We start from the raw sequence: 56,229 nt of genomic DNA, 5'->3' as shown, positions 1-56,229 counted from the left end.
GCAGGAACCGGTGGGGGCGGGGGACATCGTCCACCTGCGGCCCGCGTGACGGCGCGGGACATCGTCCGCCTGCGGCCCGCGTGACGGCGGGCGCGGCGGCCGGGCGACGGCCCGGACCGTCTGCGTCCGGCCGGCAGGCGGATCACCCGCGGGTGCGGTGGACGCGAATGTCCAGGGGCGCGGGAAACCGCGCGATCAGCCACGATGGACGGGCGGCCGGCAACGGTGCCACGCCGTCCCCGGCCGGACGCCGGGGCTCCGGGACCGAGAGGTCCCCGGGGACCGCCCGCCGCAGCTCCGGGCACCGTTCCACCCCCCGAACGACAGGCGTACGGCCGGCCGAACCCGACGGAGTGAGCTGGCGCACACCTGCCGTAGAGTTGAGCGCGGTCGATACCTGACCGCGGCAGATCGGAAGGGCAGCAGGCGTGACCGTCGACGACACGGGCTCCGGCGCGGGCGGGGACGGCCGGTTGGACCCCCACGCCCCCGACACCGGCGAGGACCCGCTGGCCCTGCGGCTCGAACAGCTCATCCTGGGCGCCGAGCGCCGCTACACCCCGTTCCAGGCCGCGCGCAGCGCCGGCGTCTCCATGGAACTGGCCTCGCGTTTCTGGCGGGCCATGGGCTTCGCGGACATAGGCCAGGCCAAGGCCCTCACCGAGGCCGACGTCCTCGCCCTGCGCCGCCTCGCCGGCCTGGTGGAGGCGGGCCTGCTGAGCGAGGCCATGGCGGTGCAGGTGGCCCGGTCCACCGGACAGACCACCGCCCGGTTGGCCGAGTGGCAGATCGACTCCTTCCTGGAGGGCCTGACCGAGCCCCCCGAGCCGGGCATGACGCGCACCGAGGTGACGTACCCGATCGTCGAGCTGCTCCTGCCCGAACTGGAGGAGTTCCTGGTCTACGTCTGGCGCCGCCAGCTCGCCGCCTCGGCCGGCCGCGTCGTGCAGACCGCCGACGACGAGGAGATGGTCGACCGCCGGCTCGCCGTCGCCTTCGCCGACCTCGTGGGATTCACCCGGCTCACCCGCCGGATGGAGGAGGAGGAGCTGGGCGAGCTGGTCGAGGCCTTCGAGACCACCGCCGCGGACCTCGTGGCGGCGCGCGGCGGCCGGCTCATCAAGACCCTCGGCGACGAGGTGCTCTACGCGGCGGACGACGCGGGCACGGCCGCCGACATCGCGCTGCGGCTGGTGGAGACGCTGTCCAACGACGAGACGATGCCGGAACTCCGGGTGGGCATGGCGTTCGGCACGGTGACCACCCGGATGGGTGACGTGTTCGGTACGACGGTGAACCTGGCGTCCCGGCTGACCTCGATAGCCCCGCGCGACGCCGTCCTCGTCGACAGCGCCTTCGCCGAGGAGCTGATCCGCACCGGTGAGGCGCCCGCCTCGGAGGCGGAGGCGGCCGAGGCCGCGGCCGCCGCGGAGAAGGAGGGCGAGGACCCGCCGGTGTACCGCTTCGCGCTCCAGCCGATGTGGCAGCGCCCGGTCCGCGGACTCGGCGTGGTCGAACCGTGGCTGCTCACGCGCCGCGACGACACCCCTTGACCACGACCCGCCCGAGCCCCCCACCCCGCTAGCCGCTCGTGTCCAGGCACAGGCGGATCACCGGCAGGCAGATCTCGCCCGGACCGCGCCTCGGCGGGCGGTGGCGAGGCGGCGGCGGACCAGGCGCGGGTGACGCCGGGGCGGATGCCGTCGGCGAGGGGCGCGGGGTACCGCTGTGCGGGCCGGGGACGGCGGTCGGGCCGCCGGTGGGGGCTCTGGTCGGTCCGCCGTTCGGTCCGCTGCTCGGTCCGCTGCTCGGTCCGCTGCTCGGTCCGCTGCTCGGGACAGCGGTCGGCACGGCGGTGCCGCCGCCGGCCGGTGCGGTGGCTTCGCCCGGCTCGGCGGGAACCGCCGAGCCGGATCCGCCGGCCGCCGGCGTTCCACCGGGACCGCTGCCGCCCATGACGGCGACCGCCGAGGGCAGCGCGGCAGGGGCGGCGGCGCTGCCCTCGGCGGCGCCGGCTGCGGTCGTCGCCGAGCGGTCCGTGACCCCGCCGCCCGGGCCCGGCCGGGACTCCGCCTCCGCCGTCCCCGGGGCCCCGACCCCCGCGTCCGGGGCGACCCGCACCAGGCTGAGCACCCCCGCGGCCAGCGCCAGCCCGCCCACGGCGAGCAGCACCCCGCGGGGCCGCGGCCTGCGGTGCCGCCCGCGCCGTGCTCCCGGCGGCTTCCCCGGCGTACGTTCCCGCTCCAGCGTGGGCCGTGCAGGTATCGGTGTCATGGGTCCCCTGTCCCCTCCCCGCCGCGCGCCCGGGGGCGCGCCATGGCGGAGCGCACGCTATGCGCTCCCGTGGGCGATACGGACCGGGACAGCCGGGATGTCACTCGAACGGGCGTAGCCCCCTGGGCTTCACGGGAGGGGACGGGGCTGCGATGATCGAGCGGACGGTCAGTTAACCCGCGTTAACCGGAGGGGTGTCATGAGCGAGGAGCGGTTCGGGGAGTTCGTGCTGGTGCGGCGGCACGGGCACGTCGCGGAGCTGGTGCTGGACCGGCCCAAGGCGATGAACGCCGTCTCGACGGAGATGGCCCGCTCCCTCGCGGGCGCGTGCACCGCGCTCGCGGCCGACCGGGACGCGCGGGTGGTCGTCCTGACCTCGTCGCACGAACGGGCGTTCTGCGTCGGCGCGGACCTGAAGGAGCGGAACTCCTTCACCGACGCGGATCTCGTCCGGCAGCGGCCGGTGGCGCGGGCGGCGTACACCGGGGTGCTGGAGCTGCCGATGCCGACGGTCGCCGCCGTGCACGGCTTCGCGCTGGGCGGCGGATTCGAGCTGGCACTGTCCTGCGACCTGATCGTGGCCGACCGTACGGCCGTGGTGGGGCTGCCGGAGGTGTCCGTGGGCGTGATCCCGGGCGGCGGCGGTACGCAGCTGCTGCCGCGGCGGGTCGGGGCGGCGCGCGCCGCCGAGCTGATCTTCTCCGCGCGCCGGGTGGAGGCGGCCGAGGCGGCGGGGCTGGGCCTGGTGGACCGGCTGGTCGACGAGGGCCGCGACCGCGAGGAGGCGCTGGCCCTGGGGGAGCGGATCGCCGGGAACTCGCCGGTGGGCCTGCGCGCGGCGAAGCGGGCCCTGCGGCTGGGACACGGGCTGGACCTGCGGGCCGGCCTCGAGGTCGAGGACGCGGCCTGGCGCTCGGTGGCGTTCTCGGCCGACCGAGCGGAAGGAGTATCAGCCTTCAACGAGAAGCGCACCCCCCAGTGGCCGGGCGAGTAGTCCCGCCGAACGAACCCCACCCCGCACAAGCAAAGCGCCCCGAAAGGGGCGCGGGGAACGGCGCGCCCAGCCACGACCGGCCCGCACCCGACAACGCTCCCACTCCCCACGGCCCCCTCCCACCCCGCGCACGCGCAGCGCTCGGAAAGGGGCGCGGGGAACGGCGCGCTCAGCCACAGTCGACCCGCACCCGACACCGGCCCCCGGCCCACCTCACGACGCCCCCCGCGGCAGCGCGAATCACCCGATTCATCCCTAACCTGGATGGATGGGTGAGGACAAGCGGCTCGTCGCCGTCGTGGCGCTGGCGCAGGGCATGGCGGCGGCGCACACCCCGCGGGACTGCTGGCAGGCCGCAGCCGTCGGCGCTTGCCGCGCGCTCGACGGCAGCTTCGCCGCGCTGTCGGTGTGGGAGCGGGGCCTGGGCCGCCTGCGGGTCCTGGTGAACGTGGGGGACCGCGCCCCCGACGAGGAGCAGTTCCCGGAGTCCGAGGCCTACCCGGTGCACCAGTTCCCGGAGATCACCGAGTTCCTGCACGAGCGCTGGGCGGGCGGGGGCGGACCCAACGCGTGGGTGGAGACTGCCGAGGGGGCCGCCGCCGGCACCCCCGGCTACCTGCACCAGCGGGTCGCCGCCCTGCGCCGCCGCGGCCGCGGCTGCTGTGTCGTCGCCCCCGTCGTCCTGCACGGCAGGGCGTGGGGCGAGCTGTATGTGGCCCGCGCGATCGGGGAGCCGCTGTTCGGCCGGCCGGACGCCGACTTCGCCACCGTGCTGGCCGCGGTGGTCGCCGCCGGGATCGCGCAGACCGAGCGGCTGGAGGAGGCCCGCCGGCTGGCGTTCACCGACGCGCTGACCGGTCTGGCCAACCGCCGTGCCGTGGACGTACGCCTGGAGGAGGCCGTCGAGCGGCACCGCACGGAGGGGGTGGCGGTCAGTCTCGTCGTGTGCGACCTCAACGGGCTCAAGCGGGTCAACGACACCCTCGGTCACGCCGTCGGCGACCGCCTCCTCGAACGGTTCGGCTCGGTGCTGTCGCTGTGCGGGGCGATGGTGCCCGGCGCGCTGGCGGCCCGGCTGGGCGGGGACGAGTTCTGTCTGCTGACGGTCGGGCCGTCGGCCGACGACGTCGCGAAGGCCGCGCACGAACTGTGCCGGAGGGCCGCCGAGTTGGAGCTGGGGGAGGGGGTGGCGTGCGGGGTGGCCTCGACCGAGGACCCGATCGGGGAGGTGCGGGACGCCCGCCGGCTGTTCCGGCTCGCCGACGCCGCGCAGTACCGGGCCAAGGCCCTGCGTGCGAACCGGCCGGTGGTGGCGGGCCGGGAGGGGCCGGACGATCCGGTCGTACGGTTGGCGGACGAGCCGCCGCCCGCGCGTGGCGAGCGGCGCCGGTTCCGCGGGCGCCGGCCGTGAGGCGAAGCCCACACGTCACGGTAAGGGTCACACCGGCACTCCACTAGTGACATCGTCACATTCAATGCGTACGCTCCTGAATATGGATATGCACACTGTGGTGGTGGGGACGTCCGGTGTCACGGCGTCCGACGTTCTCGCCGTGGCGCGCGGCGGTGCCCGCATCGAACTGTCGGCACAGGCGGTGGCGGCCCTGGCGGCGGCCCGCGAGATCGTGGACGCGCTGGCGGCCAAGCCGGAGCCGGTCTACGGCGTCTCCACCGGCTTCGGCGCGCTGGCGACCCGGCACATCAGCCCGGAACTGCGTGCCCAGCTACAGCGCAACATCGTCCGCTCGCACGCCGCCGGCATGGGCCCGCGGGTGGAGCGCGAGGTCGTACGGGCCCTGATGTTCCTGCGGCTGAAGACCGTCTGCTCCGGGCACACCGGCGTCCGGCCCGAGGTCGCGCAGACCATGGCCGACGTGCTGAACGCCGGGATCACCCCGGTCGTGCACGAGTACGGCTCCCTCGGCTGCTCCGGCGACCTCGCCCCGCTCTCCCACTGCGCCCTCACCCTGATGGGAGAGGGCGACGCGGAGGGCCCCGACGGCACGGTCCGCCCCGCGGGCGAGCTGCTCGCCGAGCACGGCATCCGGCCCGTCGAGCTGCGCGAGAAGGAGGGCCTGGCCCTCCTCAACGGCACCGACGGCATGCTCGGCATGCTGATCATGGCCCTCGCCGACCTCGACACCCTCTACAAGTCCGCCGACATCACCGCCGCCCTCAGCCTGGAGGCGCTGCTCGGCACGGACAAGGTGCTCGCGCCCGAGCTGCACGCCATCCGGCCGCACCCGGGCCAGGGCGACAGCGCCGCCAACATGCTGGCCGTGCTGGCGGGTTCGCAGCTCACCGGGCACCACCAGGACGACGCGCCGCGCGTCCAGGACGCCTACTCGGTGCGCTGCGCCCCGCAGGTCGCCGGCGCGGGACGCGACACGATCGCGCACGCCCGCCTGGTCGCCGAGCGGGAACTCGCCTCGGCCGTCGACAACCCCGTGGTGCTGCCCGACGGCCGCGTGGAGTCCAACGGCAACTTCCACGGCGCCCCCGTGGCCTACGTCCTGGACTTCCTCGCCGTCGCCGCCGCCGACCTGGGCTCCATCGCCGAGCGCCGCACCGACCGGCTGCTGGACAAGAACCGCAGCCACGGCCTGCCGCCGTTCCTCGCCGACGACGCGGGCGTCGACTCCGGCCTGATGATCGCCCAGTACACGCAGGCCGCACTGGTCAGCGAGATGAAGCGGCTCGCCGTACCGGCGTCCGCGGACTCCATCCCGTCCTCCGCCATGCAGGAGGACCACGTGTCGATGGGCTGGTCGGCCGCGCGCAAGCTGCGCACCGCCGTGGACAACCTCACCCGGATCATCGCCGTCGAGCTGTACGCGGCCACCCGGGCCGTCGAGCTGCGCGCGGGCCTGACCCCGGCGCCCGCCTCGCAAGCGGTCATCGAGGCCGTACGGGCCGCCGGTGTGCAGGGACCCGGTCCGGACCGGTTCCTGGCGCCCGATCTGGCCGCCGCCGACGCCTTCGTGCGCAGCGGTGACCTCGTGACGGCCGCGGAGAAGGTCACCGGCCCGCTCCGGTGAACGCGAAGGGCCCCGGCCGTGGCCGGGGCCCCCTCGCGGCACCTCCCGCGCGCCGGACGAGGCGTCACCTCAGCTTGGCCGCCTGGGCCTTCACAGCCGGGGCGGACACCGTGTAGGGCTTCTCGCCCAGCATCGCGCCGATGTCGATCGTCAGGTCGGCGGCGCTCAGCGCCTTCGCGGTGCGTCCTTGCCCTTGCCGTCCCCTGAGTCATTCGGCTCCTCGCCACAGCCCGTGACGTGGGCGAGCCACAGCACGCTCATCGCCGCGGTGGCGCCCAGCCGCACGCCCGGTGATCTCTTCATGTGCGACCTATGTGCGGGCTGTCGAAGAGGCGTCAAGGGCGATCAGAACCCCAGGCGTTCCCGGCGCACCGAGTACACGACGAAACCGGCGCCCACGGAGAGGAAGAGACTCCCGCCGACGACGTACGGGGTCGTGTCGGGGCCTCCCGTGTCGGCCAGTTCGGTGCCGGCCTCCGCCGCCCGCGCGGTGACCTCCGTGCCGGTGGTGCCGGTGGCCGCCGCGGTCACCGCTCTCGCCTGCGTGGCCCGTGCCGGCGCGGAGGTGTCCGCCGCCTTGCCCTCCGGGGCGGTCTGCGAGGCGTTCGCGGACGGGACGAACCACAGGGCGCACAGCAGGGTGCCCGCGGCGGTGGCGGTCAGCAGCGGACGGCGAACGGATGACACGGAATATCGATCCCCTTGTGACGCTGGCGAATTGGCCGTGTGGGGCGATGTTAGTGAAAGGCGCGGGTCACAGGAAAGTCACGGCAGGTTTCGGCCGTACGCTCACGTCATGAGCACTGAAGAGACATCACGTTTTGTACGGCTTCGAGTGGAGTTGGTCCTGGAGGTGCAGGATGAGGACGAGGTGACCAAGGCCGCCCTGCGCCGCCTCGCCGCGGATCCCGAGCTGCCGGAGTCGGAGCGGGCCCAGGCCGAGAGCGCTGTGACCGAAGACACCGCGGAGGCCCTGGCGTATCTCGTGGACCCGTTCGACCTGGTCAGCGAGGTGCCCGGGGTGGAGCTCCAGCAGGCGTCGTGGTCCAGCGAGCGGGTCGACTACGACCCCGACTCGCCCGAGTGGGACCTGGACGGGGATGATGGGGCCGACGACGAGGAAGAGGGCGGCATCGGCTGAGCGTCCCGGGGCACTCATGACCCCGGACGGCAACCGCCGTCCGGGGTTTCGTCGTCCCAGGGGACGCACGGACCGAATCCCGCAGCATCCGCGGACACTTCCGCGGACGTGGTGTGCCCCACAGATCCACCTGATGTGGAACGGGACTGAGCGGCCGTAGCGTTGAAGGTTCTTACGGGGACACCCGGGGTTTTTTCGCGACTCGGCAACGATGGAGAAGCTTGTGATGACGGACAGTAAGCGGCGCAGGAGCCTGATGGCCGCGTCCGCTCTGCTCGGTGGTGTGCTGGTGCTCACGGGGTGTTCGGGCGGCGACGACAAGGCCTCCGGCAGCGGCAGCGGCGACTCCTCGCAGGCCCAGGCCGACGCGGCGGCGGCGAAGAAGTCCTCGGAGGCGCAGATCACCATCACGCCGAAGGACGGCTCCAACAACGCCTCGATCAACAACTCCGCGGCCGTCAGGGTGACCAAGGGCACGCTCACCGCCGTCACGATGACCACGCAGGACGGCAAGACCGTCGCCGGTCAGCTCTCCGCCGACCGGAAGAGCTGGAAGCCGGGCGTCCAGCTGGAGCGCTCGACCACCTACCGGCTCGCCGCGGAGGCCAAGGACTCCGAGGGCCGCATAGCCCACGAGAACGCCTCCTTCACCACCGTCTCCCCGGCCAACAGCTTCATCGGCTCCTTCACCCCGGACAACGGCTCCACGGTCGGTGTCGGCATGCCCGTGTCGATCAACTTCGACAAGGCGATCACCAACAAGGCGGCCGTGCAGAAGGGCGTCACGGTCAGCTCCAGCAGCGGCCAGGAGGTCGTCTGCCACTGGTTCAACGCCAACCGCATGGACTGCCGCCCCGAGGAGTACTGGAAGGGCGGCTCCACCGTCACCCTGAAGCTGGCGCTCGACGGCGTCCAGGGCGCGGACGGCGTCTACGGCGTCCAGCAGAAGACGGTCACCTTCCACATCGGCCGCAACCAGGTCACGTACGTGGACGCGAAGACCAAGCAGATGAAGATCACGCAGGACGGAAAGGTCGTCAAGACCATACCGATCTCCGCCGGTTCGCCCGACAACAAGACGTACGAGGGCCAGATGGTGATCTCCGAGAAGTTCAAGGAGACCCGGATGAACGGCGCGACGGTCGGCTTCACCGACGACGACGGCAAGGGCGAGTACGACATCAAGGACGTGCCGCACGCCATGCGCCTGACCACCTCCGGCACCTTCGTGCACGGCAACTACTGGGGCGCGCCCTCGGTGTTCGGCAACCTGAACACCAGCCACGGCTGCGTCGGCCTCCAGGACAAGAAGGGCGCCGGCGACCCGAGCACGCCGGCCGCGTGGTTCTTCAACCACTCGCTGATCGGTGACGTCGTGGTCGTCCAGAACACCGGCGACAAGACGGTCGCCCCGGACAACGGCCTCAACGGCTGGAACATGGACTGGTCGCAGTGGAAGGCCGGTTCGGCCGCCTGACGCCCCGCCCACAGCTCTCCCGGTGCCGCCCCCAGGGGCGGCACCGGTGTTTCACGGGCCGGGCCGCGGCTTCTCATGCTCCCCCGCCGCATAACACCCTTTGTGCGAAAGGGACTTCGCGGTTGTGTAACGGTGTCCCGGCCACCGGGTAACAGTTTCCCCCGGGCGCTTCGCCGCCCCCCTCCTCTCCCTTGAGCCGTCTGATCACCCCCCGGCATACTTCGGGACCCGGGGGGCTGACGTGCAGACGTACGAGGCTTCCCCCGGCCGGGCGAACGGGGAATTCACCCGGTACACCATCTCCAGGGGGAGATCTTGCGCAGACAAGTGAAAAGAGCGGCTGCGGCCACCGTGGCAACGGCCGCAGCAGTCGCCCTCGCAGCGGGTATGACCAGCCCGGCGTCGGCGAAGCCCACCGGGGCCCAGGCGACCGGCACCGCCGCCCCGACGTCCAGCGCCAGGCACCACGTCACCCTCATCACCGGTGACCGCGTCGCTCTCGACGCCAAGGGCCGCGTCGTCGGCCTGGAGCGGGCCGAGGGACGCGAGCACATACCCTTCCAGGTCCGCCGGACCGCCGGACACACACTGGTCGTCCCCGCCGACGCGGCCCGGCTGGTCGCCTCCGGCACGCTGGACCAACGCCTGTTCGACATCACCGAGCTGAACAAGGCCGCCACCCGCAAGGCCCAGAAGAACGGCCTGAAGGTCATCGTCGGCTACCGCGGCACCGCCGCCGGCGCCAAGGCCGGCGTCCGCGACGCGGGCACCCTGCGCCACAGCCTGAAGGCGCTCAACGCGGACGCCGTGCAGACCCCGGTCAAGGACACCACCGACCTGTGGCACGCGGTCACCGACGGCAGCCGGTCCGCCTCCGGCATCGCGCACGTCTGGCTCGACGGCGTCCGCAGAGCCAGCCTCGACAAGTCCGTGCCGCAGATCGGCGCCCCCACCGCCTGGAAGGCCGGCTACACCGGCAAGGGCGTCAAGGTCGCCGTCCTGGACACCGGTGTGGACGCCACCCACCCCGACCTGAAGAACCAGGTGATCGAGGCCCGGAACTTCACCGCCGCCACCGACGCCACCGACCACTTCGGGCACGGCACGCACGTCGCGTCCATCGTCGCGGGCACCGGCGCCAAGTCGGGCGGCAAGTACAAGGGCGTCGCCCCCGACGCCAAGATCCTGAGCGGCAAGGTGCTGGACGACACCGGCTCCGGTGACGACTCCGGCATCCTCGCCGGCATGGAGTGGGCGGTCTCCCAGGGCGCCTCCGTCATCAACCTGAGTCTCGGCGGCTACGACACCCCCGAGATCGACCCCCTCGAGGCCGAGGTCAACAAGCTCTCCGCCGAGAAGGGCGTCCTGTTCGCGATCGCCGCGGGCAACGACGGGCCCCAGTCGATCGGTTCGCCGGGCAGCGCGGACGCCGCGCTCACCGTCGGCGCCGTCGACAAGAAGGACAAGCTCGCCGACTTCTCCTCCACCGGCCCGCGCATCGGCGACGGCGCCATCAAGCCGGACGTCACCGCGCCCGGCGTGGACATCACCGCCGCCGCGGCCAAGGGCAGCGTCATCGACCAGGAGGTCGGCGAGAAGCCCGAGGGCTACCTGACCATCTCCGGCACCTCGATGGCCACCCCGCACGTCGCGGGCGCCGCGGCCATCCTGAAGCAGGAACACCCCGACTGGGGCTACGCCGAACTGAAGGGCGCCCTGACCGGCTCCGCCAAGGACGGCAAGTACACCCCGTTCCAGCAGGGCACGGGGCGCATCCAGGTCGACAAGGCCATCAAGCAGTCGATCGTCGCCGAGCCCGTGTCGGTGACGTTCGGCGTGCAGCAATGGCCGCACACCGACGACAAACCGGCGACCAAGGCGCTGACCTACCGCAACCTCGGCGCCAAGGACGTCACCCTCACCCTGACCAGCAGCGCCACCGGCCCCAAGGGCGCGGCGGCCCCGTCGGGCTTCTTCAAGCTCGCCGCGACGAAGATCACCGTCCCGGCGCACGGCAAGGCCTCGGTCGGCCTCACCGTCGACACCAGGCTGGGCGGCACCGTCGACGGCGCCTACTCCGCGTACGTGACGGCGACGGGCGACGGCCAGACGGTCCGCACGGCGGCGGCGGTGCAGCGGGAGGTGGAGTCGTACGACGTCACCCTGAAGGTCATCGGCCGCGACGGCAAGCCGGCCCCGTACTACGGTGCCGACCTCAACGGCGTCGCCGGTCTCGCCAACGGCACCTCGCTGAGCCCGTACGACAAGTCCGGCACGGTGAAGGTGCGCGCGCCCAAGGGCACGTACATCCTCAACACGTCGGTCTACGGCGACCCGCAGGACGCCTCCAAGGGCATCGACTGGATCGCGCAGCCCAAGCTGACCGTCGGCAAGAAGCAGACGATCATGATCGACGCCCGCAAGGCCAGGCCGGTGGACATCACCGTCCCCGCCAGGGGCCTGAAGTCCGAATTCGCCTCGCCGGAGTTCGACGTCACGATCGGTGACGGCCAGTACGGCTACGGCTGGTTCCTGGACACGTACAAGAACTTCCGCACCGCCCACCTCGGCCCGCAGCTGCCCGCCGGCTCGCTCTACCAGCAGTGGGACGGCCACTGGACCAAGGGCGCCCACGAGCAGTACGACGTCACCTCCGGCGGCCCGGTCAAGCAGCTCGCCACCGGCTACACCAAGCACTACAAGGCGGGCGACCTCGCCACGGTGAAGGCCCGTCTGGGCGCGCCGGCCAAGGGCAAGACCGGATCCATCGACGCGGTGGGCTGGCTGCCCGGCAGCACCGGCGCCTCCTCGGTCAGCATTCCGCAGCCCCTGCCCGGCACCCGCACCCTGCACCTGTCCGCCAAGGGCGGCGTCACGTGGGGGCTGGAGTTCGAGCAGGACGGCGGGAAGGACCAGGACGGGTTCCCGGTCACCGACACCGGCTACCAGCTGGGCCAGTTCGCCTTCGAGGCCGGCCGGACGTACACCAAGACGGTCAACACCGCGGTGTTCGGCCCGCACCTCGGCAAGGACTCCGGCCTCTTCCGCGACGGCAACGAGATCGCCGGTTCGCTGTCACTGGTCGCCGACTCCGGCAGGCACAACGGGTACTCGGCCTTCACCTCGGTGAACACCACCCTGTACCGCAACGGCACCAAGGTCGGGTCCAACGACGACCCGCTGTTCGGTGAGAAGACCTTCAAGGTCCCGGCCGGTGACGCGGCCTACCGGCTGACCACCTCGGTCAAGCGCTCCCCGAAGGTGTCGGAGGCCTCGACGCGGATCGACGCGGCCTGGACCTTCCGCTCCAGGAAGCCGTCCGACGGCTTCACCCAGCTGCCCGCCTCCGCCCTGCACTTCGGGGCCACGACCGGCCCGGACAGCCGGGTCACGGCCGGCAAGAAGGTCACCTTCCCGGTCACCGTGGAGGGCTCGGCCGCCGGCGGCAACCTGAAGTCCCTCGCCGTCTACGTCTCCTACGACGGCAAGAACTTCAAGAGGACCGACGTCCGGAGCGGCAGGATCACGGTCCGGAACCCGGCACGGAACAAGGCCGTCTCGTTCCGCGCCAGGATCACCGACAAGAAGGGCAACACGTCGGAGATCACGATCTACAACGCGTACTACGGCAAGTGAACCCTCACTAGCCGGACGACCCGATGACGAACGGCCCGCGGGAAGCCGACGCCTCCCGCGGGCCGTCCGCCGTCCGGCGCCGCACTACACCGACGGCACCGCGAGGGTCGCGTCCGTGCCCCAGCTGGACAGCAGGCGCAGGGAGTCGGCGGAGGGGGAGGCCGGTTCGGCGTGGTAGGTGATCAGGGACTGGTCCGAGCCGTCCGTCAGCCGGAAACTCTCGAAGTTCAGCGCCAGCGCTCCCACCAGGGGATGGTGCAGGTGCTTGACGCCGTGGCTCTTCTCCTTGACGTCGTGCGTGGCCCACAGCCGGCGGAACTCCTCACTCTTGACGGACAGCTCCCCCACCAGCGCCGACAGCCGCGGATCGTCCGGATAGCAGCCCGCGTCCATGCGCAGGGCACAGACGATGTCGATCGCCTTCTGCTCCCAGTCGACGAACAGGTCCCGGTATTCGGGGCACAGGAACACCAGCCGGGCCCAGTTGCGTTCGCCCGGCGGCAGCTGAGCCCAGTCACCGAAGAGCGCCGCCGCCATCCGGTTCCAGGCGAGGATCTCCGCGCGCCGGCCCACGACGTACGCCGGTACACCGTTCATCGTGTCCAGCAGCTGCCGCAGCGCCGGCCGCACCTGCTGCTGCCGTGCCGCCGGCTTCTTCTTGTGCGCCTTCGGCTTGGCCAGATGGGTCAGATGCGCCTGCTCCGCGTCCGTCAGCCGCAGGGCGCGGGCGATCGAGCCCAGCACCTCCGCCGAGACGTTCTTCCCGTTGCCCTGTTCGAGCCGGGTGTAGTACGCCACCGACACCCCGGCCAGCTGCGCCAGCTCCTCGCGGCGCAGCCCGGGCACCCGGCGGTGCCGTCCGAAGTCGGGCAGGCCCACGTCCTCCGGCTTCAGCCGGGCGCGCCGACTGCGCAGGAACTCGCTCAGCTCCGCCCGCCGGTCCAGCGTCCGGCCGGTGCCGGCTGCCGCGTCCGGCTGTTCGTCCCTGCTGTCCATGCGCCCAGTATTCCTGGTCGTACGCACAGGAGCCTGTCCCCACCGGTGGTAGGCACGGCAGTCGTACGCAAAGGCGTGGTCTGGGTGATCGGCCGCCCGCGGGGCAGGCTGGACACCGTGCCCGGCCACAAGGCGGCCGGGCAGGCGAGACAGCTAGGAGACCCCCGGCATGACCACTGTTGCCGCGTACGCCGCGCCCGCCGCGAAGGCCCCGCTGGAGCGGACGACCATCGAGCGCCGCGCGGTCGGCGAGTACGACGTCCTGATCGACATCAAGTTCGCCGGCATCTGCCACTCCGACATCCACCAGGTCCGCGAGGGCTGGGGCGAGGCGATCTTCCCCATGGTCCCCGGTCACGAGATCGCGGGCGTCGTCGCCGAGGTCGGCTCCGGCGTGACCAGGTTCCGGGCCGGCGACCGGGTGGGCGTCGGCTGCATGGTCGACTCCTGCCGCGAGTGCGAGAACTGCCTCAAGGGCCTGGAGCAGTACTGCCTCAAGGGCATGGTCGGCACCTACAACGCCGTCGGCAAGGACGGCGAGCCCACCTACGGCGGCTACTCCGAGAAGATCGTCGTCGACGAGAACTACGTCGTCCGCATCCCCGACGGCCTGTCCCTGGGCGTGGCCGCGCCGCTGCTGTGCGCGGGCATCACCACCTACTCCCCGCTGCGCCACTGGAACGCGGGTCCCGGCAAGAAGGTCGCGGTCGTCGGCCTCGGCGGCCTCGGCCACATGGCCGTCAAGATCGCGCACGCCATGGGCGCCGAGGTCACGGTCCTCTCCCAGTCGCTGCGCAAGAAGGACGACGGGCTCAAGCTCGGTGCCGACCACTACCACGCCACCAGTGACCCGAAGACCTTCGAGGAGCTGGCCGGCAGCCTGGACCTGATCGTCTCGACGGTGTCGGCCCCGATGGACTTCGGCGCGCTCCTGTCGCTGCTGAAGGTGGACGGCGCCCTGGTGAACGTCGGCGCGCCCGAGGAGCCGGTCGCCCTCAACCTGTTCTCGGTGATCGGCGGCCGCAAGACCCTGGCGGGCTCCATGATCGGCGGCATCCAGGAGACCCAGGAGATGCTGGACTTCTGCGCCGAGCACGGCATCGGCGCCGAGATAGAGCTGATCAGCGCCGCCGAGGTCAACGAGGCGTACGAGCGGGTGCTGGCCAGCGACGTCCGCTACCGCTTCGTCATCGACACGGCGACCATCTGACCGGCGGCCGGCCGGCCGGTGCGGAGGGGGCCGGCGGGAACGCGTCAGCGCGACGAACCCGCCCGGCCCCGCCCCTGTCCGTGCCACCCGGAAGTTTCCCCGGCGCCGTACGCCCGTGCGGCCACGCCGCCGTCCTCGACGGGTCGCACGACATGCGCGGGGCCGGCCTCCGTCATCCGGGCCCAGGTGTCCCAGGTGTATCGATCACGAGCGTTGTCAACGCCGGCCATGCTTGATCACGGCGCAGACCTCCGGTGCGGTGGAGCCGTCCAGGAACGTCCCGTCGATGCCGTCGAGCTCGGTCCCCGCCTCGAACCGCCGCCGAGCGGCACGGGCAGCGGCGCCGGCACCCCGAGGCGGCCCCGCCGTCCGCGAGCCCGACCGGCCCGTGGAATCGCTCGGGGCCCTCGCGCGTTGAGGGTGCGGGGTACCGGACACTCGACTGACAGATATGGGAGGAGCCGCAATGGCTGCGCAGACGCAGAGGGCCGTGCTGGCGGGTGGATGCTTCTGGGGCATGGAGGAGCTGATCCGTCGGCTGCCGGGCGTGACGGCGACCCGGGTCGGCTACACCGGGGGTGACGTGCCGAACGCGACGTACCGCAACCACGGCACGCACGCGGAGGCCATCGAGATCCTCTTCGACCCCGCGAGCACCGACTACCGCGCGATCCTGGAGTTCTTCTTCCAGATCCACGACCCGACCACCCGGAACCGCCAGGGCAACGACATCGGCCTCAGCTACCGCTCGGCGATCTACTACGTGGACGACGAGCAGAAGCGGGTCGCCGAGGACACGATCGCCGATGTGGAGGCCTCCGGACTCTGGCCGGGCAAGGTCGTCACCGAAGTGGAGCCCGTCGGTCCCTTCTGGGAGGCCGAGCCCGAGCACCAGGACTACCTACAGCGTTACCCGGACGGCTACACCTGCCACTTCCCGCGCCCGGGATGGCGGCTGCCCGCCCGAGCCGAGGGCTGACCGCGAGGCGCCCCGGCGCACGCGGAGGCCGACCGGCCGCGGAGTAGGCACTGCCGCCGGTCGGAAGGGCGCTGCGAGGCCGGGACGGGGTCAGCCGGGGAGGGTGGCCGGGTTGCCGCCGTTGGCCTCGTAGCCGGCCACCGCCAGGGCGCGGTAGACGGCGAACTCCGCGGCCGGGTCGGCGCACAGGGTCCAGGGCAGGGCGCCGACGTGACCGTCGACGTGCACCAGCTGGTGCATGGCCTCCGCCCAGCGCTCGGCCCGGACCAGGAAGAAGACCAGCAGATGCCGGACGTGCGGCAGCGTCGGGTCGTCGGGGCGGGCGGCGTGCACCGCGTGCAGCGCGCCGTGGATCGCCCGGGTGACGACCTCGCTCTGGTAGAAGCCCGCGACCAGGTTCACCTCCGGGAGGTGCTCGAACACCGCGAACAGCGGCAGCGCGGCGAGCAGTGAGCCCCGCGGGGCGCGGGCGGCGGCTGCCTCGGCGAAGGCGTACGCCTGCTCGCGCGAGCCGTGCCACTTCTCGCACCAGTAGTGCAGCGCGGCCAGATGCGCGCCCATGTGATGAGGGGCGCGGTCCAGGATCTTCAGCCACAGCTGCTCGAACTCGGCCCGCGAACAGGCCAGCCCGCGTGCGACGGACAGCTCGGAGAGATACGGCACCGGGTCGCCGGGGGCCAGCAGGGCCGCCTGGGCGCAGGCGGCCCGGGCCTCCTCCATGATGATCCGGAAGTCGTCCGTGCCCGGTGTCGACGTCCGCCAGGCCTGCTGCACCAGGAACTCCGCGTGGACGGCGGCGCCCCCCGCGTCCTTGGGCTGCTCGGCCCGCCACACCCTGAGCCACTGCCCGCCCGGCGTCGTGTGTATCCCGCCGGGGCGCTGCTGGAGCTCCAGCGCGGCGGCGCCCGCGAAGGCCTGCACCCGCTGCCAGCGCAGCTCGCCCCCGGTCTCGGTGCCGGCCAGCAGCTGGGCGGCGGCCCGGTGGTCCTGCGTGCGCTGCACCAGCTCCAGGACGTCCAGCAGGTCCTGGTCGGGGCCCGGCATGCGCACGTCCAGCTCCTCCTGGCGCACGAAGCCGTAGTCCTCCGGGTCGGCGGCGTCCGGGTGTCCCGGGGGAACCTGCTCGATCATCCCGCGCCTGCGCCGCATGACCGGGAGCAGGACGAAGCCCAGCATGAGCAGCGCCGTCAGCAGCCAGAGAATCGCCATGCCCCAAGCGAACCAGACGCCGCCGGCAATTGGCGAACCCCGCCGCGTACCTGTGGAAAACCTTCGACCGGAGCATGACAGGGGCGCGCGGACGCGGGCCGCCCGCACAGGGATATCCCTAGCGCCGGTGCGCCCCGGAGCCGGGCGGGACTCAGTATCCGGCCGGGCGCACTACGCTCGGTAGGCATGAGCGACAGGCACATCAGTCAGCACTTCGAGACCCTCGCGATCCACGCGGGCAACACCGCGGATCCCGCGACCGGCGCGGTCGTCCCGCCGATCTACCAGGTATCGACCTACAAGCAGGACGGCGTGGGCGGACTGCGCGGCGGCTACGAGTACAGCCGCAGCGCCAACCCGACCCGGACGGCACTGGAGGAGAACCTCGCCGCGCTGGAGGGAGGCCGCCACGGTCTCGCCTTCGCGTCCGGCCTGGCGGCCGAGGACACGCTGCTGCGTACGCTGCTCGTGCCCGGCGACCACGTGGTGATCCCGAACGACGCCTACGGCGGCACCTTCCGGCTGTTCGCCAAGGTCGCCACCCGCTGGGGGGTGGAGTGGTCCGTCGCCGACACCAGCGACCCGGCCGCCGTGCGCGCCGCGATCACCCCGAAGACCAAGGCCGTCTGGGTGGAGACCCCCTCCAACCCGCTGCTCGGCATCACCGACATCGCCGCCGTCGCCCAGGTCGCCCACGACGCGGGCGCGCGGCTCGTCGTCGACAACACCTTCGCGACGCCCTACCTCCAGCAGCCGCTGTCGCTCGGCGCCGACGTCGTCGTGCACTCCCTGACCAAGTACATGGGCGGCCACTCCGACGTGGTCGGCGGTGCGCTGATCGTCTCGGACCCGGGGCTGGGCGAGGAGCTGGCCTACCACCAGAACGCGATGGGCGCCGTCGCCGGCCCCTTCGACTCCTGGCTGGTGCTGCGCGGCACCAAGACCCTCGCGGTGCGGATGGACCGGCACAGCGAGAACGCCACCCGGATCGCCGACATGCTGAGCCGGCACCCGCGCGTGACGGGCGTGCTCTACCCGGGCCTGCCCGAGCACCCCGGCCACGAGGTCGCCGCCAAGCAGATGAAGGCGTTCGGCGGCATGGTGTCGTTCCGGGTGGAGGGCGGCGAGGCGGCGGCCGTCGAGGTGTGCAACCGGGCCCAGGTGTTCACCCTCGGTGAGTCGCTCGGCGGCGTGGAGTCCCTCATCGAGCACCCCGGCCGGATGACCCACGCCTCCGCGGCCGGCTCCGCGCTGGAGGTACCGGGCGACCTGGTGCGCCTGTCCGTCGGCATCGAGAACGTCGACGACCTGCTGGCGGACCTGAAGCAGGCCCTCGGCTAGCGGCCGGGGGTCACCAGCCGGTGACCGGCGGAGTCGTCTGCGAGGGCGGCTCCGCCCACGGGCGCGCCTCGGCCGCCCACACGGTGAACGCGACGGCCGCGGCGCACGCCAGCAGCCACAGCACCCGGCGGGCGAGCCGGCGCCGGCGCAGCCGGCGCTCGCCGTGGCGTACCGCCTCCGCGTACAGCTCCGGCGGTACGGGTGCCGGCGTCCGTTCCATGATCCGCCGTACGGCGGCCTCCCGCTCGGCCCGGTTCACCGCGTTCTCCCGCCGCGTCCGTCCCTCATGACGGTGCCACCTCCGGGCCCGCCGGGTGCGGGCCGGCCGGGCGGGCGGGGTGCAGCAGGGTGGCCGCCGCGCGGTCGCAGACCGTGTGCACGTGGTCCGCGGGCAGCCCGAGCAGGGCCGCCGTCTGTTCCTCGGCGACCCCCTCGTAGAGCCGCAGGACGAGGATCAGCCGTTCCCGTGGGGTCAGGGTGGCGAGCGGGCTGCCCGGACCGGGCCGGGCGCGGCCGGGGACGCCGTACCGGTGCCAGAGCGTGCGCGCGAAGCGCGTGGCGAGGTACTGGCGGGCACAGTCGTACGGGTCCTCGCCGCGCAGCCGGTCCCAGCGGGCGTACGTGTGCGCGAGGGCGTGCGTCAGCAGGCGCCGCGCGCGCGGGTTGGCGTCCGGCGCCTCCGCGGTGAGCAGCGTGGCGGCGTGCAGCAGGCGTCCGGCCGCGCCGGCGGCGAACGCCTGGAACTCCCCGGCCCGGCGGGCATCGCGGGCCACTTGCCGATCACGCACCGGGCCTCCCCCTGAAGGGGCCCTGTCCGGTACGGGACAGGTGAACCGCGTACGAAGCAGGACCCGGTCTCATCTGAGACCGGCGGCGGCCCGGGGTCAAGGGGTCGGGAGCGGGCCGGCCGGCCGGGCCCGGCCGGCGAAGCGCTCAGGCCGTCGGCGGCTGGTCCGGCGCCGGGCCACCCGGTGCCGTCATCCGCGCGGAGAGCGCGCCGTTGAAGCGGGTGAGGAGCATGCAGAACTGCTCGCGCTCCTCGGGCGCCCAGTCGTGTGTCAGCTCGGCCATGAGCTGACGTCTGGACGAGCGCACCTCCTCCAGCCGGGTGGCCCCGCGCGGCGACAGCTGAAGCACCACCGCGCGCCCGTCCTCCGGGTGGGAGGTGCGCTTGACGAGCCCGGTGTCGACCAGGGGTGCCACCTGCCGGGTGACCGTGGAGGAGTCGATGCCCATGCTCGCCGCGAGCGCCTTGACACCCATCGGGCCTTCCCGGTCGAGCCGGTTGAGCAGCAGGTACGCGGCGCGGTCCATGGAGTTGCGCACCTGGCCGATGCCGCCGAGCCGGGTCTGTTCGGCACGGCGCGCGAACAGCGCCACCTCGTGCTGGAGGGTGTCGAGGAGACCGGTGTCACCGACGGTCGTCATGTCCATCGACATTTCAGGTGTTGTGGGCATGGCCGGAGGCTCGCTTCGTGATGGCTGCTGGGTTGGGGGACAGGGTACGCGGCCCGGCGCCGCACCGTACCGGCGCTGCGCGAACCCGGTCTCGCAGCTTGGTCACACCCGTCGTGCGCGGACGTGAACTGCGATGCTGGAGTCATGAGCTACGGCACGGCCGGCACCTTGCGTTCCGTCACCCTGGACGATGTACGCGGTGCCCAGAAGATGCTCTCGGGCGTGGCACGCGTGACGGCGATGGAGGGCAGCCGGCACCTGTCCCAGCTGGTCGGCGGGCCCGTCCACCTCAAGTGCGAGAACCTCCAGCGCACCGGCTCGTTCAAGCTCCGGGGCGCCTATGTGCGGATCGCCGGGCTGCTGCCCGAGGAGCGGGCGGCCGGCGTGGTGGCGGCGAGCGCCGGCAACCACGCGCAGGGCGTGGCGCTGGCCTCCGCGCTGCTGGGTGTGCCCGCGACGGTGTTCATGCCGCAGGGCGCGCCGCTGCCGAAGATCAGCGCGACCCGGGAGTACGGCGCCGAGGTGCGCCTGCACGGCCAGGTGGTCGACGAGACGCTGGCCGCCGCCCAGGAGTACGCGGCCGGTACGGGGGCGGTGTTCATCCACCCCTTCGATCACCCGGACGTGATCGCCGGGCAGGGCACGGTCGGCCTGGAGATCCTGGAGCAGTGCCCCGAGGTGCGCACGATCGTCGTCGGTGTCGGCGGCGGGGGGCTCGCGGCCGGGATCGCGGTGGCGGTGAAGGCGCTGCGGCCGGAGGTGCGGATCGTGGGCGTGCAGGCGGAGGGCGCGGCGGCCTACCCGCCCTCGCTGGCCGCGGGCCGCCCGGTGTCGGTGCGCAACCCGGTGACGATGGCCGACGGCATCAGGGTGGGCCGGCCGGGCGCGGTGCCGTTCGGGATCGTCGGGGACCTGGTCGACGAGGTGCGCACGGTCAGCGAGGACCAGTTGTCGGCCGCGCTGCTGCTGTGCCTGGAGCGGGCCAAGCTGGTCGTGGAGCCGGCCGGGGCGAGCCCGGTCGCCGCGCTGCTGTCCGCGCCGCACGCCTTCGAGGGGCCGGTCGTCGCGGTGCTCTCCGGCGGGAACGTGGACCCGGTGCTGATGCAGCGGGTGCTGCGGCACGGCATGGCCGCCCAGGGCCGGTACCTGGCCGTGCGGCTGCGGCTGACGGACCGGCCGGGTGCCCTCGCCACGCTTCTCGGGGTGCTGTCGGCGGCCGACGCCAACGTCCTCGACGTGAGCCACGTCCGCACCGATCCCCGGCTCGGGCTCGCGGAGGCGGAGGTCGAGCTGCACCTGGAGACGAAGGGGCCGGCGCACTGCGCCGAGGTCGGCCAGGCGCTGCGGAACGCGGGATACCCGGTCATCGGCTGACCACCGGCCGCGCGGCCGCCGCCCGGCGGCGCGCGTCCGGCAGGGGAGGGGTACGGCGAAGCCCCCGGCGCTCCCGCCGGGGGCTCGACGGGCCGGGGGCCGGGATCAGCCCGTGTACGGCACGGCCTTCAGGATGCGCACCGAGGCCTTCTTGCCGTTCGGCAGCTCGTACTCCGCGTCCTCGCCGACCGAGTGGCCGGTGACGCCGGAACCGAGCGGGGACTGCGGGGAGTACGTCTCGATGTCCGAGCTGGCGTACTCGCGGGAGGCGAGCAGGAACGTCAGCGTGTCGTCCTCGTCACCGTCGAAGGCGATCGTGACGACCATGCCCGGCGCGACCACGCCGTCCGCGGCCGGCGCCTCGCCGACCTTGGCGTTCTCCAGGAGCTGGGTCAGCTGGCGCACCCGCAGTTCCTGCTTGCCCTGCTCCTCCTTGGCGGCGTGGTACCCGCCGTTCTCGCGCAGGTCGCCCTCCTCGCGCGCGGCCGCGATCTTGGCGGCGATGTCCGTGCGCGCAGGACCAGTAAGGTACTCAAGCTCGTCCCTGAGCTTGTTGTACGCCTCCTGGGTCAGCCAGGTGACGTTCTCGCTGGTCTGGGTCACAGGGTGCTCCTCGTCGGTACTGGGAATACAAAGCATCGCCCTACCCAGAAGAATGTTCCCTCTTGGATGGGCGAAACCACGAGCCTAACAATTCACGGGCGAAAGGGGGAGGACATAAGCCATCAGAATCGCATCGGCCCAGGTCAGGGTCTACGCATTCGGGTGATCGGGGAAGTGCCCGCCCGTCCTCAGCCGGTGTGGCAGCCCAGCAGCTCGGCCGTCGTCCCGCGGGCCGTCGTACGCAGCGTGACGACCTTGTCGATCCGGGTGGCGGACCCGGAGAAGCGGAAGTCGGCCCGGCCGACCTCGGCGCCGTCGGCCGACTGGGACCGCACGGTGCAGTAGCCCGAGGCGCCGGCGTCCTTGTGCACCTCCAGATGCACCCGCACCGCCTCGTCGGACGCCTGGAAGGTGATCACCTGGCCGCTGATCTCGTTCTGCGCGACGTAGTGGTAGGCGAAGTAGCCGACCAGGGCGAGCAGGGCCGCGCCCAGCACGGTCGCGGCGACCTTGAGCTTGCGGTCGGCACGCTCGTCCGAGGAACGGCCGTAGCGGCCCTCGGGCAGCCGCGCGCTCGCCGTACTCATGATCGTCCTCTCCGCGGAATTAAACGCCCCCCGATTCCGTCACTATAGAAGCCGCCGATCGCGCCGAAGACACGGGGCGCCGACTGACCGAGGATTGAGTCTTGACTGACCAGCTGCGACTGATGGCCGTTCACGCGCACCCCGACGACGAGTCGAGCAAGGGCGCGGCCACCATGGCGAAGTACGTGTCCGAGGGGGTGGACGTGCTGGTGGTGACCTGCACCGGCGGGGAGCGCGGGTCCATCCTCAATCCCAAGCTCCAGGGTGACCGGTACATCGAGGAGAACATCCACGAGGTCCGCCGCAAGGAGATGGACGAGGCCCGCGAGATCCTGGGCGTCCGGCAGGAGTGGCTCGGCTTCGTCGACTCCGGCCTGCCCGAGGGCGACCCGCTGCCGCCGCTGCCCGACGGCTGCTTCGCCCTGGAGGACGTCGACAAGGCCGCCGGGGAACTGGTGCGCAGCATCCGCTCCTTCCGCCCGCAGGTGATCACCACCTACGACGAGAACGGCGGTTACCCGCACCCCGACCACATCATGACCCACAAGATCTCGATGGTGGCGTTCGAGGGCGCGGCGGACCCCGAGAAGTACCCCGAGGCCGAGTTCGGCCCCGCCTACCAGCCGCTGAAGCTCTACTACAACCAGGGCTTCAACCGCCCCCGCACCGAGGCGCTGCACCGGGCGATGCTCGACCGCGGCCTGGAGTCGCCGTACGGGGACTGGCTGAAGCGGTGGAACGAGACGGTGCGCACCGAGCGCACGCTGACCACCCACGTGCCGTGCGGGGACTTCTTCGAGATCCGGGACAAGGCGCTGATCGCCCACGCCACGCAGATCGACCCGGACGGCGGCTGGTTCAAGGTGCCGCTGGACCTCCAGAAGGAGGTCTGGCCGACCGAGGAGTACGAGCTGGCGAAGTCCCTCGTCGACACTTCCCTCCCCGAGGACGACCTCTTCGCGGGCGTCCGGGACAATGCCTGACATGAGCGCAAGCGTGAGCCTGGCAGTGACGCACCTCGTCCCCCTCGCCAAGGAGGTGGACGAGAACAAGGTCACCCCCGGTGTCCTCGGCTTCATCGTCTTCGCGGTGATGGCCCTGGCCGTGTGGGGTCTGATGAAGTCGATGAGCAAGCACATGCGGAAGGTCGACTTCCAGGAGTCCCCGGACGCCGGCGCGGACAAGGCCGGACAGCAGGCCGACTCCCCGGCCCCGCAGGGCTGACCCGGGGCCACCGCCCCGCCGGCTCCGTCACCCCCGCACCGCGCGGGGTGTGGCGGCCCGGCGGCATGCGCGCCCCCCGGACCGCGGCCGGTGCCGCCCCGGCGGGGTGGGGGCCGCCCCCGTGGTCCGGTACGGGCGGGGCACGCCCGGTGCTTCCGCGTCTCTCCGCGCCGCCGGGGGCCGTGGCAGAGTGGAACGGTGAACCGACTGGCCCATGAGACGTCTCCGTATCTGCTCCAGCACGCCGACAACCCCGTCGACTGGTGGCCCTGGTCGGCCGAGGCCTTCGACGCCGCCCGCAAGGCCGGCAAACCCGTCCTGCTGAGCGTCGGGTACTCCAGCTGCCACTGGTGTCACGTCATGGCCCACGAGTCCTTCGAGGACCGGGCCACCGCCGACTACCTCAACGAGCACTTCGTCAGCGTCAAGGTCGACCGCGAGGAACGCCCCGACGTGGACGCCGTCTACATGGAGGCCGTCCAGGCGGCCACCGGGCAGGGCGGCTGGCCCATGACCGTGTTCCTCACCCCGGACGCCGAGCCCTTCTACTTCGGCACCTACTTCCCGCCCGCCCCCCGGCACGGAATGCCCTCCTTCCGGCAGGTCCTGGAGGGCGTCCAGCAGGCCTGGACCACCCGCCACGACGAGGTCACCGATGTCGCCGGGAAGATCGTCCGCGACCTCGCCCAGCGGGAGATCAGCCACCAGGGCGACCGCGCGCCCGGCGAGCAGGAGCAGGCGCAGGCCCTCCTCGGGCTCACCCGCGAGTACGACCCGCAGCGCGGCGGATTCGGCGGCGCGCCCAAGTTCCCGCCGTCCATGGTGCTGGAGTTCCTGCTCCGCCACCACGCGCGGACCGGCGCCGAGGGTGCCCTCCAGATGGCGCGGGACACGTGCGAGCGGATGGCGCGCGGCGGCATCTACGACCAGCTCGGCGGCGGCTTCGCCCGCTACTCCGTCGACCGCGACTGGGTCGTGCCGCACTTCGAGAAGATGCTGTACGACAACGCCCTGCTCTGCCGGGTCTACGCCCACCTGTGGCGGGTCACCGGGTCGGACCTGGCCCGGCGGGTCGCGCTGGAGACCGCCGACTTCATGGTCCGCGAGCTGCGCACGAGCGAGGGCGGGTTCGCCTCCGCACTCGACGCCGACAGCGACGACGGCACCGGGCGGCACGTGGAGGGCGCGTACTACGTCTGGCGGCCCGAGCAGCTGCGCCGGGTGCTCGGTGACGAGGACGCCGACCTCGCCGTGACGTACTTCGGCGTGACCGAGGAGGGCACGTTCGAGCACGGCCAGTCCGTGCTCCAGCTCCCGCGGACGGAGGCCGTCGCCGACGCCGGGCGGATCGCGTCGGTGCGGAGCCGGCTGCTCGCCGAGCGCGCGCTGCGGCCCGCCCCCGGCCGGGACGACAAGGTCGTCGCCGCCTGGAACGGGCTCGCCGTCGCCGCCCTCGCCGAGACCGGCGCCTACTTCGACCGGCCCGACCTCACCGAGGCCGCCCTCGGCGCCGCCGACCTGCTCGTCCGCGTCCACCTGGACGAGCACGCCCGGCTCGCCCGCACCAGCAAGGACGGCCGCGTCGGCCCGAACGCGGGCGTGCTGGAGGACTACGCCGACGTCGCCGAGGGCTTCCTCGCGCTCGCCTCCGTCACCGGCGAGGGCGTCTGGCTGGACTTCGCCGGGCTCCTCCTCGACCAGGTGCTGACCCGGTTCACCGACCCGGAGACCGGTGCCCTGTTCGACACCGCCGCCGACGCCGAACAGCTCATCCGCCGGCCCCAGGACCCCACCGACAACGCCACCCCCTCCGGCTGGACCGCCGCGGCCGGCGCGCTGCTGGGGTACGCCGCCCACACCGGCTCCGAGGCCCACCGGACCGGCGCCGAACGGGCGTTGGGGGTCGTGAAGACGCTCGGGCCGCGGGTGCCCCGGTTCATCGGGTGGGGGCTCGCCGTCGCCGAGGCGCTGCTCGACGGGCCGCGCGAGGTGGCCGTCGTCGGACCGACCCGGGACGACGAGCGCACGACCGCCCTGCACCGCACGGCGCTGCTGGCGCCCGCTCCGGGTGCCGTGGTCGCCCGTGGCGTCCCGGACGGCGACGAGTTCCCGCTCCTCGCCGACCGCGTCCTCATCGACGGCGCGCCCACCGCCTACGTCTGCCGAGGCTTCGTCTGCGACCTCCCGGTGACGGACCCGGCGGCCCTGGAGGCCCGGCTGACCACCCCCTGAACCGGCCGTGCGCCCTACGGAAGGCGAGGCACCGGCCGGCGTGCTCAGCCGCCCTGGGCACGCATGCTCAGCGCCCGCTCCACGACCGCCTCCAGCTGTTCGTGGTGGGCGCCCTTCCAGTAGGCCCGCCCGCAGGCCGTGCACCGGGCGAAGACGTCGTACGACCGCTGGGTGCCGCCCTTGAGCTGGTCGGCGACCTCCTCCCGGGTGGCCTCCCGCAGCAGGCCGTTGCAGGCAGTGCAGCGGGTCCACGGGGTCAGGTCGGGGGCGAAGCGGTCCAGGACGTCGTGCAGCTGGTCGTCCGGCCGGGTGCTGTAGACGAAGGCGCCGGCCCACAGTTCCCGGCGGCGCAGCAGGCCCCGGTCGCGGCTCAGCAGGACCCGCTTCTCGGCCGCCGAGCGGGCGGCGAGCGCCGGGTCGCCGATGTCCGTCGACTCGTACGCCGTGTCGACGCCGAGCAGCCGCAGCCGGCGGGCCAGGGTGCCGAGATGGACGTCGAGGAGGAAGCGGAGGGGTGCGCCGGGAACCCGCTGGGGGCGGCTCACCTCCCGGACCCGCACGGTCTCGCCCGCCGCCGGGACGTGGGACACGGCGACCTCCCGGCCGTCCACGACCAACGCGCCGACCTCGGTCAGCGGCACCCCGAGGGACTCCACGACGTGGCCGAGGGTCGAGACGCCGTCCGTGGTCACGGCCGTGGCGCCGGCGCGCCGGCCGGGCGGTACGAACAGCTGGAGTCCGGGGGCGACTTCGACGTGGATCTCGGGTCCGTTCACGCCGTCAGGATCGCACGGGCCGCCCTGTGCGCCTCAGGGGTTCTTCCCGGCCGGGCCGTGCGCCAGGACGTCCAGGGCGCGGTCGACCAGGGACGCGAGGTCGTCCCGGTGGTCCTTCTCCGCCCAGTACAGGGAGGTCTCCATCAGGCCGCCGGCCAGGGACTCGGCGTGGACCCGCACCTCCAGGCCGTCCGGGTCGAGGCCGGTGCGCTCGCCGATGGCCTGGCGGAGCGTGCGGCCGGTGACCGACATCCGCTCCCTCATGCGGGCGCGCACCGAGGGGACCTGGACCATCAGCCGGGTCCGCAGCCTGGAGATGCGGGCGTCCTCCTCGACGCCCCGCCGGACGGCCTGCCGCAGGACGTGGCGGACGGTGTCCGGCCACGGTTCCTCCGGGGGCCGCCGCCGGATCTCGGCCAGGAGCAGCGCGCCGCACTCGTCGGTGACGACGATGTCCTCCTTGGCCGGGAAGTACCTGAGGACGGTCGACGGCGACACCTCGGCCCGGGCGGCGATCCGGTCGATCGTCGTGGCCTCCCAGCCCCGCTCCTCGATCAGCGCGTACGTGGCCGCGCGGATCGCCTCCCGGGTCTTGGTCTTCTTGCGTTCGCGCAGGCCGGGGCGGCGCCCGTCGGGGGCGGAGGCGGTGGGCGGGGGTGCGGCCGTCATGCCGGTCATTGTCGGCCATCCGCCGTGGCGGCGGCCACGGCCGGGGCGGGCGGGGTCAGGCGTGCCGGTAGGCCACCAGCGAGATGCCGACGTAGTGCACGACGAACGCGGCGAGGGTCAGGGAGTGGAAGACCTCGTGGAAGCCGAACCAGCGCGGTGACGGGTTCGGCCGCTTGATGCCGTACACGACTCCGCCGGCGCTGTAGAGCAGCCCGCCGACGACGACCAGGACCAGGACGGCGATGCCGCCGGTGCGGGCGAAGTCGGGCAGGAAGAAGACGGCCGCCCAGCCCATCGCGATGTAGCAGGGCGTGTAGAGCCAGCGCGGGGCGCCGACCCAGAAGACGCGGAAGGCGATGCCGGCGGCGGCGGCGCCCCAGATCCCCCACAGCAGCCACCGGCCCTTGGAGCCGGGCAGGAGCAGCAGGGTCAGCGGGGTGTAGGTGCCCGCGATGATCAGGAAGATGTTGGCGTGGTCCAGGCGGCGCAGGATCCGGTCCATCCGGGGGTTCCAGTCGCCCCGGTGGTACAGCGCGCTGACGCCGAAGAGCAGGCAGGCCGTGAGGACGTAGATCCCGCACGCGACGCGGCCTCTGGCGGAGTGGGCGCCGGCGGTGAGCACGAGTCCCGCGATGAGTACGGCCGGGAACATGCCCAGGTGCAGCCAGCCGCGCAGCCGGGGCTTGACGGGGTGCGGCAGGGAGATCTCGACGGGACCGCGGCCGGCGGCCGGCGTGTCCGTAGGCGTGTCGGGGACGGACGCAGTCATGGACCGCATGGTACCCAGGCCGCCGGAAATCGCCCATCAGTGCCGCCCTTCTAAGGCGCCGTGGCAAAAAGTCCTTCAGTTGAACCCAACGTGGACGCAAAGAACCCCGGAAACCGTGGGATTCCTCACGCTGCTCACCTGTGATGCCCTCTGGACAGATGGGCACTAGACTCGGATGATCAAATGAGTGCGGTCGGCACCGGATGAGCGGGCTACGAAGCATCCGGGTCGCGGCCCCCACGGGGCGAACAACCCAAAAATCCCTCATTTAGGAGCAATCGTGGCGCGCGACATCGCGGCTCCCACCGACGTCCCCACCCATCACCAGGAACTGATCTCGTGGGTCAACGAGATCGCCGAACTGACGCAGCCGGACAGCGTGGTCTGGTGTGACGGCTCCGAGGCCGAGTACGAGCGGCTGAGCGAGGAACTGGTCGCCAAGGGCACGTTCCGGAGGCTGGACCCGGTCAAGCGCCCCCACTCCTACTACGCCGCCTCCGACCCGACCGACGTCGCGCGCGTCGAGGACCGCACCTTCATCTGCTCCGAGAAGGAGGAGGACGCGGGCCCGACCAACCACTGGAAGGCCCCCGCCGAGATGCGGGAGATCTTCGCCGGCGAGCAGGGCCTGTTCCGCGGCTCCATGCGCGGCCGCACCATGTACGTCGTGCCCTTCTGCATGGGCCCCCTCGGCTCCCCGCTGTCCGCGATCGGCGTGGAGATCACCGACTCCGCCTACGTCGCCGTCTCCATGCGCACGATGACCCGCATGGGCCGGGCCGTCCTGGACGAGCTGGGCGAGGAAGGCTTCTTCGTGCGCGCCGTCCACACCCTCGGCGCGCCCCTGGCCGAGGGCCAAGAGGACGTGCCGTGGCCGTGCAACTCCACCAAGTACATCTCGCACTTCCCCGAGTCGCGCGAGATCTGGTCCTACGGCTCCGGCTACGGCGGCAACGCCCTGCTCGGCAAGAAGTGCTACGCCCTGCGCATCGCCTCCGTCATGGCCCGCGACGAGGGCTGGCTGGCCGAGCACATGCTGATCCTCAAGCTCACCCCGCCGCGGGGCGAGTCCAAGTACGTCGCCGCCGCCTTCCCGAGCGCCTGCGGCAAGACCAACCTCGCCATGCTGGAGCCCACGATCTCCGGCTGGACCGTGGAGACGATCGGCGACGACATCGCCTGGATGCGGTTCGGCGAGGACGGCCGCCTCTACGCGATCAACCCCGAGGCCGGCTTCTTCGGCGTCGCGCCCGGCACCGGTGAGCACACCAACGCCAACGCGATGAAGACCCTGTGGGGCAACGCCGTCTTCACCAACGTCGCGCTCACCGACGACGGCGACGTGTGGTGGGAGGGCATGACCGAGGAGCCCCCGGCCCACCTGACCGACTGGAAGGGCAACGACTGGACGCCGGCCTCCGGCACCCCGGCCGCCCACCCCAACGCCCGCTTCACCGTGCCGGCCTCGCAGTGCCCGATCATCGCGCCCGAGTGGGAGGACCCCAAGGGCGTGCCGATCTCGGCGATCCTCTTCGGCGGCCGGCGCGCCAGCGCGGTGCCGCTGGTGACGGAGTCCTTCGACTGGAACCACGGCGTGTTCCTCGGCGCCAACGTGGCCTCGGAGAAGACCGCGGCGGCCGAGGGCAAGGTCGGCGAGCTGCGCCGTGACCCGTTCGCGATGCTGCCGTTCTGCGGCTACAACATGGGCGACTACATGGCCCACTGGGTCGACGTGGCCAAGGACAAGGACCAGTCCAGGCTGCCGAAGATCTACTACGTCAACTGGTTCCGCAAGAACGACGAGGGCGCGTTCGTCTGGCCCGGCTTCGGCGAGAACTCCCGGGTCCTGAAGTGGATCGTGGAGCGCCTGGAGGGCACGGCCGAGGGCGTCGAGACGCCGATCGGCGTCCTGCCGGCCCGGGGCGCCCTGGACACCGAGGGCCTCGACCTGTCCGAGTCCGACCTGGACTTCCTGCTCACCGTCGACAAGGACGTGTGGCGCGAGGAGGCCGCCCTGGTCCCCGGTCACCTCGAGACCTTCGGCGACCACACGCCGAAGGAGCTGTGGGACCAGTACCGCGCGCTGGTGGAGCGCCTGGGCTGACCGCCCCCGACGACTCCACGGCCGGTCGCGTGCCCTGACCAGCGATCGTCACGGCCGGCCGTGGGACCCACCTGACCGGCAGGGGCCCCGCACAACGGCGTGCGGGGCCCCTCCGCCGTCCGTACGGCCTTTTCCGGCGGCCGGGAACGCGCGTGGTGTGTGGCGCCCGGTCCGCGCGTCGCTGCGGGTGCACGCGGACCGGGGCCGATCGGGGGGAGCCGGGCAGGGGCTCAGCGGGCGGTGCTGAGTTCCTTCGGCTCCGACAGCACGGCGCCGTGCGCGTCCATCCGCTCCGCCGTGAGGATCGCCGCGGCCGTGTCCGCGCGCGAGGCGGCGACGAGGAGCGCGCGCCCGGCGAGCGTGTGGGCGTGCCGGTGCAGCGCGTGCGGGTCGCCCGCCGCGGCCGGCGCCGCCCGCAGGGTCGTACGTCCTCCCCGCAGCCGGGTCACCTGCGCCGCGAGGCGTTCCGCGGCCGTGTCCAGGTCCTCGGACGGGGCCAGTGCGCGCAGTTCGTCGGTGACGGCGAGCAGCGCCGAGAGGTGACCGGCGAGCTGGATGTCCAGCTCCTCCTCGCGCGAGCGGTGCGGGAAGCCGGAGGCGGTGCCGGCCATCGTGGTGTGGACCGACTTGGAGCGGATCGGTTCGTACATGGGGATGGCCTCCTGTGCTCTGACAGGAAACCATCCTAGCTTGGATTTCGTCTAAAGTTGAGTCGGGTCACGGAACGCGGTCCTCCGCTGCCCCTCCGTCCGCCCACGGCGGCCCGGCACGGTCCCAACGAGAGGCCCTACGGCTGGCCGTACCCGTCCAGGAAGGTGCCGATCCTGGTCACGGCGTCCCGCAGGTCGGCGACCGTCGGCAGGGTCACGACCCGGAAGTGGTCCGGTTCGGGCCAGTTGAAGCCCGAGCCCTGCACGACCATGATCTTCTCCTGCCGCAGCAGGTCCAGGACCAGCTGCCGGTCGTCCCTGACCTTGAAGACCTTCGGGTCCAGGCGCGGGAACAGATACAGCGCGCCCCTGGGCCGTACGCAGCTCACGCCCGGGATCTGCGTCAGCAGCTCGTAGGCGGTGTCCATCTGCTCCTTCAGCCGCCCGCCCGGCAGCACCAGGTCGTTGATCGTCTGGCGTCCGCCGAGCGCGGCCACCACCCCGTGCTGGCCCGGCATGTTGGCGCACAGCCGCATGTTGGCCAGGATCGTCAGACCCTCGATGTAGGAGTCGGCGTGCGCGCGCGGGCCGGAGACGGACATCCAGCCGACGCGGTAGCCCGCCACCCGGTAGGCCTTCGACATGCCGTTGAAGGTCAGGGTGAGCAGGTCGGGGGCGACCTTCGCGGTCGGGGTGTGCGTGGCGCCGTCGTAGAGGATCCGGTCGTAGATCTCGTCCGAGCAGACCAGCAGGTTGTGCCGGCGGGCGATGTCGGTCAGGCCCTTGAGCATCGCCTCGTCGTAGACCGCGCCCGTGGGGTTGTTCGGGTTGATGATGACGAGCGCCTTGGTGCGGTCGGTGACCTTGCGCTCGATGTCGGCGAGGTCGGGCATCCAGTCCGCCTGCTCGTCGCAGCGGTAGTGCACGGCCGTGCCGCCGGAGAGGGAGACGGCCGCCGTCCACAGGGGGTAGTCCGGGGCGGGGACGAGGACCTCGTCGCCGTCGTCCAGCAGGCCCTGCATCGCCATCACGATCAGCTCGGAGACGCCGTTGCCGATGAAGACGTGCTCGACGTCCGTCTCGATGCCGATGGTCTGGTTGTGCATGACGACCGCGCGGCGGGCGGCGAGCAGGCCCTTGGCGTCGCCGTAGCCGTGCGCCGTGGAGACGTTGCGGAGGATGTCCTCGAGGATCTCCGGGGGGCACTCGAAGCCGAACGCCGCCGGGTTGCCGGTGTTCAGCTTGAGGATGCGGTGGCCCGCCGCCTCCAGCCGCATGGCCTCCTCGAGAACCGGGCCCCGGATCTCGTAACAGACGTTGGCGAGCTTCGTCGACTGGATCACCTGCATGCCGCGAGCTTACGGCGCGGTAATGCCTCGTGGGTCGTGTTTTCCACCACGCGAGACACAGGGCTTTGCCCGGATATCGCCGTTGACTGTCTCAGGAGTCACTTGCGTCTCTAGAATCCGCTGACATGTCCACGGAACGGCAGCATGAGGCGGGAGCGCACGGCCCGCGGGGAGCGGGCGGCGCGCCGGAAGTCCGGCCGAACGTCTACCACCCGCGGCCGGCCCGGACCCCGGCCTACGAGGAGTACGCCGACCCGGCCGCGGCGCACGGCTGGCACGACGCGTACGACGCCACGCGCGAGCTGCCCCCGGTGCCCGCGGAACCCGGGCCGGACGGGTCCGGCACGGGCCGGGCCGGGCGCCGGCGGGCGCGGCGGCGCGGGAGTGACCGCCGCCGGGTGGCGGTGGTCGCCGGTGCCCTCGGGGTGGCCGGAACCGTCGCGGTGATCGCCGCTCTGTCCGGTGCGCACACCCCGGCCGGATCCCGTCCGGTGGACGGCGGACGGGTCGCGGGCGGCACTGCGGCCACCGACGGCGGCGGCACGGACACGCCCACCCCGGCCACGACGGCCCCGGCCGCCACGGTGCCGGTCACCGCCACGGCCTCCGCCGTGGCCCCGCCCTCCCGCACGGCCACCGCCCGCCCTTCCGGCGGTACGGCCCCGAGCACCGCCCCGGGCGGGCCGGGCGGCAGCCCGTCCGCCACGGCCACGGCCCCCGCGACGGCCTCGGCCGCCCCCACGTCCACGGCCCCGACCGCCGGCCCGACGGTGTCCGCTTCCGGCAGTCCGTACGTCCGCGGTCACGGCCACAGATGGCCGAAGCGGCCGCGCTGACCCACCCGGCGTCTCAACGCCCCTGGCTGCACGCGTGGTTGGGAAGGACGGGTGCCGTAGAACCGATCCCGGTGCGAGAGTTGAGCGCGCGCACAGGGAAACCCCTATGACCTGACGCGGCTCCTTGTCCCCGAGCCCTCCGGCCCATGAGAATGCGCATGACAATCGAGTGGGCGGCCGGAGGACCTCCGGTCGCCCAAGTCGTAAGAGGGGACCCCCACATGAACAAGCCTCTCCTTGCCGCGCTCTCCTCCCTGGCGATAGCCGGGCTGGGCGCGACACCGGCGGTCGCCGCGCCGCACGCCGCGGCACCGCACAGCACGGCGCCGCACGCCGCCGCGCCCGCCGCGAAGACCGTCGCCCCGCACTCCGCCAAGGCCGCCGCGGTCACCGTCAACTTCGCCGGCACCGTCTCGCTGAGCAACTGCTCCGGCTCCGTCATCCGCTTCCCCAACTCCGCCGACACCGACCCGGCGCTCGTGCTGACCAACGGCCACTGCCTGGAGACCGGCTTCCCGGCGCCCGGCGAGGTCATCACCGGCCAGTCCTCCAGCCGTACCTTCGGGCTGCTGAACTCCGCCGGCACCAAGGTCGCCACCCTCCGGGCCAACCAGGTCGTCTACTCGACCATGACGGACACCGACGTCACGATCTACCGCACCACCACCACGTACGCGGCGATCAGGAGCTCGTACGGCATCAGCCCGCTCACCGTGCAGGACACGCACCCGGTCGCCGGCACCGCCATCAAGGTGGTCTCCGGCTACTGGAAGCGCATCTACAGCTGCAACATCGACGGGTTCGTGTACCGCCTCAAGGAGGGCGACTGGACCTGGAAGGATTCGGTCCGCTACACCTCGGCCTGCGACACCATCGGCGGCACCTCCGGCTCCCCGGTCATCGACACCACCACCGGCAAGGTCGTCGCCGTGAACAACACGGGCAACGAGGACGGCCAGCGCTGCACGGAGAACAACCCGTGCGAGGTGGACGCCAACGGCAACGTCACCGTCCGTCAGGGCATCAACTACGCCGAGGAGATCTACAACGTCCCGGCCTGCTTCACCACCGGCAACAAGCTCAACCTGAGCGCGTCCGGCTGCACGCTGCCCAAGCCGTAACCACCGGCGGCGGGCGGTCACACCGGAGTACGGCGGACCGCCCGCCCCGCCAGCACGTCCGTCCGCCTGCCGTCCTCGATGACGAACCGGCCGTCGACCAGGACGTACGGGATGCCTTCCGGCAGTCGGCGCGGCTCGGCGAAGGTGGCGCCCGGCGCGACCGTCGCCGGGTCGAACAGCACCAGATCGGCCCGGTACCCCTCGCGCACCAGCCCGCGGTCCGGCAGCCGCAGCCGGGCCGCCGGCCGCCCGGTGAGCCGGGCGACGCACTCCTCCAGTGTCAGCACGCCCAACTCCCGCACGTAGTGGCCGAGATAGCGCGGGAAGGTGCCGTAGGCGCGCGGGTGCGGCTTGCTGCCCCGCAGGATGCCGTCGGAACCGCCGGTGTGCGCCCGGTGCCGCATGATCGCGCGGACGTTCTCCTCATGGCCCACGTGCTGGAGGACCGTCGTCCCCAGCCGGTCCCGCAGCAGCAGTTCGCGGGCCGTGGCCCAGGGCGTCTCGCCGCGCAGGTCCGCCGCCTGCCGCACGGTACGGCCCACGAGAGCGCCCAGCGCCGGGTCGGTGACCCCGGAGATCTCGACCGTCTCCCACTCCACGGGCACGCCGTGGCAGCCGTCGGAGCCGGTGACCTCCAGGTCGTGCCGGATGCGCTCGGCCGCCGCCGGGTCGGCGAGCCGGGCCAGGATCTCCTGCGGGCCGCCCTCGCTCGCCCAGCCCGGCAGCAGCGCGGCCAGGGTGGTGCAGCCCGGGGTGTAGGGGTAGGTGTCCAGCGTGATGTCGGCGCCCTCGTCCAGGGCCCGGTCGAGCAGGGCCAGCAGTTCGGGCGCCCGGCCCCGGTTCACGCCGAAGTTCATCGTGGCGTGGGCCAGGTGCAGCGGACAGCCGGCCTCCCGGGTCAGGGCGACCATCTCGGCGTAGGCCGCCAGGGCGCCGGCGCCGTAGGAGCGGTGGTGGGGGCAGTAGTAGCCGCCGTACGACGCCACCACCCGGCACAGCTCGGCCAGTTCGCCGTCCCGGGCGTACATGCCGGGCGTGTAGGTCAGGCCGGAGGACAGCCCCACCGCGCCCTGCTCCAGCCCCTCCGCCACCAGCCGCCGCATCCGGTCCAGTTCCGCGGGGGTGGCCTCGCGGTCCTCCCAGCCGACGACGAGGGCCCGGACCGTGCCCTGCGGGACGAGGTAGGCCGCGTTCACGGCGATGCCGCGGTCCAGCCGGTCGAGGTACTCGCCCACCGACCGCCAGTCGAAGTCGATGTCGTCGCCGTACCCGTTCCAGCCGGTGATCGCCCGGCGCACCTCCGCCAGCGTGCGGTCGTCCACCGGCGCGTACGACAGCCCGTCCTGGCCGATCACCTCCAGCGTGACCCCCTGCGCGGCCTTGGCGCTGTGGTCGGGGTCGCGCAGCAGGGCCAGGTCGGAGTGGGCGTGCATGTCGATGAAGCCGGGGGAGAGGACCAGGCCCTCGGCGTCCAGCTCCCGCACGGCACCCGGCCGCTGGCAGCCCGCGGCGGCGGCCTCCTTCACGATCGAGACGATCCGGCCGCCGTCGACCACGACGTCGGCGCGGTAGGAGTCCGCGCCGCTGCCGTCGACGACGTCGGCGTCCCGGATGACCAGGTCCTCCACGCGGGCCTCCTAGAAGAACGTGCGGACGTAGTCGACGACCGTGCCGTCGGCCTCGGCCACCGGGATCAGCTGCCACTTGTCGAAGACCGTGCACGGGTGCGACAGCCCGAAGCCGATCCAGTCACCGGTCTCCACGTCCGCGCCGGGCGCGGTGCGCAGCCACAGGTGCTGGTCGGACAGGGCGCTCACCTCGATGCCGGCCGCCGGTCGCTCCGTACCGTCCCGGCGTACCACGTGGGCCACCGGGAGGTCGAGGTCGTAGGCGGCGTCGCGCTTGCCCGCGTTGACGAACGCCTCCGTGGGCGACGGCCGGGACACCACCTGCGCCCACAGCCGGAACGCGGGCTCCAGCGCGCCCTCCTCGGGCACCCGGTTGAACGGCGTCAGCCTGTCGTAGTGCACGTCGTCGTGCGAGACGTAGGCGCCGGAACGCAGCAGCCGCAGCACCGGCAGGGAGAGCCGGGGGATGCCGGCGAAGACGTCGGCGACCGCGTCGAACCACTCGCTGCCGCCGGCGCTCACCACGACGGTGTCCGCCCCGGCGAAGCGCCCGGCCCCGTCGAACTCGACCGCGAGGCCCACCAGTCGCTCCAGCCACTGCCGCACCCGCTCCGGGGAGGCGTCCGGCACCTGGGCCTCGTACCCCGCCACGCCGACGAGCCGCAGCGTGCCGGTGCCCGCCACCGCGTCGGCGACCGCGGCGGCCTCCGCCCCGGTCCGCACGCCGGTCCGGGCGCCCTCGCTCGCGCCCAGCTCCACCACCACGTCCACCGGACGGGCCGTGCCCCGCAGCGCCGCGTCCATCAGCTCGACCCCGCGCACGGAGTCGACGTAGCAGACGAACCGGAACTCCGGGTCGGCGGCCAGCTCGGCGGCGATCCAGCGCAGCGCGGAGGCGTCCACCAGCTCGTTGGCGAGGAAGACCCGCCGGACGCCGAACGCGCGGGCGACCCGCACCTGGTGGGGCACGGCCAGCGTGATCCCCCAGGCGCCGTGGGCGAGCTGGCGGTGGAAGAGCTGCGGGGCCATGGACGTCTTGCCGTGCGGGGCGAAGGCCAGGCCGTGCCGGGCGGTGTACGTCTCCATCAGTGCCAGGTTGTGCGCGAGGCGCTCGGCGGACAGCGCGAGCACGGGGGTGGTGAAGCCGTCGTCCGCCCGGAACAGGTTGCGGCGCTGGGCCGTCAGCTCGCCGACGGTCAGGCCGTCGGCGTCCGGCGGGAGGCCCTTGAAGCGGTGGTCGACACGTTCCCCGGCCAGGCCGGCGAGCCGTTCCCCGGCCAGGCGGGCGAGCGCTTCGGTGCTCATGAGGCCCCTCTCTCGGTCCCTGTGTCATTGCGCTATGTGCAACGACCATTGCGTGTGGTGCTGACTGGTGTCTAGCATCTCGCCGAACACCGGGTCAACGGAGAACCGTCACCCGGCAATCGACAGGAGCCATCATCGACGACGCTGCTTACGCCTCGGCCGGTGCGCACCCGTGGGACGTCGTGGACGTGGTGACGCTCGGCGAGTCCATGGTCACCTTCCTGCCCAGCCGGCCCGGCCGCCTCGCCGACGTGCCCTCCTTCGACCGGGCCATCGGCGGCGCCGAGTCCAACGTGGCCTGCGCGCTGGCCGCGTTCGGGCACACGGCACGCTGGGTCGGCCGGGTCGGCGCCGACGGCTTCGGCGACCACCTGGTGGAGCGGATCGCCGGCTACGGGGTCGACGTCTCCGCCGTACGCCGGGACACCGGCCGCCCCACCGGCGTGTACTTCCGCACCGCCGGCGACCGCGGGACGGGCGCCCACGAGGTGGCCTACTACCGGGAGGGCTCGGCCGCCTCGGCGATGAGCACCGGGAACGTGGACCTGGCGGCCGTACGGGCGGGACACGTGCTGCACCTGTCGGGCATCACGGCCGCACTGTCCGGCGACTGCCTGGCGCTGATGCGCGCGCTGACGGCCCCCGGCGCCGGCCGCCCCCTGCTCTCCTTCGACGTCAACCACCGCCCCGGCCTGCCCGGAACCGACCCGTCGGCCCTCCTGGAACTGGCCCGCGGGGCGGACCTCGTCTTCGTGGGGGAGGACGAGGCGGAGCAGGCGTGGGGCGTCACCGGGGGACCCACGGCGATCCGCGCGGCACTGCCCGAACCGGCGGTGCTGGTCGTCAAGCAGGGGGCCGCGGGAGCGACGGCGTTCGACGGCGGGCCCGCCTTCGAACCCGCCCCGCGCACCAGCGTCGTCGCGCCCACCGGCGCCGGGGACGCCTTCGCCGCCGGCTTCCTCTCCGCCACCCTGCGCGGACTCCCCGTACGCGACCGCCTCCGCCACGGCCACCTGATGGCCGCCGCCGCCCTCACCACCCCCGGCGACCTCGCCGCACCCCCCGCCCGCGACCACGCCGACCGCCTCGCCGCCCTGGACGACGACGCATGGGGGAGACTTCGACTCGGCCCCGGCTGGACACAGGCCGACCGGGCCCCGGAGGAGGCGAACACCCCATGAGTCAGACCGTCGACCGCGCCCTGAGCATCCTGCCGCTGCTCGCCGAGGGCCCCGCAGACCTCGGGCAGGTCGCCGACCGCCTGGGCGTCCACAAGTCCACGGCACTGCGTCTCCTGCGCACCCTGCACGAACACGGCCTGGTCTACCGCCAGTCCGACCAGCGCTACCGCCTGGGCGCCCGCCTCTTCGCCCTGGCCCAGGAAGCGATGGAGAACCTCGACATCCGCGAGATCGCCCACCCCCACCTCGCGCGCCTGAACGAGAGCTGCGGACACACCGTCCACCTCGCCGTGTACGAGGAGAACGAGGTCCTCTACATCGACAAGGTCGAGAGCCGCTATCCGGTCCGCATGTACTCGCGGATCGGCAAACCCGTCGCCATCACGGTCGCCGCCGTGGCCAAGCTGCTCCTCGCCGACCTCCCCGGACCCGAGCGCCGCGCCCTCGCGGACAAGCTCGACTACCCCCTGTACACCTCCCGCTCCACCCCCAACGCCGCCGCGTTCCTGCGGGAGCTGGAGCAGGTACGCGAACAGGGCTGGGCCACCGACCTCGGCGGCCACGAGGAGTCCATCAACTGCGTGGCCGCACCGGTCCGCGGCGCCGACGGACGCGTCGTCGCGGCCATGTCGGTCTCCGCGCCCAACGTCGTCGTCACCGCCGACGAACTCCTCACCCTGCTCCCGCAGGTGCGCCGCACCGCCGACGCGATCAGCGGCGAGTACTCCGGAAGAACGCCAGTGAAGGGCACCCCCGCATGACCGAGAAGACCGCGCTCACCCCGAAGACCCACACCGCCCCGCCCGCCGCCTTCTCGCACGGCGTCAGGAAGGGCAACATCCTCCAGGTCGCCGGTCAAGTCGGCTTCCTGCCCGCCGAGGAGGGCCGGCCCCCGACGCCGGCCGGCCCCACCCTGCGCGAGCAGACCCTCCAGACCCTCGCCAACGTACGGGCGATCCTCCAGGAGGGCGGCGCGGGCTGGGACGACGTCATGATGATCCGCGTCTACCTCACCGACGTCGGCCACTTCGCCGAGATGAACGACATCTACAACGCCTACTTCGCGGAGCAGGGCCTCACCCAGCCGCCCGCCGCCCGCACCACGGTCTACGTCGGCCTGCCCGCCGGCCTGCTCATCGAGATCGACGCGCTCGCCGTCCTCGGCTGAGCCCCTGGCGCTCCCGCGCCTCCCGCGCCTCCCGCGCCTCCCGCGCCTCCCGCGCCTTCCTCTCCTTCCGCACGTCCCGTACGGCACGGCACCCTCCGGGGCGCCGTGCCGCGATCCCCCCTGCCCGAAAGCAGCATGCATTTACGAAGAGGACCCCCGCCATGTCCGCTCAGCCAGCCGCACCGGCCCCCGCCGCCCCACCCCACACCGGGGGCCTGCTCCTCCTCGTCGACGGCACCCCCGGCCTGCTCACGGTCGCCGCCCTCGGCATCGCCCTGCTCCTCCTGCTGATCATCAAGGTCAGGCTCCAGCCGTTCGTCGCCCTCCTCGCCGTCTCCATAGCCGTCGGCCTGCTGGCCGGCCTCTCGGTCACCGAACTCTTCGGCACCGTCCAGCGCTCCGACGCCGTCTCGACCATCGAGTCCGGCATGGGCGGCATCCTCGGCCACGTCGCGATCATCATCGGCCTCGGCACGATGCTCGGCGCGATCCTCGAGGTCAGCGGCGGCGCGGAAGTGCTCGCCGGCCGCCTGCTGAACCTGTTCGGCGAACGCCGCGCCCCCCTGGCCATGGGCCTGACCGGCCTGCTCTTCGGCATCCCGGTCTTCTTCGACGTCGGCATCTTCGTCCTGGCCCCGATCGTCTACGCCGCCGCCAGACGCTCCGGCCGGTCCATCCTGCTCTACTGCCTGCCGCTCCTCGCCGGCCTGTCCATGACCCACGCCTTCCTGCCACCGCACCCCGGCCCGGTCGCCGCCGCCGGACTGCTGCACGTCCAGCTCGGCTGGATCATCCTCATGGGCGCCGTCTGCGGCCTCCCCGCCGTCCTGGCCGCCTGGGCGTACGCCGCCTGGATCGGAGAGCGGATCTTCGTCGCGGTACCGCAGGACATGGCCGACGCCGCGGAGGAGGCGAAGCGGACCGTCCTCGCCGAACAGCGCGCGCAGGGCGTGGCGCCGCAGGAGCGGCCGGTACCGCTCGGCACGGTCCTCGCCATCATCGGCACGCCCCTGCTGCTCATCCTCGCCGCGACCTTCTCCTCCATCGCCCTGGACCCGTCCCCCGGCCGCTCGGTGCTGGAGTTCGCCGGCAACCCCTTCGTCGCCCTGACCGTCGCCCTGCTCCTGGCCTGCTACCTCCTCGGCATCCGGCGCGGCTGGTCCCGCACCTCCCTGGAGAGGGTGTCGACGGCGTCCCTGAAGCCCGTCGGCAACATCCTGCTGGTGGTCGGCGCGGGCGGGGTCTTCGGCGCCGTACTGAAGGCCAGCGGGGTCGCCCAGGCCCTGTCGGACACCTTCCACGGCGTGGGACTGCCGGTGATCGCCCTCGCCTACCTGATCTCGCTCGTGCTGCGGGTCGCCCAGGGCTCGGCGACCGTGGCCATCGTGACGACGGCGGGCATCGTGGCACCCCTGCTGGCGGCGGACCACCACTCCCAGGCCTTCACCGCCCTCGTCATCATGGCGATCTCCGCCGGGTCGATCTTCGCCTCGCACGTCAACGACGGCGGCTTCTGGATGGTGGCGAAGTACTTCGGCATCAGCGAACGCGACACCCTGCGGACATGGACGGTTCTGGAGTCGGTGCTGTCACTGGCGGGGTTCGCGGTGGCCGGTGTGGTCAGCGTGTTCGTGGTCTGACTGGTTCCGGCACAGGGAAGTCGTCCATACTGCCGCCGTGGAGCAGCGCATAGGAGCGAGCAGCAAGCCGTCGGAGGGCGAGCCGTTGAACGCCGAGCCGTCGAAGGCCAAGCCGGTGAAGGCCGAGCCCGTGACGGGCGCCGGTTTCGACCCGGCCTTCATCCCGGGCATCACGGGCCCGTCACCCGCGGGTCCGCCGGCGAAGGACTCGGCGGCCGGCAAACCGGAGGCCGAGGACCCGGTGTCGGACGATCCCGTGGCGGGCGAGCCGGTGGCGGGCGAGCCGGTGGCGGACGATCCGGTGGCCGTCGGGACGGCGACCGACGCGGCGGACGGCGAACAGACCCCCGAGGGGCCGGTGTTCGAGGCGTCCGACCGCCGGGCCCGGATCGTCGCAGACCACCGGGGGGTCCGCCTCCGCCTGGACGAGGAGGACTGCGAGTTCGGCTGGGACGAGATCGCCGCGGTGGAGACGGAGTCGCCCCGCTTCGGCAAGCGCTTCACGGTCACCGTGCACACCCCTGACCGCCGCTGGTACCCGATCGAGATCGAGGCGACGGCCAGGGCGCGCTTCACGGAGTGGGAGTCGGCACTGGACGCGGTACTCGACGCCTACTTCGAGGAGGCCTAGCCGCTAGCCGCAGTACTGGGCGGCCTTGCCGATGGCCCGGTACATGCAGTCCGCGTTCTCCAGCAGTTGCAGCACGGCGTCCTTGTTCCGGGAGGTCTCCCGCTCGATCACCTCGTCGGGCGGGTAGAACCCGCCTCCGCCGGACGCCGGATACATCTCGAAGGTGTAGTCGAAGATCTTCTGTGTGCCCCACAGATAGTCGTCGATCGACCCGTCGGTGATGTACAGGTCGCTGGACTGCTCCGGCGTGTACCCGTTGCTCGCCGCCATCTTCTGCCCCACGGCCTTGTACGCGGCGGCGTCGTCCGCGGTCATCCCGGACGCCGTGTCCGCGTACGTGTACCCGAACGGCCAGAGCACCAGTTCGCTGTAGGTGTGGAAGTCGATCCCGGCCTTGATCTGCTGCCGCCCGCCGACGACCCGGCTGCGCACGAAGTCGGCGACGACCCGCACCTCGGGCGCGGACTCGGCGGCGGACCCGCGGTAGGTCTCCGAGGACGTCGACCCGGAGGAACCGCCGCAGCAGCCCCACTTGTAGTCCCAGTTCCGGTTGAGGTCCGTACCGACGTACGACGAACCGGAGTTCGGCTGCCGGTTCTTCCGCCAGGACCGGTAGGACCCGCTGGCGATGTCGTACTCGCCCCCGTCCGGGTTCAGGTCCGGGACGATCCATATCTCCCGGCTGTTGACGAGGTTCGTGATCCGGGAGTCGGTCCCGTACCCCGCGCCCAGCTCCCGCAGCAGGTACAGCGCCATCTCCACGGTCAGGTGCTCGCGCGCGTGCTGGTGGGCGGTGAACAGCACCTCGGGCTCGTCCTCGTCGGTGCCGACGTTGTCACTGACCTTGATGGCGACGATGTCCCGCCCCTGGTACGACTTCCCGATGACCCGCCGGCTCATGATGCCCGGGTGGGCGGCGAGCCGCTGGTCGATCTCGGCGTTCATCTCGGCGTAGTTGTGGTACTTCGAGTCGGCGCTCGGGAAGTCGTACAGCCGGGTTCCGGTCCGCTGCGGCGCGGCTCCCAGGGGCTGGACGTCGTACCCCAGCCGGCGCAGCCGCCGGATCTGCTCCGCCCGCCCGGAGACGACGACGGTCTCCTCGTCGGCCTCGTCGACGGTGACCCCGGTCGCCTGAATGGCCGTACGGGTCACGGGAGTCGTGCTCTGGTGGATCTCGTACTGCCGGACGTCGTCACCGGAGGGAGCGGCCCGGCGGGCGCTGTCGGCACTGGCCTGACCGACGGTGGCCGAGACGGGGGCGGCGAGGGCGAGGGCGAGCAGGGCGCCGAGGGCGGCGGTACGTCTGCCGCCGGGCGCGCCGGAGCCGCGGATACGAAGTCGCATGAACTCTCCTTGGGTCTCCAGGAATTCCGGGGTCGCCGGAAGCGGGGGGTGGAGCTGGGGAGCTGGGGGGTGCGTCAGTGCGACGTGCTGATGCGGACCCGCCGTGCGGCGTAGCTGTGAGTCCGCTGTGCGGGTTGGCGCTCATGGTGGGGGGTTGGCATGCCTGGGTCAAGTACGCGTGAGGGGCGTAGGGCCGGGGGCAGATGCGCCGGACCCGCCTCCTGCCGGGCTTCGCCGACGAATCCGGGGTGCTTCGTCATCGACGAGCACACCGTGGACGTGGACGCGGACGAGTGGGCCGGGGGCTTCGCACGCGTGCGTCCCGCCCGGTGAGGTGCCGCCCCGCGCGGTGGGCAAGCGGACAGCGCGCCGTTCCCCGGGGGGAAGGGCGCGCTGCCGGTGGGCGAGGTCAGTCCTCACCGCCGCAGGGACGGGCGGGGATCAGTGACGCCCGCCGTGCCGTCCGCCGTCGCGGTGGTCGCGGTCGTCACCGCGGTGGTCGCGGTGGTCGCGGTCGTCACCGCGGCGTTCGCGGTGGTCACGGTCGTCGTCGCCCCAGGAGACGGCGTCGACGAAGCGGCCGCGGTCGTTGCGGAGGGTCGCGGTGTCGTAGTCGTCGCCCCACACGGACTGGCGGCGGTCCTGGTAGAGGTCGTTGCGGTTGTCCCGGCCGAACCCGGTGTGCACGCGGACGGTCGCGTCTCCCGCCAGCCGGTAGTGCCGGAAGGTGTAGGTGTGGCCGTCCTCGTCGGACAGCGTCCACCCGTCGAGGTTCACGGCTCGGCGGCTCTCGTTGGCGAGCTCCACCCACTCCCGGTTCAGGGGGCGCTCGTAGCGGTAGTGACGGACCGGCGAGGAGTGCTGTACGCCGCTGATGACCACCTCGGCGCGGTGCGAGCGGTGGTGGTCACGGTCGACGGCCGAGGCCGGCAGTGCCACGGCACCCACGACGGCGGCCGCCGCCACGGTGGCGGCAGCGACACGGCGGGCGGTGACGGATACGGAAACGGACACGAAGTCCCCCTTCGCAAGGGCTGTACACACCCCTCTGCCGACGGCCCGGGACGGGGCCGGTGCAGCGAAGTGCGGTGTACGGGTGGCGGCCGGTCGGCCGCACATCCACACCATGCAGCGGCGCACGGGGACGATCCCGGAGACGCCGGGCACCGTTACGATTCGCGCACATATCTGTGACTGGCGGCTGCAATGTCCACGTATGAGCGGCATTGCCACTGAGCGCCCACCTCAGGAACCCGACGCGACACCCCTCACCCGAAAGTGGGTAACAGTGGGGTCCGGTGATGTCGCGTCGCATGTGACAGGAAGGGGCCAGCCGAACCCGGCCCGGTCGACCGAAGGAGGTCGGTCATTGGAAAAGCAGGCGGTCATGCACGGCGAAGTGCGGGGTCACCTGGATGCTCAGTGCGCCGGAGCATTCGCCCATGTGGAAGTCGACCGAGACGTGCGTGGCAACCGGGCCGAGAGTGAAGGACAATCGCGTCGCACTTTCGCGGAAAATGTCCAATAGTACGTCGCCGCGACCGCTCAGCCAGCGAACTCTCACCGACCTGGCGAGGGTGTCGTAGGAGAGGGCGAGTGATTCCCCGTCGCCATTGTGCCACGTGAGGACGCGTGCACCGCTTTCATCGGTGTCAGGCCATTCGCCGATCGCTGCGAGGACCCCTTCGTCGCTGGGGGCGAGGAACTCCCGGTACATATGGTGTCTCACTTTCTGCTGTATGGCGGCCAGTGGGGCAAACTGCCCGAAATGCTGACGTTCGGCCCGCTGCCGCGGAAGATCACAGTGGAGAATCTACGGCCGCCACCGGGCAGAAGCTCCCACGTGCTCTCGAGTCCCAGAGCCCCGTGAGGCCCGTACAGCACGGAGTTGGTGACGCCGAACTCGCCGCTACCGCCATTCCACTGCTTCGTGAAGGTGCGTTCGAGCGGTTGCTGGGCTGCCTCCGTCAGGTGGTCCGTCAGATATTGACGCGCTTGTGGCGTATCGCTGATGCCGATGCGGTGAAGTTGCAGCTGGTTCTGTAATGCGCGAGGAGAATTGTGGGAGTCCGGCTTGATGTCCTTATTGAATACGTAGTCGAGCTTTCGCGGGTCGATCTCGGCTGAACCGCCCTCCCCGGGCTTGCATCCAAAGAGACCCAACGGGTCCGCCCAGGTATGGGGATTATGGACGTACGTACCCGCGTTGGGGCCTGGGTCGAGTCCAAGAGGATCCGGCGTCAGGTATCGTGCCGTTTCCGGGTCGTAATGGCGGAAGTAGTTGTAATGCAGGCCCGTTTCCGGGTCGTAGTACTGGCCTGGGAAGCGTAGGGGTGTGTAGGTCGTGCTGTTTGTCGACCACGCCGTTGTGCCCCACAGGGTGCTGCGGGTGTGCCAGGCGATGTCGCCCTGTTCGTCGATCAGTTCGCTGGGGGTGCCGACCAGGTCGGTGACGACGGCGAAGAAGCGGGAGTCGATCTCCTGTTGTGGCGCGTCGGCCGCTGTGATGCGTTCCGTCTGGGACAGGGGGCGCAGGCCCTGGTGGTCCCAGGTGAGGGTGACCGGGTGGGGGAGGCCGGCGGAGGTCGTCGTCTGTTCGCAGAGGGTGGTGCCGTCCCAGGTGAAGGTCACCCGTTCCAGCACCGTTTCGCCGTCGTCCGCCAGGCGGAGTTTCGCCGTGCGGCGGCCGAGGGGGTCGTAGGTGTAGCGCCAGCGGGTGCCGTCGGGGGTGACCACCGAGGTCAGCCGGTCCTCCGCGTCCCACTCGTAGCGCCAGGTGTCGGGCTTGCGGGACAGGCGGGTCTTCTGGCGCAGGGTGATGCGGCCCAGGGCGTCGTGTGCGTAGCGGACGTTGCCGGCCCGGGTGATGCGGGTGCCCGCGTACGAGCGGGAGCCGGCCGCCTCCGCGCCCGGGTGGTCCGGTGGCCAGGACGCCTGGGTCTGGTTGCCCGCCTCGTCGTAGGCGTACCGCTCCGTCCACCCCGCCGCGTGGACCGCCGTCACCCGTCCCGTCGCGTCCAGGTCGAAGTGGCGGGAGCCGGCGAGGTGGTCCTCGATGCCGGTCAGGTTGCCGTCGGCACGGTAGGTGTACGCCCGGTGCTGGACCGTGCGGCCGTGTGTGCCGGTCACCGACTGGGTCGTCAGGCGGCCCAGCGCGTCGAAGGTGTGCTCCAGCGTGATCGCCCCGCCGACCCGGCGGGTCAGTTCGCGGCCCGCCTCGTCGTACGTGAAGTCGATGGACCGGCCCGACGCCACCAGGTCCGTGCGGCGGCCCGCCGCGTCGTAGGACCAGGTGGAGACGGCGCCGGCCGGGGTCGTGCGGCCCGTGCGGCGGCCCAGGGTGTCGTAGGTGTACGTGAGTGTCCGGCCGTCGACCGTCTCGGAGCGCAGGCGGCCGTGCCGGTCGCGCAGCAGTGTCAGGGTGGTGCCGTCCGGGCCCGTCGCGCCCGCGAGCCGGTCGGTCAGGTCGTAGGTGTAGGCAGTGATCTGGCCGGCCGCGTTCTTGCGGAGGACCTGGCCGAGTTCGTCGCGTTCGAACGTCACCTCCTCGCCGAGCGCGTTGCGGCGGGAGGCCAGGCGTCCCGCCGGGTCGTAGGTGTACGTCAGCACACGGTCGTCGAAGTCGGTCTCCGCGCACAGGCGTCCGGCGGCGTCGTACGCGTACGTCCAGGTCAGGCCCTGCGGGTTCGTGACCCGGGTCAGGCGCAGTTCCGTGTCGTGGTCGAACTCGTAGCGGATGCCGTCGGGGCCGGTGCGGGCGGTCAGCAGGTCGAAGTGGGTGTACTCGAAGCGGCTCACGCCGCCGAGCGGGTCCGTGTGGCCGGTGCAGTTGCCCTCGCCGTCGTACGTCCACGTCTCCGTCGTGCCGTCGGGGGCCGTACGGCGGGTCAGGTGGCCCTCGACCGACCAGGCGAGACGGGTCACGGCGCCGGCGGGGTCCGTGATCGCGGTCGGCAGGCCCAGCGCGTTCCGTTCGTGGCGCACGGTCGCGCCCAGCGGGTCCGTCACCTCCACCGGGAGGCCCGCGCGGTCGCAGACGAGCGTCGTCGTGTTCCCCGCGGGATCCGTCACCGAGGCCAGGTGGCCGGCCTCCGTGTACGTGAAGCGGGTCGTCCGGCCCGCCGCGTCCGTCACCGAGGTGCGGTTGCCCCGGTCGTCGTACGTCTGGTGGATCACCGTGCCGGCCGGACTCACGACCTTCACCGGCAGGCCCAGCCCGTTGTACTCCGCCCTTGCCTCGCGGCCGTCCGGGCGGACGACGCGCGTGAGGTCGCCGGTCCCGTCGTACTCGAACGTCGTCGTGCGGCCCAGCGCGTCCGTCGTGGAGCGCAACTGGTGGTGGCGGTCGCGGACGTGGCGGACCGTCGCGCCCAGCGGGTCGGTCTCCGCCACGACCTGCCAGGTCTCGTTGATCAGGTAGCGGTGCGTGTGGCCCTGGGCCGTCGTCGCCGTCGTCGTGCGCAGGCCCGTCGCCGGGTCCGGGTCCCCGTACGTCAGGCGGACGGCCATGTGGCCTGCCGCGCCGCTCTGGGCGGTGCAGCGGTCCTGGTCGTCGTACGCGTAGGCGTAACCGCGGTCGTTCGTGTCCGTCCAGGACGTGACGCGGCCCCGCTCGTCGTACGTGAAGCGCAGCGGGAGGCCCGAGGAGTTGACGACCTCGGTGAGGTTGCCGTCCGTGTAGCCGAAGCGCTTCAGTTCCTCGCCGGTGGCGGTCAGGTGGTACGCCGTGACGCGGCCCGCGTCCGTGGTGATGCGGACGCCCTGTCCGGCGCTCGTGAACACGCCCAGAGGCGTGCCCCCGGCGTCGTACTCGAACGTGATCCAGTTGCCGTTGCGGTCGTCCACCTGCTCCAGGACCGCGAGGCCGGGCCCCCGGTCGGCGAAGTGCCAGGTGCGGTGGGTACGGGGGTCCGTGATCGTGTAGCCGTCCTCCACCCGGTCCAGGGGGAGGCGGGGGCCGTGGCCGGCCAGGGTGGGCAGGCCCGGCGCCGGGTGGGGGTACGACAGGAGGCGGCCGTCCTCCGTGACGAGGACGACCCCCTCCGCGTCGATCTCCAGGCGCTGGTCCAGCGTGGAGGACCAGGACGGGCCGAACCACCGGCCCAGGCGGTAGCCGGACTCGACCCGCCGGGCGAGGACGAGCGGCAGCACGCCGGGGAGGGTGACGTCCGTCTGCGGCAGGTACATCGTGCCGGTGGCCACGTTGACCGGGTCGCCGCAGCCCTTGGCGCTGTTCTCGTCGTGCGAGTGCCGCGGCGGGTCGTGGTCGACCGTGTCCCGGGCCGACTTCCCCGCCGCGCCCTCCGCCCCCGCCCGTGCTTCCCGGGCCGCCGCGGCTTCCGCCGCCCGGCGCGTGAGGCCCGCCTCCGCCGCGTCCTTCGCCAGCCCTGCCTCCATGCCGATGCCGTCGGTGCCGAAGAACTGGGGGATCATGCGGCCGCCGAACTCCGACGGGTCCTTGCGGAACTCGTCGTACATGGTCTTCGCGGTCCGCTCGGGGTGCGCGCCGCTGGAGACCAGGCCGGAGAGCGTCATGCTGACGTTCTGGAGGTAGGCGGCCGGGTGGGTGACGTTGTAGGGGTCGACGGGGTCCAGGCCGCGGACGAAGTCGACCAGGCCGGCCGTGCCCTTGAGGGCGCCGCCCACGACGTGGGCGAGTTCGGTGGCGTTGGACCGGAGACCGTCGGCGAGGTCGTGCTCGACGCGTTGCAGGGGCGGTGGTTCGGCGGGGGCGTGGGCCAGGGCCGCCTTGACCCTGCCCTGCGCTTCGGAGGCGGCGGTGTTGCGCTGCTTGCGGGCCTCGGCCAGCTTGTGGTGGGCGGCCTGGACGACGGCCTTGCCCGGATCGTGGAACGAGCCGGGTGCGGGGCCCGGATCCACGTCCGTCTCGGCCTTGGCCCGGTACGACCGGGTCTGCTGCCGGTAGGTCTCGAACGCCGCCCTGGACGCCTTCACACCCTTGTCGTAGAGCTCCACGGCCTCGCGTGCCTGATCCTGCGCCCACTTGACGGTGTCGGCGTACGACTCCAGCGCCCCGGCCGCCGTCCCGCACGCCTCGGCGGCCCGCGCCCACTTGGCGGGGTGGACGCCGAACTTCTCGCGGAAGGCATCACCGCCCTCGCCCTGCCAGCCGGAGGAGTCGACCTTCCTCAGCCCCCGGCCGACCTTGTCGAACGCGCCGTGGAAGTCCCGCAGGTGCTTGGCGCTCTCCCGGATCTTCGCCGGGCTGCCGTGGACGAGTTCGTTCGCCTCGTCGCTCTCGCCGAGCTGCTGCTCACCCGGGGTCGCGCCCAGGTCGGAGGCGATGCCGTCGCCCCAGTCCTCCACCACGTCGGCCCACTTGTGCGCCCCGAAGTGGTCCAGGCCCTCACCGATCTTGTCGGTGGTGTGGTCGACGCCCTTGCCGAGGAGCTTCTTGCCGCGGTCGACGAGATCCTCGCCGCCGCTGAGCAGCGAATCGGTGATGTCTCCGATGCCCATCAGCCCGCACCGCCCTGCCGCTCGGCGGCGGCCTCGGCGCGGGCCTCGGGGGAGGGGCCGAGGGTGTCGTCCAGCAACTGGTCGTACCGGTCGTCCGAGATGCCGAACGTCTCGTGCAGGTCGGCGGGGTTCAGGCCCGGCGGGGCGGTGTGCGAGGTCAGCACGTCGCGTCCGGCGTCCTTCCAGCCCTGCACGCTGTTGTCCCCCGCCTGCGTGAAGGACTCCTTGCTGTAGTCGACATCACCGCCGAACGCACCCGACGTGGCGATGTCGCCCCAGCCCTTCTTCTGCACGTCCTCCTCGGAGGCGTACGGGTTGCCGACGGCCGCGTTGGTGACGACCTTGAAGGTGCCCTCGACGTACCGGTCGTTCTCGTAGTACGTGCCCGCCGCCAGACCCGTCTTCGTCGCGAAACCGTTCCCCTCGTCGATCAGCGAGCGCACGCCCCACTCCCAGCGTTCGCAGAACGACTTGAAATCCCCCGTCAGCCCCTCGTGGCCCAGTTCCAGCCCGGACAGGGCGATCCTCCCGAAGCCGCGCCCGGCCCCGGCGTCCCCGACCATGCCCAGTTCCTTCAGCTCGCCCAGGGCATCGGTCAGCCCCTTGGCGATCAGGTTCAGGCCGTCGGTCCTCAGGTCCTTGCCGCTGTCGGTCACCGCTCGTCCCCCGCCTCACCGTCGACGTCCACCGCCACCGCGTCCGGCACGACCCCGCGTACCGGAGGAAACACCGTCCCGCCCGCACCGTCCGCACAGTCCAGCGCCACCCCGCACGGAACTCCGGTCGCCGGTACGGCCGCGTCCAGCAGACGGGCACCCAGCCACCGCTGGTACGGCCACTGCCGGCCGCCCTCCCCCCGCGCGAGCGCGAACCGGGCCAGGGCCGGCTCGTCCGAGAAGGCGTAGAACCAGCGGACGCCGCCGAAGTCCGCGGTCAGCGGGCTGCCGTCCTCGGGGTCGAGGGGGACGAGTACGGCCGTGCGCCGGAACTCGCCCAGCAGGACGGCGAACGCGCGGCGTCCGCGCTCGACGGCGTCGGCGGCGGGGATGCCGGATGTCTCCGCGGCCGCGGTCCCCTCCTGCTCGGAAGCGGTCGGTTCCGCGTAGTCGTACAGCCGCGACCTGCGGGCGTGCCCCGCCGCGTGGGCGTCTCCCCCGTGCTCGGCCATGCCCGGGATCCTCACAGTCGGGCCATGGCCGCCGCAACGCGGTACGGACCCGACCGGTCAGGTCCGGCCAGCCGCAGCCCACCCCCGGGCACGCGACAGCGCCCGGACCGTGGGGGGTCCGGGCGCCGGTGTCGCCGTGCGGGTCAGGTCACGGCAGGGCGTGCACGTGGGCCCCCACCGAGTTGGACCAGGCGTTGCCGGACGCCGCGTCCCAGTTGGTGGACCAGGTCATCGCGCCGCGCAGGCCGGGGTAGGTCTTGGAGGGCTTGAAGGTGCCGCAGCCCGTGCCCTTGGCCAGGCAGTCCAGGGCGTTGTTGACCACCGTCGGGGAGACGTAGCCGCTGCCCGCGCCGCTCGGTGACGCCGGCAGGCCGAGGCCCACCTGGGACGGGGCGAGGCCGCCCTCCAGCTGGATGCAGGCCAGCGCGGTGAGGAAGTCGACCGTGCCCTGGCTGTAGACCTTGCCGTCGCAGCCCAGCATGGAACCGCTGTTGTAGTACTGCATGTTGACGACCGTGAGGATGTCCTTCACGTTCAGGGCCGTCTGGAAGTAGGCAGCGGACGTCGACTGCATGTCGATCGTCTGCGGGGCCATCGTGAGGATCAGGGACGAGCCCGCCTTCGCCGACAGCGCGCGCAGTGCCTGCGTCATGTAGGTCGCGTTGAGACCGTTCTCCAGGTCGATGTCGACGCCGTCGAAACCGTACGTCTGCATGAGCGAGTAGACGGAGTTGGCGAAATTCGTCGCCGAGGCCGCGTCGCTCACCGACACGGAGCCCTTCTCGCCGCCGATCGAGATGACGACCTTCTTGCCGGCCGCCTGCTTGGCCTTGATGTCGGCCTTGAACTGGTCGGCCGTGTAGCCGCCGAGACCGGCCGAGTCCAGGCTGAAGGACACGGCTCCCGGGGTGGAGGTCGCGTCCGCGAAGGCCACCGCGATGATGTCGTAGGCGGAGGGGACGTCGGACAGCTTCTGGACCGTCGCGCCGTTGTTGAAGTTCTGCCAGTAGCCGGTGACCGCGTGCTTGGGGAGGGTGCCGCCTCCGCCGCCGCCTCCGCCGCCGGCGGACGTCGTACCGGTCACGGACGCCGACTTGGCCGACTCGCCCGCCGCGTTGGTCGCCGTGACCTGGAAGGTGTACGCCGTCGAGGCGGACAGGCCGGTGACCGACGCGGACGTGCCGGTCACCGCAGTCACCTTGGTGCCGTTGCGGTAGACGTTGTAGCCCGTCGCGCCGGACACCGTGGACCAGGACAGCGACACCGAGGAGGACGTCGTGCCGGTCACGGACAGGCCGCCCGGCGCCGCCGGGACCGTCGGGGCGGGGTCGCTGCCGCCACCGCCGTCGGGGCCGTAGACCGAGACGTCGTCGGCGTAGTAGGCCGCCTGGCCGTACCAGCCGTGGGTGTAGACGGTGACGGACGTCGTCGACGCGCCGGTCGTGAACGTCGTCGACAGCTGCTTCCAGGAGGAGGAGTCGGGGGTCCAGGTGGAGACGTCCGTGGTGCCCGTGCCCGTCACGCCGAGGTAGGAGTAGCCGCCCTGCACCCACGCGCTCAGCGTGTACGTCGAGTTGGGCTTGACCGCCACCGGCTGGGTGCACTGGGCGTTGTCCTGGCCGGCCGGGGTCGCTCTGAGGGCGGCGGAGCCGCCGTGCGCGGGGGAGGAGACCGTCGTACCGCTGCCCGCCGTACAGGTCCAGTTGGCCAGGCCCGACTCGAAGCCGGCGTTCTTCACGTTGTTGACGTCCGCCGCGGAGGCCGGGGTGGCCGCGGCGAGGCCCGCGACCGAGAGGGCGAGGGCGGTGGCGGCGGACCACGTGGCGAACCGCCGTCCGCGGGGTCTGGGTATGCCTGGTGCGCGGTCCACAGGGAGCCTCCGGTGGGGAGTTGGCGGGGAGAGGGGGAGAGCACGGTGGCCACCGCTCGCCTCCAAGTTGGTCCAGACCAATCGAGGTGTCAAGAGGTCCAGACCAAACACGTTTCCGGCCAGGGGCTCAACCTGTGGCGGTTTGACGGGACTTGCGCCGGGGGACTTCCACACCGGCTCCACGAACGCTGTTCTCCGGCCATACGCCCGTGGATACAGTGCTCAGGTAGTCACGCAATGAAGTCGCCCGGCACATGGGAGTCACACCGGTGGGCCGGAGGGTGTGAAGAGCGGGGAGCTGCGCGTGCCAACTGCCATTGCCGTGACCAGTGCCGACATGGCACTGCCGGCACAGGACGAACGGACCATGCCCGCCGCCGTGCTGAGCGGGCTCGACGACAGACCGCTGGACGACGCGCTCACCGAACTGCACACCCTCACCGAGCAGTACGGCCATGTCGTCGTCGTCTGCTCACAGGCCACCCCGGAACCGGTCGTACGGCGGCTGTACACGCTGCGCTCGCTGCTGGAGAGCGACCGTATCGCCCTGTTCCGGCCCGGGCTGCCGCCCCTCGCGGTCGCCGTCCTGGCCCGGCAGCTGCGCCAGCTCGCCTCCTGCGACCTGAGCCCGGGCGTGCTCGCCTCCGCCGGACGGCTGCTCACCCACTACCTCCACGCCGGCGCCGTCCTCGGCTCCGTCGCCAGGCTGGACCGGGTGCCGGTCGGACTCAAGGCGCACGCCCGGTCCTGGGTGCCCGGCAGCCAGTTCGCGGTCCTCGCCCACCCCGAGCCGCAACTCGTCAGGGTCGCCCCCGACGCCACCCTCGACGGTCCCGAGTTCGGCACCTGGATGCTGGTCGCCAAGGGGCAGTTGCAGAGCGACTGGGCGGCCGGGCTCGGTACGGCGTGGAACGTGCACGGTCTGCGCGAGACCCCGCTGCCCGCCGAGTCCCCGGTGTGGTGGGGGACCGGCCGCCTGGTCGAGTTCTGCAGCTACCTCGCCGACCTCTCCGTCCTCTACCAACTGGTCACCTCCGTGCGCCGCACCAGCTGCCACTGGTGCGGCATGGACGTCATCGGCGACCGCTGCGTCTTCTGCTCCGCCACCCCGCCCGCCCACGAGCCGCCCCGCGCACCGGACCGGCGGACGCCCGCCTGACCGGCCCGGACACCGCCCTCACATCCCGCTCGACCGATTCCCCCAATGAGGTTGCACGGTTCATGAACTCCCGTCAGCGCCGCGGCGTGATACTCCTGATCCTGTCGGTCCTGTGCGCTCTCGGCGCGTTCGCCGGCGTCCTCTCCGTCGTCCACGACGCGAACTCCAAGGTCGGGCCCGAGGTCACCGCCTACCGGGTCAGGTCCGAGGTGAAGCCGTACACCACGCTGGACGCGGGCCAGTTCCAGCGGATCCGGATGCCCAGGCGGTGGCTGTCCGACCACGCCGTCACCGACCTCGGCCAGCTCCGCGGCAAGATCGCCGTGACCACGCTGCACCCCGGCTCCCTGCTCCAGACCGACATGATCGTGGACCGGCCCGCCCTCCGGCCCGGCCAGCAGGAGGTCGCCATCATGATCGACGCGGCGACCGGTGTCGCCGGCAAGATCACCCCCGGGTCGCGCGTCAACGTCTACGCCACCTTCGAGGGGAAGAAGGAGGGCGACCCCGACCAGTCGAAGATCATCGTGACGAACGCCCGGGTCCTCGACGTCGGCCAGATCACCGCCCTGGACCCCGACCGCGACAAGAACCAGCAGCCCACCGAAGCCGTCCCCATCACCTTCGCGCTGTCCACCATCGACGCCCAGCGCGTCACCTACGCCGAGTCCTTCGCCCAGCGCGTCCGGCTCGCGCTCGTGGCCCCCGGCAGCGAGACCAGCGTCCCCGACAAGGACCGCACCTACGAACTCGCGACGGACAAGTGAGAGGCGGCCATGCCCACCAGGATCCTCCCGGCCGGCGCGGACCCGGACGCCGTCCGCTCCCTCATCACCCTGCTCAGCCAGCTCCCCGACGCCGAACCCCAGCCCCCGGCCGGTGACTCCACCCAGCTGGTCGACACCCTCGCCCGGCTCGCCGCCGAATCGGTCGACGAACTCCCGGAAGTCGTCGTCGTCCACGAACGCATCGGCCCCGTCCCGGCCCTGGAGCTGATCCGGGAGATCGCCCTGCGCTTCCCGGCCGTCGGCGTCGTCCTCGTCACCACCGACGCGAGTCCCGGCCTGTTCGCCGCCGCCATGGACGCCGGCGCCCGCGGCCTGGTCGCGCTCCCGCTGTCGTACGAGGAACTCGCCGGCCGCGTCCAGGCCGTCGCCCAGTGGTCGACGGGCGTACGCCGCCATCTCGGCCACGGCGCCGACGTGACCGGCGGGGCCGGCGGCACGGTCGTCACGGTCAGCGGCGCCAAGGGCGGCACCGGCGCCACCCTCACCGCCGTCCAGCTCGCCCTCGCCGCCCAGGCCTCCGGGCGCGCCACCGTGCTCCTCGACCTCGACCTCCAGACCGGCGACATCGCCTCCTACCTGGACATCCAGTTCCGCCGGTCGGTGGTCGACCTGGCCGCCATCGCCGACATCTCGCCGCGCGTACTCGCCGACGCCGTCTTCCGCCACGACACCGGACTCGCCCTGCTCCTCGCTCCCGGCGAGGGCGAACGCGGCGAGGAGGTCACCGACCGGGCCGCCCGCCAGATCGTCAGCGCCCTGCGCGCCCGCTACGAGATCGTCGTCGTCGACTGCGGCTCCCAGCTCAGCGGCGCGGGCGCGGTGGCCGTCGAGATGGCCGACACCGCGCTGCTGGTGACCACCCCGGACGTCATCGCCGTACGCGCCGCCAAACGGACCGTACGGATGTGGGACCGGCTCCAGATCCGCAAGGCCGAGGAGACGACGGTGGTGGTCAACCGGCACGCGCGGAACACGGAGATCCAGCCCGCACTGATCCGGCGCATCACCGGCACGGCACTCGCCCGCACCGTCGTCCCCGCCAACTTCCGTGAGCTGCAAGGGGTCGTGGACGCCGGGCGGGTCCACGAGCTGGACGGCAGGAGCACGGTGAAACAGGCGCTGTGGGCGCTCGCGGGGGAGCTGGGCCTGGCGAAGGCGGGCGAGGGCACCCACCGCGGCACGGGCCGCGGCGCCGCCGGACTGCGACGCCGGAAGGAGTGAGCGGCCCATGAGACGGACCGGAGACCGCGGAGCGTGCGTGGACCGCGGAGCATGCCTGGACCGCGGACAGCGCGGGGACCGAGGAGACCGCGGACAGGTCAGCGTCGAGTTCCTGGGGATGACGCCGCTGATCGTCCTGACGCTGGTGCTCGTGTGGCAGGCCGTACTCGTGGGGTACACCTTCACGCTCGCCGGGAATGCTGCGGACGAGGCGGTGCGGGCGGGAACGGCGGCACCGCGGGGCGGAGCACGGCAAGCGGCCTGCTCGGCGGCGGGGCTCAGGCACCTGTCGGCGGCATGGAAGGGGAGTGCCGAAGTGGACTGCAACGCGAGTGGCTACGTGACCGCCGAGGTCACGCTGCACGTCCCCGTCCTCTTCCCCGGCCTGATCGACTTCCCGGTCGAGGTCAGGGGCCACGCGGGGGCCGTCGAGGAGGTGAAGCACTGAGATGCCGTACCGGCGCGGACGGCGCGACGCGGGCCAAGTCGCCATCGAGTACCTCGGGTTCGTCCCGGTCCTGCTGATCGTGGCCATGGCGGGCATCCAGATCGGAGCCGTCGCCTACGCCGCCGAGCAGGCCGGTACGGCGGCCCGGGCC

General features: G+C 72.3%; 52 protein-coding genes (2 of these 52 only partly in view). 28 read left to right on the top strand and 24 right to left on the bottom strand.

Features of this window, described 5'->3' with window-relative positions; translation table 11 throughout:
* Both AB0F03_RS10955 and AB0F03_RS10950 read left to right on the top strand, forming a co-directional pair.
* On the top strand, nt 1-49 hold the end of the coding sequence (locus AB0F03_RS10955; RefSeq protein WP_361988839.1) for a biotin--[acetyl-CoA-carboxylase] ligase. 812 nt of this gene lie to the left of the window's left edge; only the last 49 of its 861 coding nucleotides appear in the window; its start codon lies beyond the left edge, outside the window; its stop codon occupies nt 47-49.
* 379 nt (nt 50-428) lie between these two features.
* The gene (locus tag AB0F03_RS10950) at nt 429-1,553 is read left to right on the top strand and encodes an adenylate/guanylate cyclase domain-containing protein (protein ID WP_361988836.1); all 1,125 of its coding nucleotides are present in this window, start codon (nt 429-431) and stop codon (nt 1,551-1,553) included.
* A 28-nt stretch (nt 1,554-1,581) separates the two neighbouring features.
* On the opposite strand, the gene AB0F03_RS10945 is transcribed toward AB0F03_RS10950, so the two are convergent.
* A complete protein-coding gene (locus AB0F03_RS10945) occupies nt 1,582-2,274 on the bottom strand; it encodes a hypothetical protein (protein ID WP_361988833.1) in 693 nt (230 codons plus the stop codon).
* A 199-nt stretch (nt 2,275-2,473) separates the two neighbouring features.
* Between AB0F03_RS10945 and AB0F03_RS10940 the strand changes: the two genes are divergently transcribed.
* The 3 genes from AB0F03_RS10940 to hutH all read left to right on the top strand — a co-directional run bounded on the left by AB0F03_RS10940 (nt 2,474) and on the right by hutH (nt 6,306).
* On the top strand, nt 2,474-3,268 hold the full coding sequence (locus AB0F03_RS10940; protein WP_356818432.1) for an enoyl-CoA hydratase-related protein: 795 nt from the start codon (nt 2,474-2,476) through the stop codon (nt 3,266-3,268).
* A 268-nt stretch (nt 3,269-3,536) separates the two neighbouring features.
* Nucleotides 3,537-4,679 carry a GGDEF domain-containing protein gene (locus AB0F03_RS10935; protein ID WP_361988830.1) on the top strand — a complete coding sequence of 381 codons (1,143 nt, stop codon included), beginning with the start codon at nt 3,537-3,539 and terminating at the stop codon, nt 4,677-4,679.
* An 88-nt stretch (nt 4,680-4,767) separates the two neighbouring features.
* The gene (hutH, locus tag AB0F03_RS10930; RefSeq protein ID WP_361989138.1) at nt 4,768-6,306 is read left to right on the top strand and encodes a histidine ammonia-lyase; all 1,539 of its coding nucleotides are present in this window, start codon (nt 4,768-4,770) and stop codon (nt 6,304-6,306) included.
* 165 nt (nt 6,307-6,471) lie between these two features.
* Here the strand turns inward: hutH and AB0F03_RS10925 are convergent, their stop codons facing one another.
* Nucleotides 6,472-6,609 carry a hypothetical protein gene (locus tag AB0F03_RS10925; RefSeq protein WP_361988827.1) on the bottom strand — a complete coding sequence of 46 codons (138 nt, stop codon included), beginning with the start codon at nt 6,607-6,609 and terminating at the stop codon, nt 6,472-6,474.
* A 42-nt stretch (nt 6,610-6,651) separates the two neighbouring features.
* A complete protein-coding gene (locus tag AB0F03_RS10920) occupies nt 6,652-6,993 on the bottom strand; it encodes an LAETG motif-containing sortase-dependent surface protein (RefSeq protein ID WP_361988825.1) in 342 nt (113 codons plus the stop codon).
* 109 nt (nt 6,994-7,102) lie between these two features.
* Between AB0F03_RS10920 and AB0F03_RS10915 the strand changes: the two genes are divergently transcribed.
* The 3 genes from AB0F03_RS10915 to AB0F03_RS10905 all read left to right on the top strand — a co-directional run bounded on the left by AB0F03_RS10915 (nt 7,103) and on the right by AB0F03_RS10905 (nt 12,560).
* The gene (locus tag AB0F03_RS10915; RefSeq protein WP_361988822.1) at nt 7,103-7,447 is read left to right on the top strand and encodes a hypothetical protein; all 345 of its coding nucleotides are present in this window, start codon (nt 7,103-7,105) and stop codon (nt 7,445-7,447) included.
* 226 nt (nt 7,448-7,673) lie between these two features.
* Entirely contained in the window at nt 7,674-8,924 is a 1,251-nt protein-coding gene (locus AB0F03_RS10910; RefSeq protein ID WP_361988819.1) for an Ig-like domain-containing protein, read from the top strand.
* A 387-nt stretch (nt 8,925-9,311) separates the two neighbouring features.
* On the top strand, nt 9,312-12,560 hold the full coding sequence (locus AB0F03_RS10905; protein WP_361988816.1) for a S8 family serine peptidase: 3,249 nt from the start codon (nt 9,312-9,314) through the stop codon (nt 12,558-12,560).
* A gap of 84 nt (nt 12,561-12,644) precedes the next feature.
* Here the strand turns inward: AB0F03_RS10905 and AB0F03_RS10900 are convergent, their stop codons facing one another.
* Nucleotides 12,645-13,556 carry a helix-turn-helix transcriptional regulator gene (locus AB0F03_RS10900; protein WP_361988813.1) on the bottom strand — a complete coding sequence of 304 codons (912 nt, stop codon included), beginning with the start codon at nt 13,554-13,556 and terminating at the stop codon, nt 12,645-12,647.
* 169 nt (nt 13,557-13,725) lie between these two features.
* On the opposite strand from AB0F03_RS10900, the gene AB0F03_RS10895 reads away from it, so the two are divergent.
* Nucleotides 13,726-14,766 (top strand): NAD(P)-dependent alcohol dehydrogenase, encoded by a 1,041-nt coding sequence (locus AB0F03_RS10895; protein WP_361988810.1) that lies wholly within the window; start codon nt 13,726-13,728, stop codon nt 14,764-14,766.
* Between the two features lie 466 nt (nt 14,767-15,232).
* The gene (gene msrA / locus AB0F03_RS10890; protein ID WP_361988807.1) at nt 15,233-15,745 is read left to right on the top strand and encodes a peptide-methionine (S)-S-oxide reductase MsrA; all 513 of its coding nucleotides are present in this window, start codon (nt 15,233-15,235) and stop codon (nt 15,743-15,745) included.
* Between the two features lie 90 nt (nt 15,746-15,835).
* Here msrA and AB0F03_RS10885 read toward each other — a convergent pair whose 3' ends face one another.
* Nucleotides 15,836-16,954, bottom strand: a complete 1,119-nt coding sequence (locus tag AB0F03_RS10885) for a hypothetical protein (protein ID WP_361988804.1) — start codon at nt 16,952-16,954, stop codon at nt 15,836-15,838.
* Nucleotides 16,955-17,140: 186 nt separating this feature from the next.
* Between AB0F03_RS10885 and AB0F03_RS10880 the strand changes: the two genes are divergently transcribed.
* Nucleotides 17,141-18,295 carry a cystathionine gamma-synthase gene (locus AB0F03_RS10880; RefSeq protein ID WP_361988801.1) on the top strand — a complete coding sequence of 385 codons (1,155 nt, stop codon included), beginning with the start codon at nt 17,141-17,143 and terminating at the stop codon, nt 18,293-18,295.
* Between the two features lie 10 nt (nt 18,296-18,305).
* Here the strand turns inward: AB0F03_RS10880 and AB0F03_RS10875 are convergent, their stop codons facing one another.
* The 3 genes from AB0F03_RS10875 to AB0F03_RS10865 all read right to left on the bottom strand — a co-directional run bounded on the left by AB0F03_RS10875 (nt 18,306) and on the right by AB0F03_RS10865 (nt 19,735).
* A complete protein-coding gene (locus AB0F03_RS10875; protein WP_361988798.1) occupies nt 18,306-18,554 on the bottom strand; it encodes a hypothetical protein in 249 nt (82 codons plus the stop codon).
* 25 nt (nt 18,555-18,579) lie between these two features.
* A complete protein-coding gene (locus tag AB0F03_RS10870; protein ID WP_361988795.1) occupies nt 18,580-19,083 on the bottom strand; it encodes a sigma factor-like helix-turn-helix DNA-binding protein in 504 nt (167 codons plus the stop codon).
* A 145-nt stretch (nt 19,084-19,228) separates the two neighbouring features.
* Nucleotides 19,229-19,735: a MarR family transcriptional regulator gene (locus AB0F03_RS10865; protein WP_361989135.1), complete on the bottom strand. Its 507-nt coding sequence runs from the start codon at nt 19,733-19,735 to the stop codon at nt 19,229-19,231.
* A gap of 162 nt (nt 19,736-19,897) precedes the next feature.
* On the opposite strand from AB0F03_RS10865, the gene ilvA reads away from it, so the two are divergent.
* A complete protein-coding gene (gene ilvA / locus AB0F03_RS10860; protein WP_361988792.1) occupies nt 19,898-21,127 on the top strand; it encodes a threonine ammonia-lyase in 1,230 nt (409 codons plus the stop codon).
* A 105-nt stretch (nt 21,128-21,232) separates the two neighbouring features.
* Here ilvA and greA read toward each other — a convergent pair whose 3' ends face one another.
* Together greA and AB0F03_RS10850 are read right to left on the bottom strand one after the other, a co-directional pair.
* On the bottom strand, nt 21,233-21,730 hold the full coding sequence (gene greA, locus AB0F03_RS10855) for a transcription elongation factor GreA (protein WP_361988789.1): 498 nt from the start codon (nt 21,728-21,730) through the stop codon (nt 21,233-21,235).
* Nucleotides 21,731-21,918: 188 nt separating this feature from the next.
* Entirely contained in the window at nt 21,919-22,317 is a 399-nt protein-coding gene (locus AB0F03_RS10850) for a DUF4307 domain-containing protein (RefSeq protein WP_361988786.1), read from the bottom strand.
* 101 nt (nt 22,318-22,418) lie between these two features.
* On the opposite strand from AB0F03_RS10850, the gene mca reads away from it, so the two are divergent.
* From mca to AB0F03_RS10835, 3 genes are all read left to right on the top strand, one after another.
* A complete protein-coding gene (mca, locus tag AB0F03_RS10845; protein ID WP_361988783.1) occupies nt 22,419-23,300 on the top strand; it encodes a mycothiol conjugate amidase Mca in 882 nt (293 codons plus the stop codon).
* On the top strand, nt 23,293-23,541 hold the full coding sequence (locus AB0F03_RS10840; RefSeq protein WP_356818401.1) for a hypothetical protein: 249 nt from the start codon (nt 23,293-23,295) through the stop codon (nt 23,539-23,541). Before mca ends, AB0F03_RS10840 begins: the two co-directional genes overlap by 8 nt.
* A 198-nt stretch (nt 23,542-23,739) precedes the next feature.
* Nucleotides 23,740-25,773 (top strand): thioredoxin domain-containing protein, encoded by a 2,034-nt coding sequence (locus AB0F03_RS10835; protein WP_361988779.1) that lies wholly within the window; start codon nt 23,740-23,742, stop codon nt 25,771-25,773.
* Nucleotides 25,774-25,817: 44 nt separating this feature from the next.
* On the opposite strand, the gene AB0F03_RS10830 is transcribed toward AB0F03_RS10835, so the two are convergent.
* From AB0F03_RS10830 to AB0F03_RS10820, 3 genes are read right to left on the bottom strand one after another with little or no spacing between them, the layout of a single operon-like run.
* Complete coding sequence (locus AB0F03_RS10830) at nt 25,818-26,549, bottom strand: Mut7-C RNAse domain-containing protein (protein ID WP_361988776.1); 732 nt, start codon at nt 26,547-26,549, stop codon at nt 25,818-25,820.
* Between the two features lie 33 nt (nt 26,550-26,582).
* Nucleotides 26,583-27,227, bottom strand: a complete 645-nt coding sequence (locus AB0F03_RS10825; protein ID WP_361988773.1) for a TetR family transcriptional regulator — start codon at nt 27,225-27,227, stop codon at nt 26,583-26,585.
* A 46-nt stretch (nt 27,228-27,273) separates the two neighbouring features.
* Nucleotides 27,274-27,987 carry a hemolysin III family protein gene (locus AB0F03_RS10820; RefSeq protein ID WP_361988770.1) on the bottom strand — a complete coding sequence of 238 codons (714 nt, stop codon included), beginning with the start codon at nt 27,985-27,987 and terminating at the stop codon, nt 27,274-27,276.
* Nucleotides 27,988-28,267: 280 nt separating this feature from the next.
* Here AB0F03_RS10820 and AB0F03_RS10815 point away from each other — a divergent pair, with 280 nt between their 5' ends.
* Nucleotides 28,268-30,091: a phosphoenolpyruvate carboxykinase (GTP) gene (locus AB0F03_RS10815; RefSeq protein ID WP_361988768.1), complete on the top strand. Its 1,824-nt coding sequence runs from the start codon at nt 28,268-28,270 to the stop codon at nt 30,089-30,091.
* A gap of 230 nt (nt 30,092-30,321) precedes the next feature.
* Here AB0F03_RS10815 and AB0F03_RS10810 read toward each other — a convergent pair whose 3' ends face one another.
* Complete coding sequence (locus AB0F03_RS10810; RefSeq protein ID WP_361988765.1) at nt 30,322-30,741, bottom strand: hypothetical protein; 420 nt, start codon at nt 30,739-30,741, stop codon at nt 30,322-30,324.
* 137 nt (nt 30,742-30,878) lie between these two features.
* Nucleotides 30,879-32,090 carry a pyridoxal phosphate-dependent aminotransferase gene (locus AB0F03_RS10805; protein ID WP_361988762.1) on the bottom strand — a complete coding sequence of 404 codons (1,212 nt, stop codon included), beginning with the start codon at nt 32,088-32,090 and terminating at the stop codon, nt 30,879-30,881.
* Nucleotides 32,091-32,215: 125 nt separating this feature from the next.
* Between AB0F03_RS10805 and AB0F03_RS10800 the strand changes: the two genes are divergently transcribed.
* Entirely contained in the window at nt 32,216-32,926 is a 711-nt protein-coding gene (locus tag AB0F03_RS10800) for a hypothetical protein (RefSeq protein WP_361988759.1), read from the top strand.
* A 221-nt stretch (nt 32,927-33,147) separates the two neighbouring features.
* Nucleotides 33,148-34,047, top strand: a complete 900-nt coding sequence (locus tag AB0F03_RS10795) for a serine protease (RefSeq protein ID WP_361988756.1) — start codon at nt 33,148-33,150, stop codon at nt 34,045-34,047.
* A gap of 17 nt (nt 34,048-34,064) precedes the next feature.
* Here AB0F03_RS10795 and AB0F03_RS10790 read toward each other — a convergent pair whose 3' ends face one another.
* Nucleotides 34,065-35,675, bottom strand: coding sequence for a D-aminoacylase (locus AB0F03_RS10790; protein WP_361988753.1), 1,611 nt, complete (start codon nt 35,673-35,675; stop codon nt 34,065-34,067).
* Nucleotides 35,676-35,684: 9 nt separating this feature from the next.
* Entirely contained in the window at nt 35,685-36,980 is a 1,296-nt protein-coding gene (locus AB0F03_RS10785; protein ID WP_361988750.1) for an alanine racemase, read from the bottom strand.
* A gap of 182 nt (nt 36,981-37,162) precedes the next feature.
* Between AB0F03_RS10785 and AB0F03_RS10780 the strand changes: the two genes are divergently transcribed.
* From AB0F03_RS10780 to AB0F03_RS10760, 5 genes are all read left to right on the top strand, one after another.
* Nucleotides 37,163-38,161 (top strand): sugar kinase, encoded by a 999-nt coding sequence (locus AB0F03_RS10780; RefSeq protein WP_361988747.1) that lies wholly within the window; start codon nt 37,163-37,165, stop codon nt 38,159-38,161.
* Nucleotides 38,158-38,922, top strand: a complete 765-nt coding sequence (locus tag AB0F03_RS10775) for an IclR family transcriptional regulator (RefSeq protein ID WP_361988744.1) — start codon at nt 38,158-38,160, stop codon at nt 38,920-38,922. The genes AB0F03_RS10780 and AB0F03_RS10775 overlap by 4 nt, the downstream gene beginning before the upstream one ends.
* Nucleotides 38,919-39,329, top strand: coding sequence for a RidA family protein (locus AB0F03_RS10770; RefSeq protein WP_361988741.1), 411 nt, complete (start codon nt 38,919-38,921; stop codon nt 39,327-39,329). Before AB0F03_RS10775 ends, AB0F03_RS10770 begins: the two co-directional genes overlap by 4 nt.
* A gap of 161 nt (nt 39,330-39,490) precedes the next feature.
* On the top strand, nt 39,491-40,969 hold the full coding sequence (locus AB0F03_RS10765) for a gluconate:H+ symporter (RefSeq protein WP_361988738.1): 1,479 nt from the start codon (nt 39,491-39,493) through the stop codon (nt 40,967-40,969).
* 37 nt (nt 40,970-41,006) lie between these two features.
* Complete coding sequence (locus AB0F03_RS10760; RefSeq protein ID WP_361988735.1) at nt 41,007-41,600, top strand: hypothetical protein; 594 nt, start codon at nt 41,007-41,009, stop codon at nt 41,598-41,600.
* A 3-nt stretch (nt 41,601-41,603) separates the two neighbouring features.
* Here AB0F03_RS10760 and AB0F03_RS10755 read toward each other — a convergent pair whose 3' ends face one another.
* From AB0F03_RS10755 to AB0F03_RS10725, 7 genes are all read right to left on the bottom strand, one after another.
* Nucleotides 41,604-42,944 carry a M14 family metallopeptidase gene (locus AB0F03_RS10755; protein ID WP_361988732.1) on the bottom strand — a complete coding sequence of 447 codons (1,341 nt, stop codon included), beginning with the start codon at nt 42,942-42,944 and terminating at the stop codon, nt 41,604-41,606.
* A 441-nt stretch (nt 42,945-43,385) separates the two neighbouring features.
* Complete coding sequence (locus tag AB0F03_RS10750; protein WP_361988729.1) at nt 43,386-43,958, bottom strand: lamin tail domain-containing protein; 573 nt, start codon at nt 43,956-43,958, stop codon at nt 43,386-43,388.
* Nucleotides 43,959-44,310: 352 nt separating this feature from the next.
* Nucleotides 44,311-44,661 carry a hypothetical protein gene (locus tag AB0F03_RS10745; protein WP_361988726.1) on the bottom strand — a complete coding sequence of 117 codons (351 nt, stop codon included), beginning with the start codon at nt 44,659-44,661 and terminating at the stop codon, nt 44,311-44,313.
* A gap of 8 nt (nt 44,662-44,669) precedes the next feature.
* Nucleotides 44,670-49,424, bottom strand: coding sequence for a putative T7SS-secreted protein (locus tag AB0F03_RS10740; protein ID WP_361988723.1), 4,755 nt, complete (start codon nt 49,422-49,424; stop codon nt 44,670-44,672).
* On the bottom strand, nt 49,424-50,080 hold the full coding sequence (locus tag AB0F03_RS10735; RefSeq protein ID WP_361988720.1) for a hypothetical protein: 657 nt from the start codon (nt 50,078-50,080) through the stop codon (nt 49,424-49,426). Before AB0F03_RS10735 ends, AB0F03_RS10740 begins: the two co-directional genes overlap by 1 nt.
* Nucleotides 50,077-50,592, bottom strand: a complete 516-nt coding sequence (locus tag AB0F03_RS10730) for a hypothetical protein (protein ID WP_361988717.1) — start codon at nt 50,590-50,592, stop codon at nt 50,077-50,079. The genes AB0F03_RS10735 and AB0F03_RS10730 overlap by 4 nt, the downstream gene beginning before the upstream one ends.
* 148 nt (nt 50,593-50,740) lie before the next feature.
* Nucleotides 50,741-52,444, bottom strand: a complete 1,704-nt coding sequence (locus AB0F03_RS10725; RefSeq protein WP_361989132.1) for a glycoside hydrolase family 18 protein — start codon at nt 52,442-52,444, stop codon at nt 50,741-50,743.
* A 355-nt stretch (nt 52,445-52,799) separates the two neighbouring features.
* Here AB0F03_RS10725 and AB0F03_RS10720 point away from each other — a divergent pair, with 355 nt between their 5' ends.
* The 5 genes from AB0F03_RS10720 to AB0F03_RS10700 all read left to right on the top strand — a co-directional run.
* Nucleotides 52,800-53,621: a hypothetical protein gene (locus AB0F03_RS10720; RefSeq protein WP_361989129.1), complete on the top strand. Its 822-nt coding sequence runs from the start codon at nt 52,800-52,802 to the stop codon at nt 53,619-53,621.
* Between the two features lie 62 nt (nt 53,622-53,683).
* A complete protein-coding gene (gene cpaB / locus AB0F03_RS10715) occupies nt 53,684-54,388 on the top strand; it encodes a Flp pilus assembly protein CpaB (protein WP_361988714.1) in 705 nt (234 codons plus the stop codon).
* Nucleotides 54,389-54,397: 9 nt separating this feature from the next.
* On the top strand, nt 54,398-55,630 hold the full coding sequence (locus AB0F03_RS10710; protein WP_361988710.1) for an AAA family ATPase: 1,233 nt from the start codon (nt 54,398-54,400) through the stop codon (nt 55,628-55,630).
* 118 nt (nt 55,631-55,748) lie between these two features.
* A complete protein-coding gene (locus AB0F03_RS10705; protein WP_361989126.1) occupies nt 55,749-56,078 on the top strand; it encodes a pilus assembly protein in 330 nt (109 codons plus the stop codon).
* A gap of 1 nt (nt 56,079) precedes the next feature.
* Nucleotides 56,080-56,229, top strand: partial view of a TadE/TadG family type IV pilus assembly protein gene (locus AB0F03_RS10700; protein ID WP_361988707.1) — the start only. Its footprint extends 225 nt past the window's final position; the window shows 150 of its 375 coding nt (coding positions 1-150); its start codon is at nt 56,080-56,082; the stop codon falls past the right edge of the window.

The sequence above is a fragment of the Streptomyces sp. NPDC028722 genome (assembly GCF_040637655.1).
In the GTDB taxonomy this organism is placed as follows: domain Bacteria; phylum Actinomycetota; class Actinomycetes; order Streptomycetales; family Streptomycetaceae; genus Streptomyces.
Note: the sequence above shows the minus strand (reverse complement) of the source record. Positions and strands in the feature narration are given on the sequence as shown.

What these genes read in the sequence shown, in the direction of transcription:
- AB0F03_RS10945 (WP_361988833.1), bottom strand. Translation starts at nt 2,274, where the DNA reads ATGACACCGATACCTGCACGGCCCACGCTGGAGCGGGAACGTACGCCG.
- AB0F03_RS10940 (WP_356818432.1), top strand. Translation starts at nt 2,474, where the DNA reads ATGAGCGAGGAGCGGTTCGGGGAGTTCGTGCTGGTGCGGCGGCACGGG.
- AB0F03_RS10935 (WP_361988830.1), top strand. Translation starts at nt 3,537, where the DNA reads ATGGGTGAGGACAAGCGGCTCGTCGCCGTCGTGGCGCTGGCGCAGGGC.
- hutH (WP_361989138.1), top strand. Translation starts at nt 4,768, where the DNA reads ATGCACACTGTGGTGGTGGGGACGTCCGGTGTCACGGCGTCCGACGTT.
- AB0F03_RS10925 (WP_361988827.1), bottom strand. Translation starts at nt 6,609, where the DNA reads ATGAAGAGATCACCGGGCGTGCGGCTGGGCGCCACCGCGGCGATGAGC.
- AB0F03_RS10915 (WP_361988822.1), top strand. Translation starts at nt 7,103, where the DNA reads ATGAGCACTGAAGAGACATCACGTTTTGTACGGCTTCGAGTGGAGTTG.
- AB0F03_RS10910 (WP_361988819.1), top strand. Translation starts at nt 7,674, where the DNA reads ATGACGGACAGTAAGCGGCGCAGGAGCCTGATGGCCGCGTCCGCTCTG.
- AB0F03_RS10905 (WP_361988816.1), top strand. Translation starts at nt 9,312, where the DNA reads ATGACCAGCCCGGCGTCGGCGAAGCCCACCGGGGCCCAGGCGACCGGC.
- AB0F03_RS10900 (WP_361988813.1), bottom strand. Translation starts at nt 13,556, where the DNA reads ATGGACAGCAGGGACGAACAGCCGGACGCGGCAGCCGGCACCGGCCGG.
- AB0F03_RS10895 (WP_361988810.1), top strand. Translation starts at nt 13,726, where the DNA reads ATGACCACTGTTGCCGCGTACGCCGCGCCCGCCGCGAAGGCCCCGCTG.
- msrA (WP_361988807.1), top strand. Translation starts at nt 15,233, where the DNA reads ATGGCTGCGCAGACGCAGAGGGCCGTGCTGGCGGGTGGATGCTTCTGG.
- AB0F03_RS10885 (WP_361988804.1), bottom strand. Translation starts at nt 16,954, where the DNA reads ATGGCGATTCTCTGGCTGCTGACGGCGCTGCTCATGCTGGGCTTCGTC.
- AB0F03_RS10880 (WP_361988801.1), top strand. Translation starts at nt 17,141, where the DNA reads ATGAGCGACAGGCACATCAGTCAGCACTTCGAGACCCTCGCGATCCAC.
- AB0F03_RS10865 (WP_361989135.1), bottom strand. Translation starts at nt 19,735, where the DNA reads ATGTCGATGGACATGACGACCGTCGGTGACACCGGTCTCCTCGACACC.
- ilvA (WP_361988792.1), top strand. Translation starts at nt 19,898, where the DNA reads ATGAGCTACGGCACGGCCGGCACCTTGCGTTCCGTCACCCTGGACGAT.
- AB0F03_RS10850 (WP_361988786.1), bottom strand. Translation starts at nt 22,317, where the DNA reads ATGAGTACGGCGAGCGCGCGGCTGCCCGAGGGCCGCTACGGCCGTTCC.
- AB0F03_RS10840 (WP_356818401.1), top strand. Translation starts at nt 23,293, where the DNA reads ATGCCTGACATGAGCGCAAGCGTGAGCCTGGCAGTGACGCACCTCGTC.
- AB0F03_RS10825 (WP_361988773.1), bottom strand. Translation starts at nt 27,227, where the DNA reads ATGACCGGCATGACGGCCGCACCCCCGCCCACCGCCTCCGCCCCCGAC.
- AB0F03_RS10820 (WP_361988770.1), bottom strand. Translation starts at nt 27,987, where the DNA reads ATGACTGCGTCCGTCCCCGACACGCCTACGGACACGCCGGCCGCCGGC.
- AB0F03_RS10810 (WP_361988765.1), bottom strand. Translation starts at nt 30,741, where the DNA reads ATGTACGAACCGATCCGCTCCAAGTCGGTCCACACCACGATGGCCGGC.
- AB0F03_RS10805 (WP_361988762.1), bottom strand. Translation starts at nt 32,090, where the DNA reads ATGCAGGTGATCCAGTCGACGAAGCTCGCCAACGTCTGTTACGAGATC.
- AB0F03_RS10800 (WP_361988759.1), top strand. Translation starts at nt 32,216, where the DNA reads ATGTCCACGGAACGGCAGCATGAGGCGGGAGCGCACGGCCCGCGGGGA.
- AB0F03_RS10795 (WP_361988756.1), top strand. Translation starts at nt 33,148, where the DNA reads ATGAACAAGCCTCTCCTTGCCGCGCTCTCCTCCCTGGCGATAGCCGGG.
- AB0F03_RS10785 (WP_361988750.1), bottom strand. Translation starts at nt 36,980, where the DNA reads ATGAGCACCGAAGCGCTCGCCCGCCTGGCCGGGGAACGGCTCGCCGGC.
- AB0F03_RS10775 (WP_361988744.1), top strand. Translation starts at nt 38,158, where the DNA reads ATGAGTCAGACCGTCGACCGCGCCCTGAGCATCCTGCCGCTGCTCGCC.
- AB0F03_RS10770 (WP_361988741.1), top strand. Translation starts at nt 38,919, where the DNA reads ATGACCGAGAAGACCGCGCTCACCCCGAAGACCCACACCGCCCCGCCC.
- AB0F03_RS10765 (WP_361988738.1), top strand. Translation starts at nt 39,491, where the DNA reads ATGTCCGCTCAGCCAGCCGCACCGGCCCCCGCCGCCCCACCCCACACC.
- AB0F03_RS10755 (WP_361988732.1), bottom strand. Translation starts at nt 42,944, where the DNA reads ATGCGACTTCGTATCCGCGGCTCCGGCGCGCCCGGCGGCAGACGTACC.
- AB0F03_RS10745 (WP_361988726.1), bottom strand. Translation starts at nt 44,661, where the DNA reads ATGTACCGGGAGTTCCTCGCCCCCAGCGACGAAGGGGTCCTCGCAGCG.
- AB0F03_RS10740 (WP_361988723.1), bottom strand. Translation starts at nt 49,424, where the DNA reads ATGGGCATCGGAGACATCACCGATTCGCTGCTCAGCGGCGGCGAGGAT.
- AB0F03_RS10730 (WP_361988717.1), bottom strand. Translation starts at nt 50,592, where the DNA reads ATGGCCGAGCACGGGGGAGACGCCCACGCGGCGGGGCACGCCCGCAGG.
- AB0F03_RS10720 (WP_361989129.1), top strand. Translation starts at nt 52,800, where the DNA reads ATGGCACTGCCGGCACAGGACGAACGGACCATGCCCGCCGCCGTGCTG.
- cpaB (WP_361988714.1), top strand. Translation starts at nt 53,684, where the DNA reads ATGAACTCCCGTCAGCGCCGCGGCGTGATACTCCTGATCCTGTCGGTC.
- AB0F03_RS10710 (WP_361988710.1), top strand. Translation starts at nt 54,398, where the DNA reads ATGCCCACCAGGATCCTCCCGGCCGGCGCGGACCCGGACGCCGTCCGC.
- AB0F03_RS10705 (WP_361989126.1), top strand. Translation starts at nt 55,749, where the DNA reads ATGACGCCGCTGATCGTCCTGACGCTGGTGCTCGTGTGGCAGGCCGTA.